Source organism: Actinoplanes cyaneus (assembly GCF_016862095.1).
Lineage (GTDB): Bacteria > Actinomycetota > Actinomycetes > Mycobacteriales > Micromonosporaceae > Actinoplanes > Actinoplanes cyaneus.
In genome coordinates, this window is record NZ_BOMH01000035.1 from 1 (window position 1) to 49,769 (window position 49,769).

General features: G+C 71.5%; 45 protein-coding genes and 1 tRNA gene. 16 read left to right on the forward strand and 30 right to left on the reverse strand.

Annotated elements, in window-relative coordinates:
• Nucleotides 1–115: 115 nt before the first annotated feature.
• Entirely contained in the window at nucleotides 116–805 is a 690-nt protein-coding gene (locus tag Acy02nite_RS22215) for a phosphatase PAP2 family protein (RefSeq protein ID WP_203743502.1), read from the reverse strand.
• Nucleotides 806–814: 9 nt separating this feature from the next.
• Nucleotides 815–2,185: a trypsin-like serine peptidase gene (locus Acy02nite_RS22220; protein ID WP_203743504.1), complete on the reverse strand. Its 1,371-nt coding sequence runs from the start codon at nucleotides 2,183–2,185 to the stop codon at nucleotides 815–817.
• Between the two features lie 90 nt (nucleotides 2,186–2,275).
• Between Acy02nite_RS22220 and Acy02nite_RS22225 the strand changes: the two genes are divergently transcribed.
• Nucleotides 2,276–3,499 carry a DUF4032 domain-containing protein gene (locus tag Acy02nite_RS22225; RefSeq protein ID WP_203743506.1) on the forward strand — a complete coding sequence of 408 codons (1,224 nt, stop codon included), beginning with the start codon at nucleotides 2,276–2,278 and terminating at the stop codon, nucleotides 3,497–3,499.
• A gap of 20 nt (nucleotides 3,500–3,519) precedes the next feature.
• Here Acy02nite_RS22225 and Acy02nite_RS22230 read toward each other — a convergent pair whose 3' ends face one another.
• Complete coding sequence (locus Acy02nite_RS22230; RefSeq protein WP_203743508.1) at nucleotides 3,520–5,223, reverse strand: NAD-binding protein; 1,704 nt, start codon at nucleotides 5,221–5,223, stop codon at nucleotides 3,520–3,522.
• A 124-nt stretch (nucleotides 5,224–5,347) separates the two neighbouring features.
• Between Acy02nite_RS22230 and Acy02nite_RS22235 the strand changes: the two genes are divergently transcribed.
• Both Acy02nite_RS22235 and Acy02nite_RS22240 read left to right on the forward strand, forming a co-directional pair.
• On the forward strand, nucleotides 5,348–5,995 hold the full coding sequence (locus Acy02nite_RS22235; RefSeq protein WP_203743510.1) for a hypothetical protein: 648 nt from the start codon (nucleotides 5,348–5,350) through the stop codon (nucleotides 5,993–5,995).
• 97 nt (nucleotides 5,996–6,092) lie between these two features.
• Nucleotides 6,093–6,548 carry an MSMEG_6728 family protein gene (locus tag Acy02nite_RS22240; RefSeq protein WP_203743512.1) on the forward strand — a complete coding sequence of 152 codons (456 nt, stop codon included), beginning with the start codon at nucleotides 6,093–6,095 and terminating at the stop codon, nucleotides 6,546–6,548.
• A gap of 12 nt (nucleotides 6,549–6,560) precedes the next feature.
• On the opposite strand, the gene Acy02nite_RS22245 is transcribed toward Acy02nite_RS22240, so the two are convergent.
• A complete protein-coding gene (locus Acy02nite_RS22245; protein ID WP_203743515.1) occupies nucleotides 6,561–6,980 on the reverse strand; it encodes a GNAT family N-acetyltransferase in 420 nt (139 codons plus the stop codon).
• A gap of 123 nt (nucleotides 6,981–7,103) precedes the next feature.
• Between Acy02nite_RS22245 and Acy02nite_RS22250 the strand changes: the two genes are divergently transcribed.
• Nucleotides 7,104–8,732, forward strand: coding sequence for an outer membrane protein assembly factor BamB family protein (locus Acy02nite_RS22250; RefSeq protein ID WP_203743517.1), 1,629 nt, complete (start codon nucleotides 7,104–7,106; stop codon nucleotides 8,730–8,732).
• Between the two features lie 84 nt (nucleotides 8,733–8,816).
• Here Acy02nite_RS22250 and Acy02nite_RS22255 read toward each other — a convergent pair whose 3' ends face one another.
• Complete coding sequence (locus tag Acy02nite_RS22255; RefSeq protein WP_203743519.1) at nucleotides 8,817–9,902, reverse strand: ABC transporter ATP-binding protein; 1,086 nt, start codon at nucleotides 9,900–9,902, stop codon at nucleotides 8,817–8,819.
• A 136-nt stretch (nucleotides 9,903–10,038) separates the two neighbouring features.
• Here Acy02nite_RS22255 and Acy02nite_RS22260 point away from each other — a divergent pair.
• Nucleotides 10,039–10,115: transfer RNA gene (locus Acy02nite_RS22260), tRNA-Thr, on the forward strand.
• Between the two features lie 540 nt (nucleotides 10,116–10,655).
• Here Acy02nite_RS22260 and rlmB read toward each other — a convergent pair.
• The 5 genes from rlmB to Acy02nite_RS22285 all read right to left on the reverse strand — a co-directional run bounded on the left by rlmB (nucleotide 10,656) and on the right by Acy02nite_RS22285 (nucleotide 19,369).
• A complete protein-coding gene (rlmB, locus tag Acy02nite_RS22265) occupies nucleotides 10,656–11,786 on the reverse strand; it encodes a 23S rRNA (guanosine(2251)-2'-O)-methyltransferase RlmB (protein WP_203743521.1) in 1,131 nt (376 codons plus the stop codon).
• Nucleotides 11,786–13,201, reverse strand: coding sequence for a cysteine--tRNA ligase (gene cysS / locus Acy02nite_RS22270; protein WP_203743523.1), 1,416 nt, complete (start codon nucleotides 13,199–13,201; stop codon nucleotides 11,786–11,788). Before cysS ends, rlmB begins: the two co-directional genes overlap by 1 nt.
• Nucleotides 13,202–13,299: 98 nt before the next feature.
• The gene (locus Acy02nite_RS22275; RefSeq protein WP_203743525.1) at nucleotides 13,300–14,976 is read right to left on the reverse strand and encodes a S8 family serine peptidase; all 1,677 of its coding nucleotides are present in this window, start codon (nucleotides 14,974–14,976) and stop codon (nucleotides 13,300–13,302) included.
• 84 nt (nucleotides 14,977–15,060) lie between these two features.
• On the reverse strand, nucleotides 15,061–16,458 hold the full coding sequence (locus Acy02nite_RS22280) for a class II fumarate hydratase (protein WP_203743527.1): 1,398 nt from the start codon (nucleotides 16,456–16,458) through the stop codon (nucleotides 15,061–15,063).
• A 19-nt stretch (nucleotides 16,459–16,477) separates the two neighbouring features.
• Nucleotides 16,478–19,369: an AfsR/SARP family transcriptional regulator gene (locus Acy02nite_RS22285; protein ID WP_239175094.1), complete on the reverse strand. Its 2,892-nt coding sequence runs from the start codon at nucleotides 19,367–19,369 to the stop codon at nucleotides 16,478–16,480.
• Nucleotides 19,370–19,736: 367 nt separating this feature from the next.
• On the opposite strand from Acy02nite_RS22285, the gene Acy02nite_RS22290 reads away from it, so the two are divergent.
• Nucleotides 19,737–20,231, forward strand: coding sequence for a hypothetical protein (locus tag Acy02nite_RS22290; protein WP_203743531.1), 495 nt, complete (start codon nucleotides 19,737–19,739; stop codon nucleotides 20,229–20,231).
• 306 nt (nucleotides 20,232–20,537) lie between these two features.
• Here the strand turns inward: Acy02nite_RS22290 and Acy02nite_RS22295 are convergent, their stop codons facing one another.
• From Acy02nite_RS22295 to Acy02nite_RS22305, 3 genes are all read right to left on the reverse strand, one after another.
• Nucleotides 20,538–22,196, reverse strand: a complete 1,659-nt coding sequence (locus Acy02nite_RS22295) for a fumarate hydratase (protein ID WP_203743533.1) — start codon at nucleotides 22,194–22,196, stop codon at nucleotides 20,538–20,540.
• A 70-nt stretch (nucleotides 22,197–22,266) separates the two neighbouring features.
• On the reverse strand, nucleotides 22,267–23,544 hold the full coding sequence (locus Acy02nite_RS22300) for a PQQ-binding-like beta-propeller repeat protein (RefSeq protein ID WP_203743535.1): 1,278 nt from the start codon (nucleotides 23,542–23,544) through the stop codon (nucleotides 22,267–22,269).
• 62 nt (nucleotides 23,545–23,606) lie between these two features.
• Entirely contained in the window at nucleotides 23,607–24,092 is a 486-nt protein-coding gene (locus Acy02nite_RS22305) for an Lrp/AsnC family transcriptional regulator (protein WP_203743537.1), read from the reverse strand.
• A 135-nt stretch (nucleotides 24,093–24,227) separates the two neighbouring features.
• On the opposite strand from Acy02nite_RS22305, the gene hppD reads away from it, so the two are divergent.
• The 3 genes from hppD to hisC are packed head-to-tail and all read left to right on the forward strand — an operon-like array spanning nucleotide 24,228 to nucleotide 27,555.
• Nucleotides 24,228–25,346 (forward strand): 4-hydroxyphenylpyruvate dioxygenase, encoded by a 1,119-nt coding sequence (hppD, locus tag Acy02nite_RS22310; protein ID WP_203743539.1) that lies wholly within the window; start codon nucleotides 24,228–24,230, stop codon nucleotides 25,344–25,346.
• Nucleotides 25,347–25,399: 53 nt separating this feature from the next.
• Entirely contained in the window at nucleotides 25,400–26,476 is a 1,077-nt protein-coding gene (locus Acy02nite_RS22315) for an RDD family protein (RefSeq protein ID WP_203743541.1), read from the forward strand.
• Nucleotides 26,473–27,555 carry a histidinol-phosphate transaminase gene (hisC, locus tag Acy02nite_RS22320; protein WP_203743543.1) on the forward strand — a complete coding sequence of 361 codons (1,083 nt, stop codon included), beginning with the start codon at nucleotides 26,473–26,475 and terminating at the stop codon, nucleotides 27,553–27,555. Before Acy02nite_RS22315 ends, hisC begins: the two co-directional genes overlap by 4 nt.
• Before the next feature lie 472 nt (nucleotides 27,556–28,027).
• Here hisC and Acy02nite_RS22325 read toward each other — a convergent pair whose 3' ends face one another.
• Nucleotides 28,028–29,248 (reverse strand): MFS transporter, encoded by a 1,221-nt coding sequence (locus Acy02nite_RS22325; RefSeq protein WP_239175095.1) that lies wholly within the window; start codon nucleotides 29,246–29,248, stop codon nucleotides 28,028–28,030.
• Nucleotides 29,249–29,294: 46 nt separating this feature from the next.
• Between Acy02nite_RS22325 and Acy02nite_RS22330 the strand changes: the two genes are divergently transcribed.
• Complete coding sequence (locus Acy02nite_RS22330) at nucleotides 29,295–30,482, forward strand: ROK family protein (protein WP_203743547.1); 1,188 nt, start codon at nucleotides 29,295–29,297, stop codon at nucleotides 30,480–30,482.
• Between the two features lie 154 nt (nucleotides 30,483–30,636).
• Here Acy02nite_RS22330 and Acy02nite_RS22335 read toward each other — a convergent pair whose 3' ends face one another.
• The 8 genes from Acy02nite_RS22335 to Acy02nite_RS22370 form a co-directional block, all read right to left on the reverse strand.
• Nucleotides 30,637–31,791, reverse strand: a complete 1,155-nt coding sequence (locus tag Acy02nite_RS22335; protein WP_203743549.1) for an outer membrane protein assembly factor BamB family protein — start codon at nucleotides 31,789–31,791, stop codon at nucleotides 30,637–30,639.
• Between the two features lie 33 nt (nucleotides 31,792–31,824).
• Complete coding sequence (locus tag Acy02nite_RS22340; RefSeq protein WP_203743551.1) at nucleotides 31,825–32,664, reverse strand: hypothetical protein; 840 nt, start codon at nucleotides 32,662–32,664, stop codon at nucleotides 31,825–31,827.
• A 45-nt stretch (nucleotides 32,665–32,709) separates the two neighbouring features.
• Entirely contained in the window at nucleotides 32,710–33,366 is a 657-nt protein-coding gene (locus Acy02nite_RS22345; RefSeq protein ID WP_203743553.1) for a hypothetical protein, read from the reverse strand.
• Nucleotides 33,367–33,577: 211 nt separating this feature from the next.
• Nucleotides 33,578–34,699, reverse strand: a complete 1,122-nt coding sequence (locus Acy02nite_RS22350) for a tetratricopeptide repeat protein (RefSeq protein WP_239175096.1) — start codon at nucleotides 34,697–34,699, stop codon at nucleotides 33,578–33,580.
• Between the two features lie 18 nt (nucleotides 34,700–34,717).
• The gene (locus Acy02nite_RS22355; protein WP_239175097.1) at nucleotides 34,718–35,104 is read right to left on the reverse strand and encodes a PPOX class F420-dependent oxidoreductase; all 387 of its coding nucleotides are present in this window, start codon (nucleotides 35,102–35,104) and stop codon (nucleotides 34,718–34,720) included.
• A gap of 199 nt (nucleotides 35,105–35,303) precedes the next feature.
• A complete protein-coding gene (gene ispF / locus Acy02nite_RS22360) occupies nucleotides 35,304–35,792 on the reverse strand; it encodes a 2-C-methyl-D-erythritol 2,4-cyclodiphosphate synthase (RefSeq protein WP_203743557.1) in 489 nt (162 codons plus the stop codon).
• A 255-nt stretch (nucleotides 35,793–36,047) separates the two neighbouring features.
• Nucleotides 36,048–36,761, reverse strand: a complete 714-nt coding sequence (ispD, locus tag Acy02nite_RS22365; protein WP_203743585.1) for a 2-C-methyl-D-erythritol 4-phosphate cytidylyltransferase — start codon at nucleotides 36,759–36,761, stop codon at nucleotides 36,048–36,050.
• A gap of 43 nt (nucleotides 36,762–36,804) precedes the next feature.
• Nucleotides 36,805–37,290, reverse strand: a complete 486-nt coding sequence (locus Acy02nite_RS22370; protein WP_014447856.1) for a CarD family transcriptional regulator — start codon at nucleotides 37,288–37,290, stop codon at nucleotides 36,805–36,807.
• A gap of 334 nt (nucleotides 37,291–37,624) precedes the next feature.
• Here Acy02nite_RS22370 and Acy02nite_RS22375 point away from each other — a divergent pair, with 334 nt between their 5' ends.
• Nucleotides 37,625–38,398, forward strand: a complete 774-nt coding sequence (locus Acy02nite_RS22375) for a hypothetical protein (RefSeq protein WP_203743559.1) — start codon at nucleotides 37,625–37,627, stop codon at nucleotides 38,396–38,398.
• 93 nt (nucleotides 38,399–38,491) lie between these two features.
• Here the strand turns inward: Acy02nite_RS22375 and Acy02nite_RS22380 are convergent, their stop codons facing one another.
• From Acy02nite_RS22380 to Acy02nite_RS22390, 3 genes are all read right to left on the reverse strand, one after another.
• Nucleotides 38,492–38,944, reverse strand: coding sequence for a DUF6023 family protein (locus Acy02nite_RS22380; protein WP_203743562.1), 453 nt, complete (start codon nucleotides 38,942–38,944; stop codon nucleotides 38,492–38,494).
• Between the two features lie 128 nt (nucleotides 38,945–39,072).
• Nucleotides 39,073–40,143 carry a type III polyketide synthase gene (locus Acy02nite_RS22385; protein WP_203743564.1) on the reverse strand — a complete coding sequence of 357 codons (1,071 nt, stop codon included), beginning with the start codon at nucleotides 40,141–40,143 and terminating at the stop codon, nucleotides 39,073–39,075.
• Nucleotides 40,144–40,145: 2 nt separating this feature from the next.
• Entirely contained in the window at nucleotides 40,146–40,916 is a 771-nt protein-coding gene (locus tag Acy02nite_RS22390) for a class I SAM-dependent methyltransferase (RefSeq protein ID WP_203743566.1), read from the reverse strand.
• Between the two features lie 152 nt (nucleotides 40,917–41,068).
• On the opposite strand from Acy02nite_RS22390, the gene Acy02nite_RS22395 reads away from it, so the two are divergent.
• The 4 genes from Acy02nite_RS22395 (at nucleotide 41,069) to disA (ending at nucleotide 45,449) form a co-directional block, all read left to right on the forward strand.
• A complete protein-coding gene (locus tag Acy02nite_RS22395) occupies nucleotides 41,069–41,917 on the forward strand; it encodes a UbiA family prenyltransferase (protein WP_239175098.1) in 849 nt (282 codons plus the stop codon).
• 94 nt (nucleotides 41,918–42,011) lie between these two features.
• The gene (locus Acy02nite_RS22400; RefSeq protein WP_203743568.1) at nucleotides 42,012–42,731 is read left to right on the forward strand and encodes a hypothetical protein; all 720 of its coding nucleotides are present in this window, start codon (nucleotides 42,012–42,014) and stop codon (nucleotides 42,729–42,731) included.
• A gap of 31 nt (nucleotides 42,732–42,762) precedes the next feature.
• Nucleotides 42,763–44,184, forward strand: coding sequence for a DNA repair protein RadA (gene radA / locus Acy02nite_RS22405; RefSeq protein WP_203743570.1), 1,422 nt, complete (start codon nucleotides 42,763–42,765; stop codon nucleotides 44,182–44,184).
• A 164-nt stretch (nucleotides 44,185–44,348) separates the two neighbouring features.
• On the forward strand, nucleotides 44,349–45,449 hold the full coding sequence (gene disA, locus Acy02nite_RS22410) for a DNA integrity scanning diadenylate cyclase DisA (protein ID WP_425548255.1): 1,101 nt from the start codon (nucleotides 44,349–44,351) through the stop codon (nucleotides 45,447–45,449).
• Between the two features lie 203 nt (nucleotides 45,450–45,652).
• On the opposite strand, the gene Acy02nite_RS22415 is transcribed toward disA, so the two are convergent.
• Nucleotides 45,653–46,162, reverse strand: a complete 510-nt coding sequence (locus Acy02nite_RS22415; RefSeq protein WP_203743574.1) for a 2'-5' RNA ligase family protein — start codon at nucleotides 46,160–46,162, stop codon at nucleotides 45,653–45,655.
• A 2-nt stretch (nucleotides 46,163–46,164) separates the two neighbouring features.
• Nucleotides 46,165–46,935 (reverse strand): adhesin, encoded by a 771-nt coding sequence (locus Acy02nite_RS22420; protein ID WP_203743576.1) that lies wholly within the window; start codon nucleotides 46,933–46,935, stop codon nucleotides 46,165–46,167.
• 246 nt (nucleotides 46,936–47,181) lie between these two features.
• Here Acy02nite_RS22420 and Acy02nite_RS22425 point away from each other — a divergent pair, with 246 nt between their 5' ends.
• Nucleotides 47,182–48,078 carry an iron-sulfur binding domain-containing protein gene (locus Acy02nite_RS22425; RefSeq protein WP_203743577.1) on the forward strand — a complete coding sequence of 299 codons (897 nt, stop codon included), beginning with the start codon at nucleotides 47,182–47,184 and terminating at the stop codon, nucleotides 48,076–48,078.
• 119 nt (nucleotides 48,079–48,197) lie between these two features.
• Here Acy02nite_RS22425 and Acy02nite_RS22430 read toward each other — a convergent pair whose 3' ends face one another.
• The 3 genes from Acy02nite_RS22430 to Acy02nite_RS22440 all read right to left on the reverse strand — a co-directional run.
• Nucleotides 48,198–48,779, reverse strand: a complete 582-nt coding sequence (locus Acy02nite_RS22430) for a DUF4291 domain-containing protein (RefSeq protein WP_203743579.1) — start codon at nucleotides 48,777–48,779, stop codon at nucleotides 48,198–48,200.
• 47 nt (nucleotides 48,780–48,826) lie between these two features.
• Nucleotides 48,827–49,366 carry a hypothetical protein gene (locus tag Acy02nite_RS22435; RefSeq protein WP_203743581.1) on the reverse strand — a complete coding sequence of 180 codons (540 nt, stop codon included), beginning with the start codon at nucleotides 49,364–49,366 and terminating at the stop codon, nucleotides 48,827–48,829.
• A 151-nt stretch (nucleotides 49,367–49,517) separates the two neighbouring features.
• Nucleotides 49,518–49,769: ClpB D2-like domain containing protein (locus Acy02nite_RS22440; RefSeq protein WP_498063717.1), on the reverse strand; the 252-nt coding region annotated here is incomplete at its 5' end.

A 49,769-nucleotide genomic window follows, 5' to 3' on the forward strand; every position in this document is an offset into this window, starting at 1 on the left:
TGGGGGCGGGGCGCGGAGCGCTGACCGGGGTGACGGGCGCGCGGGGGCCGGGTGAGGGCAGCGGAGGTCGCGGGGAGTGCCAGGGGCGTGGGCCACGGGCGTACAACATGGGGGTCTAGAAAGCCGGACCGGTCCAGCGGCGTGGCGGCAGCGGGATGGCGTCCCACCGGATGCGCTCGACGAGGCGGGCCAGGACCAGGCCCAGCAGCAGGCCGGCGAGGGAGTCGGTGAGCCAGTGGAAGCCGGTGTAGACCGTGGTGACGAAGACGATCACCACCGGGAGCACGCGGACGGCGAACAGCTCCCAGCGGGTCAGGGCCCGGCGGAGCAGGGCGGCGATCAGGATGCCGAGGACGGCGTACCAGACGAGCGAGTTGCCGAGGTGACCCGAGGGGAAGCTGCGGCTCTCGTCACCGCTGGCGACAGGGTTGAACATCTCCGCTTTGAACGGGCCGCCATAGCGGGGCGCGGCGCGGTCGAAGTAGATCTTCATCGGGCCGATCGTCAGGTAGGTCACGACATAGGCGGCGAGGAACGGGAAGAACGCGCGCACCGACCGGGTCCGGTGGAACAGCCATCCGCTGAGGATCAGCCCGACCGGGGTCAGCACCTGACCGCCCTGGCCGAGGTAGTTGAGGACGCGAGCGGTCCAGTACGGCACCCGCGGCTGGTGATCGAGCGCCCAGTCGGCCACCCGCTGGTCGAGTGTCAGCAGGTGGCCCTGGACGAGCGCGACGGTGAGCGCCACGAACGCCGCGAGCAGCAGGAGGTCAGGCCACCAGGCGAGGGTGCGGCGTTCGATCACCGGTAAACGTTAAAGGAACGGGCGCAACTTCGTCGCGAGCAGGTCGCCGCGTACGCCGGAGTTGGGGCAGCCGCCGAAGTGGTGCAGCGCCACCACCTTGTTGGTCTTGCGGGACAGCACCGGCGAGCCGGACGAGCCGCCCGCGGTGTCGCAGAAGTACGAGACGTCGGAGTGCGCGGCGTACCCGGTGTAGTCGGCGTTGTCGACAGCGCAGTTGCCGGCCTTCTCCCCCTTGCCGCCCGCGATCCGGGTCGGTTCGCCGGCCGGATGCTGCGGTACGTAGAGCTCGGTGCCCTTGGCGGGTCGCGCGGTGTCCAGCGTGAGGTAGCCGAACTTCTCGACCGAGGCGAAGCCGTCGACGCTGAACAGCGTGTAGTCGAGCAGGTGATCGGTGGAGACGACCTGGTCACCCCAGACCTTGGTCGGCTTGAAGACGTCGTAGCCGCCGCACTTGGCGCACTGGTAGTTGAACCAGACCTCGGTGTCGTACGCCTCTTCCGAGGTGGTCAGGCAGTGGTTGTTGGTCAGCATCCGGTTCTTCGGGCCGACCCGCCAGCCGGTGCACAGCTCGGTCCCGTTGATCAGGAGGCGGGCGATGGCCTTCGACTTCACGTAGGCCACCGGGTCGGTGGACTGGTAGCAGACCGCGTCGGTGGAGGTGTCCGGCCCGCAGACCGATTCCTCGCGTCCCGTCCGGCCCGGTCGCGCCGGCGTCTCCGACGGGATGCGAGCCTGCTCGGTACGGCTGTAGCCCCGCGCCACCGAGTCGACGCGCACGCCGAGCCCCTCCAGCGCCGAGCGCAGGCCGAGCGGGTCGACCGCCCGGTGCACCTCGACCACTGCGGTGTCACCGGTGATCGACATGGCCCATTTGTCCTCGGTGCCGGGCTCGTAGCGGTACGACTCCGTGTTGTCCGGGCTGGAGACCGTCAGATAGTCCCCGGGGAGCATCGCCATCCGGGCGAAGTGCAGCTTGACGTACGAGGCGCCGGGGTAGGCGAAGGTCTGCCGGGGCGGCCCCGCGAGGTAGCCGATGAGGTTGCTGACGTGGAGCAGTTCGCCGACGCGCTGGCGGCCGGGGGCGGAGGAGGTGGCGGATTCCAGGAACCGTCCCGGGTTCCGCGACGAGGTGGGCGGCTCGGGCGATCCGGTGGCTTTCACTCCACGGCTGGGCGCGGGGACGGCGGCTTTCGAAGGGAGCGACGACGACGGAACGGGCAACGGACCCCGAGCCGCCACCTGGGTGCGCGGCACCCCCGGCGCCGAGTGCCAGGTTCCGACCGGAGCGTCGTTCCCGCGCCTCGCCGTCACAGCGCCGGCCATCCCGGCCAGCACGAGCGCGGCGCACGCTCCGACGACGATCCCTGCCTTGCGTCGCATGCCACTCCCGGTGCGTTGTCAGTCTTTTCGCACCTGTGTAACGAGCCACGTACGAGCGCGACGCGGAAGCGGACTTGGCACACTTGGACCGTGCGCATCACCTCCGCCCTCATCGACCCCGCGCTGCTGGACCTGCCGTGGCACGTGCCGCTGGAGGAGTGGCCGGCCGATCACCTGGTCGCCCTCCCGCAGGGCATCTCGCGGCACGTCGTCCGGTTCGTGAAACTCAACGGCGCCGTCTACGCGATGAAGGAGACCCGGGAGCGCATCGCCGAGAAGGAGTATGACCTGCTGCGCGCCCTGGAGCGGATCGACTTCCCGGCCGTGCAGGCGATCGCGATCGCCACCGACCGGCAGACCCCCGAGGGTGAGCCGCTGGAGACCGTGCTGGTCACCCGGCACCTGCAGTTCTCGCTGCCCTATCGCGCGCTCTTCTCCCGGGTGCTGCGCCCGGAGACGATGAACCGGCTGCTCGACGCCCTGGCCGCGCTGATCGTGCGGATGCACCTGACCGGCTTCTCCTGGGGCGACTGCTCGCTCTCCAACACGCTGTTCCGGCGGGACGCCGGCTCGTTCGCGGCATACCTGGTGGACGCCGAGACCGGCAACCTCTACCCGAAGCTCTCCGAGGGCCAGCGCAGCGAGGACATCGAGATCCTCCGGCTGAACATCTTCGGCGAGTGCCTGGACCTGCAGGCCGCCGAGCTGCTGCACGAGTCGATCGACCCGGAATCGGTCGTCGACGACATCGTCGCGCGGTATGAGCGGTTGTGGCACGAGGTGACCTACGAGCAGGAGGTCGCCAAGGACGCCCGGCACCACATCGAGCGGCGGATCCGGCGGCTCAACGAGATGGGCTTCGACGTGGCCGAGGTGTCCATGTCCACGGTGGACGGCGGCTATCGCGTACGGCCGAAGGTGGTCGACGCGGGCTATCACACTCGCCGCCTGATGCGCCTGACCGGGCTGGACGCCGAGGAGAACCAGGCTCGGCAGCTGCTCAACGACCTCGACACGTACCGGGCGGAGAGTGCTCTGACCGACGAGCAGCAGGCCGCGCACCGCTGGCTGACCGAGGTCTTCGAGCCGGTGGTCCGGGCGGTGCCGGCCAACCTGCGGCGGAAGCTGGAGCCGCAGGAGATCTTCTCGCAGATCATCCAGCACAAGTGGCTGCTCTCCGAGCGGGCCGGCAAGGATGTCGGCATGGGCCCGACGGTCCAGTCCTACCTGACCGAGGTGCTGGTCAACAAGCCGGACGAGCAGGCGGTGCTGGGCGTCGAGGCGGAAGAGCTGGACTCGGCCCTGATGCCCTGAGCCCCACCCTGGCAGAGCCCCTACCCCGCCAGTGAGCGCAGCGCCCGCTGGCGGGCGACCACCAGCACCCGGTCGCCGGCGGCGAGCACCCGCCGTGGGTCCGGCCGCCAGTCGATCCACTCCTGACCGGCGGCCGACATGCCGATCACCCGCGCCTGCCCCGGCTCGTCGACGTCGCTCAGCAGCGCACCGTCCAGATCGGACCCGCCGAGCACGGTGACCGTGCCGACCAGCAGCACGTGCCGGCCGACCGGGATGCTGGCGTGCACGTTGCGTTCCAGCAGGGCCGAGGCGAACACCGGCGCGCAGAGCCGGGACACGCTGCGGGACGTGCTGATGTCGAAGGCCGCACCGATCCGCTGGGCGAAGTCGTCGTCGAAGAGCCGCAGCACCACCCGCAGGTCGTCGCGGATCGCCCGGGCGTGCAGTGCGGCCTGCAGGTTCACCGGGTCGTTGGTGGAGACCACGACCAGCGCGCGGCAGGTCGCGATCTGCGCCGCCTGCAGCGTCTCCTCCCGGGACGCGTCACCGACGATCACCGGAATGCCCCGCCGCTGCGCGGACTTCACGCCGCGCGCGTCGGCGTGCCGGTCGATCGCCACCACGCGGACGCCCAGGTCGTGCAATTGCCGCAACACCTGGGTGCCGACGTTGCCGAGCCCGACCAGCACGATGTGGTCCCGCAGCTGACCGGCGAGGCGGCCCTGGCTCAGCGCCATCCGGGCGTTGACCATGCCGTCCACCACGGCCGCGGTGATCAGCGGGAGCAGGGCCAGGCCGGCGACGGTCAGCACCAGCTGGGCGGCCTGCGCGACGGCGTTGCGCTTCTCCTCCACATCGGACGCGCCGACCGCCGTCATCAGCGTGACGTAGATCGACTGCCAGAGATTGTGCCGGGTGTCGTCCCAGGCGTTCAGGACCGCACCTGCCAGCACCGTCGTCACCAGCGTGATCAGCACGGCGACGCCGAGCTTGCGGTTCAGCGCGGCCCGGAGCGCGTGGCCGAACGCCGTGAACGGGCGTCGCCGCCGGCCGGAACGGGCGAGCAGCCGGCGCGTCACGTCACCCTCGGCGGAGGTTCCGACCGCCTCGGCCAGCACCAGGTCGTCCGGTCCGTCCGTGCCGGCCGGCGGCTCGGCCGGCAGCACCGACACCTCGCCGCCGGACTCGGTGGCCAGGGTGACCATCACACGGCGGGCGGGCACGTCGGCACGGTGGGCGACATAGAGCGTCCGGTCGCCGTGGCGGAAGTGCGTCGGGGCGACCTCGCCGAGCGCCGCCGCGACGAACGCCGGCCCGGCCATCTGCGCGTCGGAGAGCACCACATGGTCCGGGAAGATCCGGCTCACGCTGCCGGCCAGCCCTGTGGTGAACATCCGGACCACGACCCGCAGCTTCTCCTCGACCTCGCGGGCGCAGAGCGCGGCGTGCAGGTTGACCATGTCGTCCGGCATCACCAGCGCCAGCGCGGCGGCCCCGGCCAGCCCGGCGTCGCGGAACGTCTGCTCGTCGAGCCGGTCGGCGTGCCGCAGCTCGACCCCGCGCTCCTCCAGGGTCCGCAGATCCGGGACATCAGCGCGGATCTTGTGCGGGGTGATCACGGTCAGCCTGATCCGATGGCGGGAATTCGCCAACTCCTCGGCGAGTGTCCACACCAGTGCGTCGGCACCACAGACGACCAGGTGGGGACGGGTGTCGGCTTCCGCGGGGGTCAACGCACTCACGTTCACGAATCGTAGTCAGCCGTTACCGCCTCGTGGGGACACCCGTTGCCCCATCCGACACCATTCGTCCGAGTTGGTGGGCTTTTCCAGCAGCCCATCGTCCCCAGTGGTCTGGAGAAGATCAGTGCGTAAGTTGTGGTATGCCGGAGCCGGTGTGATCGCCGGTGGGCTCCTCTTCCTCGGCACGGCGCCCGCCCAGGCGTCCCCCCAGCAGCCCGGTCCGGCGGGTACGGCCGCCGACGCGGTCCGGACCGAGCTGGTGAGGACGGCACGCCTGCCGCTCACCGACGCGAACACCGGCTCGTTGCGCCTGCCGGTCGTCGGTGGCCTGCCGATCGTCCGCGGCATCCTGCCGGACGGCAGTCACACGCCGGAGAACACGCCGGCCGGAGCCCCCGGCCCGCAGGGCGCGACCGGACTGCCGCTGGGTGGTTCGCCGGTCTCCGCCGCCGACCTGTCCCCGCAGCCGGGCGTTACGGGCAGCCCCGTGCCGGGCGCCTCGCCGTACTCGTCCACCGCTGCCCGCCCCGGGATGATCTCGCCGTCCGCGTCGGCCCCGTCGGACGCCGTGCCGTCGGATGCCCTGCCGTCGGACGCTGTGCCGTCAGCAGCGGTCCCGTCCGCGTCGGCGCCGGTCCCGGTCGCGCCGTCGTCGGTCGCGCCGGCCTCGGTCGCCCCGGCGTCCGTCGCGCCGGCTTCGGTCGCGCCTTCCGAGGTGCCGTACTCCAAGGTGGACGACCCGCGTCTGCTCGAGGAGCCGGCCAAGGGCTGATGACCCGCTGAGCCTCCCCCCGGACGAGGAGCGCGTGCCCACCACGGGCGCGCGCTCCTCGGCGTTTCGGCACCCTTCACCAGGGAAAACAGGGGCGATGCAGACCTTTCTGCCGTACCCGGACTTCCTGGAGAGCGCGAAGGTCCTGGACCAGAAACGGCTCGGCAAGCAGCGGGTGGAGACGATCCAGGTGCTGCGTGGCCTGACCGTGCCCGGCTACGGCTGGCGGCACCACCCGGCGGTGCTGATGTGGCGCGGGTACGAGGAGGCCCTGGTCCGTTACGGCCTGGCGATGTGCGAGGCGTGGACGGCCACCGGCCGCGCCGACACGTGCGCCGTGACGCTCGTCGCGGACCTGCGGGAACGTACCGGGGTCGGCACCGTCCGCACCCAGCCGCAGCTGGCCCGGATCGTCGCGCTGCCGCCCTGGCTCGGCGACGAGGAGCTGCACCGCAGCCACCAGTCGGCGCTGATCCGCAAGGACCCGGACTTCTACCGCCCGATCTTCGGCGACGTGCCGGACGATCTGCCCTATGTCTGGCCCGGCGCGTAGGTCCCGACCTTGTCACTGAGCCAGCAGATCCCAGCTCAGCAGCGTGAACGTGGTCTCCTCGGACGCCCCGGCGGACCGGTAGGTGGCCTGCGCGGCGACGTTGTCGTTCTCGGTCGCCACCCACATGCCGTAACACCCGTTCTCCCGGGCGATCTTCGTGAGCGCCGCGACCAGGGCCGACCCGATCCCCTGCAGCCGGGCGATCGGCGCCACGCCCAGCTCGTAGATCAGCATCTCGGTGCCCTTGTCCGGGTGGGTCGTCTCGACGCCGGAGATCATCCCGACCGGCCGGTCCGCGTCGTCGTAGGCGAACAGCAGGTGGTGCGTCGGGTCGCTGAGGAACCGCCGGGTCGCCTCGGGCAGCGGTGGGGAGTCGAAGAGATCGGCCCCTCGGTGGATCTCCTGCGCGGCGGTCACGCGTTCGATACGCATGGCGCCACACTAGCCATGGGTAAGTCCCGCGTCAGCACCCGTTTCCGCTCGTGAGCGGGCGGGATCGGCGCGCGTGCGGTCGGTAGCATGGCGGGCCGGAACCACGACGGTGGAGGCGACGACATGCCCGGCTCCGAAACCCACAATCAAGATCAGGACGAGGTGGCGTACGCCCCGGGCACCGCCGCCGCCGCGACCCCGACGCCCACCCCGCGGACCGTGCCGCCCGTGCCGCCCGTGCCGCCCGTGCCGCCCGTGCCGCCCGCACAGGAGTATGCGACGCCCGTCGACCCGTGGGCGGAGGGCGAGGCGCAGGCACGGGCCGCCGGCACCCCGTTGCCGTACTCGATGGATCCGCCGGCCGCGACCGTTCCCGCCCACCTTCCGGCTGAGCCCGGGAACGGCCACCGGTCGTACGGGAAGAAGGTCTGGATCCTGGGTGGCGCCGCCCTGGCCGCGATCGTCGCCCTCGGCGTGACCGCGGCCCTCGTGCTCCGCCCGGGCTTCCCGCCTCTGGATTTCCAGGCGCTGGAAGAGGTCACCCGGTTGCAGCCGACCCCGCCGATCACGTCCGGATGGTCGGATGCCGAGGTGCTCGGCGACCGGGCCTACTTCGCCGGCGTCGACGAGCAGGGCCGGGCCGGCGTGACCGCTTTCGACGTCGACACGAACCGGGAGGTCTGGCAGAGCCAGGCCGCCGGCGTCGCGCGGAGCTGGGCGCAGCTGATCGCCCTGCCGGGCGCCGTCGCGCTGATCTCCGACCCGGACTACAGCACCAGCCGCGCGCGCCTGGTCGTTCTCGAGGGCACGACCGGGAAACTGCGCTGGGAATACAACCTGGGCAGTTCGGACACCGTGCACTTCGGCGCCGACGTGGTGCTGGTCGTGGACCGTCAGCAGGGCACGCTGCACGGTCTCGAACTGACCACCGGCAAGGAACGCTGGCAGGCCGCGAGCCCGGACGGCTCGGCCTCCACCACCGTCCTCGACGTGACCACGCCCAGCGACCTGACCGGTCCGGCCGGCACGCGGGGCCGGCCGTTCGCACCCGCCCTGAGCGACGACGACCAGGTCGTGCAGATCGCCGCGGACCGCTCGGCGCGGGTGATCGACGTCAGCAGCGGGACGGCCGGCAAACCGCGCGCCGACGTCGCCTACACCAGCGACAAGATGGTCGCGCACGACGGCCGGCTCTTCGTGGAGGAGTCGAGCACCGATCGGCTCCTCGCCTACGACCTGGCGGCGCTCGCCACCGCCGAGCCGGAGATCCTCTACACCGCGCCGAAGGACGCCCGGGTCGACGGGCTGACACCGTGCGGCGACCACCGGATCTGCTTCGTCGAGACAGCCGGCTACGCAAGCGACAAGGCCCAGGTCATCGCGTACGACTTGGAGAAGCACCACGAAGCCTGGCGTCGCCCCGCGGCCGGAACGGAAACGCTGGTCCCGGTCGGTGAATCGGTGCTGGCCGTCGCGGACGACACCACCACCCTGTTCGACGCCGGCGGCAAGGCGATCTGGGCCGCCACCCCGGGCACCGCGGTACGTCTCGACGCCGGCAACACGCTGCAGTTCTCCGACACCCTGTCCAGCTCGATCGGCGACCGGGCGCTGGTCGGCGTGCACCCCGGTGACAAGCCGGTCCAGCTCGGGCTCCTGCGGGACGTGCGCAGCGGCACCTGCGCGTGGAACACCTCGGTGCTGGCGTGCGTCGCCGAGAAGGACTTCGTGGTCACCCGCTTCGCCGACTGAGCCCGCCGCCGGCGGTGATCCGGCCGACAACCGGACGCGAAAGGGCCGCCCGTCGCCGGGCGGCCCTTCAGTTCACGCGTTGAATCAGATGCGGGCGCCGGTGCCGGCGTTGAAGACGTGGATCGCCTCCGGGTTCGGCCGGATGTAGACCGTCTCACCCATCGACGGCATGTAGCGACGCTCGGTCCGCACCACGAAGCGCTCCTGCGTGCCGCCCAGGTCCGAGTGACCGTAGACGTTCGCGTCCGAGCCGAGGTCCTCGACCAGGTCCACGACGACCGGCAGCGCGCCGGCCTGCTCCGTCACGACCTCAGCGGCCTCCGGCCGGAAACCGATCGTGACCTTGCCGTCGCCACCCTGCGCCGCGGCGACCTGCTCGCGGGTCAGCGGCACGGCCAGGGCGCCGAAGGTCGCGCCCGACTCGGTCAGCGCCACCGTCTTGATGTTCATGGCCGGAGAGCCCATGAAGCCCGCGACGAAGACGTTCCCGGGGGTGTCGTAGAGCGCCCGCGGGGTGTCCACCTGCTGCAGCACACCGTCCAGCATGACCGCGACCCGGTGACCCATGGTCATGGCCTCGACCTGGTCGTGCGTGACGTAGACAGTGGTGACGCCGAGCTTCGCCTGCAGCGTGGCGATCTGCGAACGGGTCTGGACGCGGAGCTTGGCGTCGAGGTTCGACAGCGGCTCGTCCATGAGGAAGACCTGCGGCTGACGCACGATCGCGCGGCCCATCGCGACACGCTGACGCTGACCACCGGAGAGCGCCTTCGGCTTACGGGTCAGATACTCCTCGAGCTGGAGCAGGCCGGCGGCCTCCTTGACCGCGCGGTCGATCTCCGCCTTCGGGGTCTTGCGCAGCTTCAGAGCGAACGCCATGTTCTCGTACACCGTCATGTGCGGGTAGAGCGCGTAGTTCTGGAACACCATCGCGATGTCACGGGACTTCGGCGGGAGGTGCGTGACGTCCTTGTCGTTGATCAGGATGCGGCCGCGGTCCACATCCTCCAGGCCGGCGAGCATGCGCAGGCTGGTGGACTTACCACAACCGGAAGGGCCGACCAGGACGAGGAACTCGCCGTCGCCGATCTCGAGGTTCAGCTCGTTGACCGCGGGGCGCTCAGAGCCCGGGTAGATCCGGGAGGCCTTCTCGTACGTGACGGTAGCCATGGTGAATCGACTTCCTTTCCACCGGCAGGAACGTGCCGGACGATCCGAGTAGAAGGAACAGCCCCGCCACCGTATTTGGTTTTAACAGTCCTGCCAAGATGGCGATCGGTTTTCCGGACGTTATGCTGAGGCCCGCGCCTCTGTAGCTCAGTTGGCTAGAGCACCCGTCTTGTAAACGGGAGGTCGTCGGTTCGAGCCCGACCGGAGGCTCCAGGGTGGGGGCCTGTGTCCGCGGAATGCGCGGACCGGGCGCTCTCGCTTTGCTCGCCGGGGGGCCGAGCCCCCCGAACCCCCGCGTTACGGTCGGCGGCGGGTCGCCTTTGGTCCCGGTTCAATCGGGGGGCGAGCCTCCGCGCCCCCCGCGCTCCCGCGCCCCCCGCGTTACGGTCGGTCGCGCGTGGGCTTTGCTGCCGGTTCAAGTTGGGGTGCCGAGGTGGGTGGCTTCTCGAGCTGGCCTGGGGAGAAACGGCCGTCCCCGTGTGCGGCCGTTTCTCCCTGCCGGGTCGGTGTCGTCGCGAGCGAGGTTTCCCCGTGTCCGGCTCGCGGGTCCGGGTCCACTGCGAGGAATCTAGGAGATGGCTCGCGCTCGGGATGGCCGGCGGGGATGGCTGGCACGAATTTGGGAGGCACGGTGCATGTGTTGCGCCTGTGGCTGACGGGGTCATGTTGGGGCTGCGTGCCTTGGCATGACGAGACGGCCACCCTCTGTACGAGGATGGCCGTCTTGGTGTTCTGCTTTGTTGCCTTGGGTGACTAGACCTGGGAGCGGCGGCGGGAGACCTCGGCGAGCGTGACCGCGGCGGCGACGCTGGCGTTGAGGGACTCGACGTCGGAAGCCATCGGGATGCTGACCCGCAGGTCACACGTCTCGCCGACCAGGCGGGACAGGCCGCGGCCCTCGGAACCGACGACGACCAGCAGCGGGCCGATCGCGGCCTCCAGCTGGTAGAGGTCGGTCTCGCCGTCGGCGTCCAGGCCGATCGCGGTGAAGCCCTGCTTCTGCGCCGACTTGATCGCCCGGGTCAGGTTGACCACCTGGGAGACCGGGACCCGCGCGGCCGCGCCGGCGCTGGTGCGCCACGCGGTCGCGGTGATGCCGGCGGCCCGCCGCTCGGTCATGAAGACGCCGTGCCCGCCGAACGCGGCGACCGACCGGATCACCGCGCCCACGTTGCGCGGGTCGGTGATCCCGTCGAGGGCGACCAGCAGCGGCGCGGTCTGCTCGAGAGCGGCCGCGACCAGGTCGTCGAAGTTCTCATAGGCGAACGGCGGCACCTGCAGGCCGATGCCCTGGTGCAGCACGCCGCCGGTCAGCCTGTCCAGCTCGTTGCGGCTGATCTCCAGGATCGGGATGCCCCGGTCGCCGGAGGTCCGGACGGCCTCGGCCACCCGCTCGTCGATGTCGATGCCCTGCGCCACGTAGAGCGCCGTCGCCGGCACCAGCGCGCGCAGCGCCTCGACCACCGGGTTGCGGCCGAGCAGCAGCTCGGGCCCTTCCTTGATCGGGTTGGACCGGCGCCCGGGCGCGATCCGGGGGCCACGCGGGCCGGAGGCCCGGCCACCGCCGCCACGGGACGTCTGAGCACGGGTCAGCCCGGGGGCGCGACCGCCGCCACGGCCCCAGGTGGTGTCCTTCGTGCCGGGCTGGCCGACCTTGGGCACGCGACCCTCGGCGGCCGCGGCCCGGCGCTCCTTGTCCTGCTTGCGCGCGGTCTTCTCGGGCAGTTTCTCGGTGCCCGAGTAACCCTTGTGCCAGGGCCGCTCGTCGGCGGGCAGGGTCTTGCCGCGACCCTTGAGGCTGGCGCGGTTCTTGCCACCCGAGCCGGACGGCGCGCCCTTCTTCGAAGTCGCGCGCTTGCTCGCGTTCTGTGAATTACCCGGCATCAGTGCTGCTCTCCTACCGTCCAGCGCGGACCGGCCGGAGTGTCCTCCACCTGAATACCCGCGTTCTTGAGCTGGTCGCGCACCTGGTCGGCGGCAGCCCAGTCCTTACGTGCACGGGCTTGCGCCCGCTGTTCCATGGCCAGCGCGACGAGACCGTCGACCACCGGCTTCAGATCGTTGCCCCTGTCGCCGCTGCCCCAGCCCGCGTCGAGCGGGTCGAGACCCAGCACGCCGAGCATGGCCCGGACCGCGGTCAGCGCACCGCGGATGGCCGGCTCGTCCCCGGCGGCCAGAGCGGTGTTGCCCTCCCGGATCGTGTCGTGCACGACCGCGAGCGCGGCAGAGGTGTTCAGGTCGTCGTTCATCGCCTCGGCGAACGCCGGCGGGACCGCCTTGGGCCGGCCCGGGCCGACGATCTCGGCGGCGCGGTGGACGAAGCCCTCGATCCGCTTGTACGCCACCGCGGCCTCGTTCAGCGCCTCGTCGGTGTAATCGATCCGCGAGCGGTAGTGCGGGCTGCCCAGGTAGTAGCGCAGCTCGACCGGGCGGATCCCGGACTCGACCACGGCGGGCAGATCGATGACGTTGCCCAGCGACTTGCTCATCTTGGACTTGCCCAGGTTGAGCAGGGCGTGGTGCGCCCAGAACCGGGAGAAGCCGAGACCGGCCGCCTTCGACTGGGCCAGCTCGTTCTCGTGGTGCGGGAAGGTCAGGTCGAGGCCACCACCGTGGATGTCGAACTCGTCGCCGAGGTAGCGACGGGCCATCGCGGAGCACTCGATGTGCCAGCCGGGACGACCCCGGCCCCACGGCGACGGCCAGTACGCGTCCTGCGGCTCGTCGGCCTTGACACCCTTCCACAGCGCGAAGTCGCGCAGGTCGCGCTTGTCGCGTTCCGGTGCGTCCTCGGCGGAGCGCATGTCCTCGGGCTTCTGGCCGGACAGCGACCCGTACTCCGGGAAGGAGAGGACGTCGAAGTAGACGTCGCCGTTGCCGGCCGAGGCGGGATAGGCGTGGCCGCGCTCGATCAGCGCGGTGATCAGGTCGTGCATCTCGGTGATGTGCCCGGTGGCCAGCGGCTCGTAGGTGGGCGGCAGCACGTTGAGGGCACGGTAGTCACGATCGAGGAGCAGGCGGTTCTCGTAGGCGATCGACCAGTACGGCCGCTTCTGCTCCAGCGACTTCTGGAGGATCTTGTCATCCACGTCGGTGACGTTGCGGATGAACGTCACCTCCAGGCCGGTGTGCAGCAGCCAGCGGCGCAGCACGTCGTAGTTCACGGCGGAACGGAGGTGGCCGATGTGCGGGGAGGACTGCACGGTGACGCCACACAGGTAGATCCCCACCTGACCGGGCGTCAACGGGACGAAGTCCCGGACGGATCGGGTCGCGGTGTCGTACAAGCGCAGAGTCACCGTACAAGGGTACCGACCGGGGCGATGGAATAACCGCCCCGGTCGTCCGACACCTCAACGCCCTTTTCGGGTGTTGCGACGAGGGTCCCCGGACCTGCTCAGCGGCCGCCGACCGCCGCGTAGGCGTCGACGATGCCGTAGCCGTAGAACCCGTTGAAGTTCTTGCCACCCTCACAGAGCGCGTCCCACTCGGCCGGCCGGCCCTCCTGCGCGTAGCTGACCAGACGCGGCGTCGGGCACTCGTGCTCGGCCGCCGTGCGGTAGAGGATCTGCTCCACCACGCCCGGCAGCAGCGTCTTGCCGCCGCGGCGGAGGTCCGGAACGCCGTACCGGCTGACGATCAGGGCGCCGACCCCGGCCGCGTGCGGCGAGGCCATCGAGGTGCCCTGCAGGTACGTGTAGTACCCGCACTTGCCGGCCTTGGTGCAGTCCTTGAAGGCCAGGCCCTCGCCGGCCGCGGTGATGTTGCCGGCCTCGTCGACCAGCCCCTCCTCCTGCAGCACCTTCAGCGGGTACGTGGAGAGGATGCGGTTGCCCGGCGTGTTGTAGGTGTCAGTGCCGAACCCGTCCCGCGCGAAGCCACCCGGCGCGGCGACCGAGATCTGCTCCAGGCCGTAGTTGGAGTAGTCGGCCTTGCGGGTGGACGGGCCGACCGCCGAGACGCCGATCACGTGCGGGCCCTCGACCGGCAGGTCCCAGCAGGACGAGTTGTCGATCGGCCGCGAGTACGGCGTGCCGCCGTAGTCCGGGCTGGAGACGTCGGTGCGCGGCTTGCCCAGGTCCTCGTGGTTGTTGCCGAGCGCACCGAACATGGTCACCCCGCGGGCGTGCGCGTAGTTCAGTGCCCGCTTCATGCCCGTGATGATCGCCTGCTGCTCGGCCTGCTGCGCGGGGTTGTCCGCCGGGTTGGCCGTGCAGTTGTAGAGCCACGGGTCGACGTAGAACGACATGTTCACCACGTCGATGCCCTTGTCGCCGGCGTAGGTCAGGGCGTTGACCACCGGGTCGAGGAAGAAGTAGCCGGAGTCCTGGCCGCCCTTGAGCTCGACCAGGCTGACGCCGGGCGCGACGCCGGAGACGCCCACACCGTTGAGCGCGGCGCCGATCGTGCCGGCCACGTGCGTGCCGTGGCCGCCGTCGTCGGTGCCGGCCGGGTCGACGCAGCTGGGCACCTCACAGCCCTGGTCGACCCCGTCGATGAAGATGTTGTCGATCGCCGGGATGTCGGGCGCGAAGTTGCGGGACAGCTTGCTGTTGAAGTTCGGGGCGATGTCCGGGTTCGAGGCGTCCAGGCCGGTGTCGAGCACGCCGACCGTGACGGCCTTGTCGCCCTTCTCGATCTTGCGGGCCTTGTCCGCCTTGATCATGGACAGGCCCCAGAGCTTGTCGTCGAGCGGGTCGGCCTTGGCCGGGCCGTGGCCCTTGCCGCCCTTGGCCGACCCGCCCTTCTCGATCTTCTCCACGCCGTTCGGCGAGTACCCGATGGCCTTGCGCTCGCTGGCGCCGATCAGCTCGGCCGAGGCGGTCGCCTTGGTCTCGAACTTCGCGTCCGTCGAGCTCACCCGGTACACGCCGACGGCGTCATTACCGCTGACGACGGTGCCGCCGGCGGCCTTGATCGCCGCCGTCGCGTCGGCGGCGGAGACCCCGTCGGCGGCCACGACCGTGTAGTCGGTGACGGCCGTCGGCTCCGCCTGGGCGGAGCCTGGGACCGTGGTAAGGAACGCCAGACCCGTCAAGGTGACAACGGCTCCGACTGTGAGGCGTCTTCTCATGGAATGCGCTTCCTCCTCCAGAGAGTTAGATCTCCGCATCCCATCGAGAAAGGTCGCTCGGCGCAAGGTCGAGGTGTGTCTATTTTACGGGCGTGTCATCTTCAGAACATCGAGCGCCTCGTCGAGCTGCTCCTCGGTTAGGGTGCCCGAGCTGACGTGCCCGCGTTCGATCACGACCTCGCGGATCGTCCGGTTCGTGGCAAGTGCCTGCTTGGCGATCGCGGCCGCCTCGTCGTACCCCAGGAAGCGGTTGAGGGGGGTGACGATCGACGGCGAGCCCTCGGCATAGCCCCGGGCGACGTCCTCGTTCGCCTCCAGACCGATCACGCAGCGGTCGGCGAGGAGCCGGGCGGCCGCGGCCAGGAGCCGGATCGACTCCAGCAGGTTGCGGGCCATCACCGGGAGCATCACGTTCAGCTCGAAGTCGCCCTGGGTGCCGGCGAAGGCCACCGTCGCGTCGTTGCCGATCACCTGCGCGGCGACCTGCCGGACCGCCTCGGGCACCACCGGGTTCACCTTGCCCGGCATGATCGACGAGCCCGGCTGCAGGTCGGGCAGGCGCAGCTCACGCAGCCCGGCGCGCGGGCCGGAGCCCATCCAGCGGATGTCGTTGGCGATCTTGTAGAGGCCGGCCGCCACCACCCGCAGCTGCCCGGACGCCTCGACCAGCGCGTCCCGAGCGCCCTGCGCCTCGAAGTGGTCGCGCGCCTCGCTCAGCGGCAGGCCGGTCTGCTGCCGGAGCAGCTCGATCACCTTCGGCGCGAAGCCGGGCGGAGTGTTCACGCCGGTGCCCACGGCGGTGCCGCCCAGGGGCAGCTCGCCGAGCCGGGGCAGGGTCGCGGTGAGCCGTTCGACACCGTTCGTGACCTGCCGGGCGTACCCGGAGAACTCCTGCCCCAGGGTGACCGGGGTGGCGTCCATCAGGTGGGTACGGCCGCTCTTGACCACGCCCGACCAGCTCTCCGCCTTCGCTCCCAGCGCGCCGGCCAGGTGTTCCAGGGCCGGGATCAGATCGGCGCTGACCGCCTCGGTGGCGGCCAGATGGATCGACGAGGGGAACACGTCGTTGCTGGACTGGGACGCGTTGACATGGTCGTTCGGGTGCACCTGCTGATCCAGGGCGCGGGACGCCAGGGTGGCGATCACCTCGTTGGCGTTCATGTTCGACGAGGTGCCCGAGCCGGTCTGGAAGACGTCGATCGGAAACTGGTCGTCGTAACCGCCGTCGGCCACGTGCGCCGCAGCGGTCGCGATCGCGTTGGCCAGCTCCTTGTCGAGCACCCCCAGCTCCGCGTTGACCTGCGCCGCGGCCCCCTTGATCCGGGCCAGGGCGTGGATGTGCGACGGCTCCAGGCCACGCCCGGAGATCGGGAAGTTCTCCACCGCGCGCTGGGTCTGCGCCCGCCACAGGGCGTCGGCGGGGACACGCACCTCGCCCATCGTGTCGCGTTCGATCCGGTAACCACTCACATCGTTCGTCACCGGACCATCCTCCCTCCGATCACCGCGCGCCGGATGTGATCCCGATCCGATCAGCCGTCCCGTCGTCCCGCGGAACGCCCATCCGCGCGTACACCTCACCGGCCTCCGCCCGCAGCCGCGCGGCCTCCGGGCCACCGGGATCCAGGCAGGCGGCCAGGCCGCTGAGGGCCTGAGCGATCTGGTACGGCGACCGCAGGCGCCGCGCGATGCCGAGGGCCTCCCGGTACATCTCCCGGGCCGCCGGGATCTGCCCGGCCGCATGGAGGGTGGCCGCGAGCTCGCAGCGGTACGCGGACTCGTGCAGCGGGTCGTTCAGTGGCGCGATGATTCGCAGGGCCCGCTGGTGCTCGGCGATCGCCTCGGGATGGCGGCCCTCGATCCGGTGCAGCCGGGCGCGGTCGACGGCGGCGTCGGCCAGGCCGGCCTGGTAACCGGCTCGCCGCATCAGCCGCACCGACACGTCGATGTACCGGTGGGCGACGGGTGGCGCCATCGTGCCCTGCCGCACGCGCAGCCGTTGCAGCAGCAACAGCGCGCTGCCGGTCATGCCGTCGTTCCGGTCGTCGATCGTCGACGACAGCCAGGCCCGCGCCGAGCGCAGCGCCTCGTCGTAGCGGCCCAGCTGGGTGAGGGCGCTGACCAGCAGGGAGGACATGTTGATCATGTCGCTGCGCTCGGGGAGCCGGGCCCGCAGCTGCATCCGGAGCGCCTGGCGCAGCACCTCGACCGTCTCCGCGGGACGGCCCTGGATGTAGTAGATGTTCGCGAGGTTGCCCAGGCTCTGCGCGGTGGCGCCGAGCTGGCCCAGCTCGGTGCGCAGGCGGATGGCCAGGCGCAGGAACCCCTCGGCCTTCTCGGTCTGGCCGCCCCGGCCGTACACGGAGGCCAGATAGTTCGCCGTGGTCGCGATCGCGGACCGGTCGCCGGAGGCCTCGGCCGCGGGCAGCGCCAGCAGGTGCAACTCCCGGACGTCGTCCGTGTAGCCCCGGTAGAACAGCGGGTGCCAGGCGGCGCGGGGAATCTGCCAGGCATAGTCGGCGCGACCGGCGGCCATCGCCGCGGCGACGAAGGCGACCAGGTTCGGCCGCTCCCGCTCGAGTCGCGCGACCGGGTCCGGAACCCGCAGGTCGGGCCGGGCCGGCTCGGCCGAACCGAGATCACGCATGAGAACCGGCAGGTAGCTGTCGAGGTTCGCGGTCGTCACGGCGTGCAGCTGGAAGTCGAGCAGCGCGGTGAGAGCCGCTGTCCGGTCCGCCTCCGGCAGCTCCGCGGCGAGCGTCCGGGCATACTCCCGCACCAGGTCGTGCATGCGGTACCGGCCCGGCTCCGGCTCCTCGATCAGGTGCACGTCGACCAGATCGTCCAGCAGGTCAGCGGCGGCGTCCCCGGCGAGATCCGCCAGCGCGGCGACCGCGAGCGCGTCGAACTCCACCCCCGGGTAGACCCCGAGCAGCCGGAACGTGCGCTGCAGGGACGCCGGGAGCTGCCGGTACGTCAGCGTGAACGCCCTCGTCACGGTCCGGTCCTCGGCCGCCAGCTCGGGCAGCGCCGCCTCACCCAGCCGGCGCAGCAGATCCGACACCCGCCAGCGCGGCCGGTGCGCGAGCCGGGCCCCGGCCAGCCGGACCGCCAGCGGCAGGTATCCGCAGCGGCGGACCACCTCGGCGGCCGCCACCGGCTCGGCCCGCACACGCTCGCCGGCGATCCGCTCCAGCAGCGACACCGCCTCCTCCGGTGACAGCACCGGCAGCGACTCGACCCGTACGCCGTCCAGCCCGGACAGCCGCCGCCGGCTGGTGACCACGGCCAGGCTGCCCGGTGCGGTCGGGAGCAGATCGGCGACCTGCTCGCTGGAGGCCGCGTTGTCCAGTACGACCAGCGACCTGCGGCGGGACAGCTCGGTCCGCCACCGGCCGATCCGGTCCACCCGCCCGGCCGGGATCTCACCGCCGTTCAGCCCGAGCTGGCGCAGCAGCACCAGCACGGCCTCGGACGGCTCGACCGGGTCGCGCTCGCTGTGGCCCTGCAGGTCGATGTAGAGGTGCGCGTCCGGGTAGCGGTCGCCGGCGAGCGCCGCCACGTGCAACGCCAGCGTCGTCTTGCCGCTGCCGGCCATCCCGTCGATCACCGCCACCACCGGGCCCGGGGAGCCCGCGATCTCGGCCGCGAGCCGTTCGACCTGCTCCGCGCGGCCGGTGAAGTCGCCGACCGTACGCGGCAGGCACCGCACCCGGCCGGTCGGCCGCGCGTCGGCGACGGTCTCGCCGTTGAGCACCTCGCGATGCCGTTTCTGCAGCTCCCCGCCGGGTTCGATGCCCAGCTCGTCGGCGAGCAGCTGCCGCGCCCGGCGGAACTCGGCGAGCGCGTCCGCCTGCCGCCCGGAACGGGCCAGCGCCAGCATCAGCTGCTCGCGCAGCCGCTCGCGCAGCGGGAAGCGCTCGACGAGGACGCCCAGTTCACCGGCGAGCTCACGCTCGTTGCCGGCGGCCAGTTCGAGCTCCGCCCAGTCCTCGGCCGCGAGGGCGTACCGCTCGTCGAGCGCCGCGGCGGCCTGCCGCAACGGCGGGGCGTCGAGCTCGGCACAGGCCGGGCCACGCCACACGGCCAGCGCCGAACGGAACGCGGCCCGGTCGCCGGACGCCCGCGCCTGCTCCACCGAACGGGCGAAAACCTCCGAGTCCAGATCGTCCGGTCCGACCCGGATGCCGTAACCCGCCCGATCGGTAAGGATCACCCCGGGTGGCAGGATTCGTCGCAATCGCGATATACATGACTGCAATTGCCCGCGCGCGGTCACCGGCGGGGCGCTGCCCCACAACGCGTCGATGAGCTCTCCCGCGCCGACGATCCGGTTCGGATTGACCAGCAGCATGGCGAGCACGACCCGATCACGACCGGCCGTCACAGCCACGGAACGTCCGTCCACGGTGACGGACAGTGGCCCCAAAATGCGGTAGCGCACAGTAGTCACCCCGTTCCCTGCGCGGGCATCGAGACTAGCCGACCGGCGAGAGTGGATCGAGAGCGGAACGAGAGCACGATGCCGCAGAGTCGCCTCAGAGCCGTTCCGCCGCCGATGCTTCCACATCGCCCCCAGAACGCGACGGGACGGCCGCAGCTTTGGATCACGGGGGCGATCAGCCCGCTCACGGTCACCGTGGGCGGGCTGTTCGTATCTCGCCGATCACGCTCGGTTGGACGTGAGCCGGAACGGAACGTACCGTCGGGCGGGGTTCCTGACCCCGTTGCTCTGCCCCCCGACGAAGAGGATCGACGACATGCGAGCCGCCATCCTGGCCGTGCTTGCCGGCAGCGTGCTGCTGACCGGCGCCGCCTGCGACAGCGATGCGCAGGTTTACGACGCCGGCGCGCCGGCGCCCTCCGCCACCTCCCCGGCGCCGGACTACTCGGCCGACACCGCGCTCGTCTGCGGAAAGCTGAACGAGGTCTTCACCGGCAAACTGGACGACTTCGGCGCCGCGATCGGCAAGATGATCGCCTACAAGGAGGCCAAGCAGGCCGACAACGTCGCCAAGGCGGAGAAGTCGGCCGCCGCGGAGCTCCAGTCGGCCGGCGCGCAGATCCGTAAGGAGACCAGCGTCGCGCAGAACCCCGAGCTGAAGCAGGCCGGCGAGACGTCGGCGGTGAAGTTCGAGACGAGCGCCAGGGACCGCAAGTACATCAAGAACATCAAGACCGCCGCGGACCTGGACAAGACGCTCAAGCCGCAGCTCACCGAGTGGATGAGCCCCGTCGCCGGCTACTGCGCCTGACGAGCGGGACCGGAAGCCCCGCCCGCAGCGCGCCACCCGCGCGAGCAACGCACGCCTGACCGCGCAGCGCGGAACCCGGGCGAGCAAGGCACCACTCACCCTCGCAGCGCGGGTCACGCTCCTGGCTGGTGCTCACGGTTGTCATGAGGCACGAATGACAACCGTGAGCACCAGCCAAGAACAGCGAGGCGCGCCGCCGCCCGGACCCACCGCGAACCTCGCGCGGGCACGGGCGGGACCGGGTCGTGTCGCCTGAGAACGGGCGGCGAAAACGTCGTACCGTAAGCGGATCTTGAAGTTGATCCTTCAGCGTTTGCCGATGCTCAGCACGGGCTTGGTGACGGCCTCGAAGAAGTCGTTGCCCTTGTCGTCGACGACGATGAACGCCGGGAAGTCCTCGACCTGGATCTTCCAGACCGCCTCCATGCCGAGCTCGGGGAACTCGAGCACCTCGACGTGGCGGATGCAGTCCTGCGCGAGGCGGGCCGCGGGGCCGCCGATCGAGCCGAGGTAGAAGCCGCCGTGGGCCTTGCAGGCGTCGGTGACCTGCTGTGACCGGTTGCCCTTGGCCAGCATGATCATCGAACCGCCCGCGGCCTGGAACTTCTCCACGTAGGAGTCCATCCGCCCGGCCGTGGTCGGGCCGAACGAGCCGGACGCGTAACCCTCCGGAGTCTTGGCCGGCCCCGCGTAGTAGACCGCATGATCACGCAGGTACTGCGGCATCGGCTCACCCGCGTCCAGCCGCTCGGCGATCTTGGCGTGCGCGATGTCGCGCGCGACGACGAGCGGGCCGGTCAGGGACAGGCGGGTCTTCACCGGGTACTTGCTGAGCTCGGCGCGGATCTCGGCCATCGGGCGGTTGAGGTCGATCTGGACGACCGGCTCCTCGTTGAGATCCACGTCGGGCAGGAAGCGCGCCGGGTCGGTCTCGAGCCGCTCCAGCCACACCCCGGACGGCGTGATCTTGGCGACCGCCTGCCGGTCGGCCGAGCAGGAGACCGCGATCGCGACCGGGCAGGACGCGCCGTGCCGGGGCAGCCGGACCACGCGCACGTCGTGGCAGAAGTACCGCCCGCCGAACTGCGCGCCGATCCCGAAGTCGCGGGTCAGCTCCAGGACCGCGGCCTCCAGCTCGAGGTCCCGGAAGCCGTGCGCGAGCATCGAGCCGCCGGTGGGCAGATTGTCCAGGTACTTCGCGCTGGCCAGCTTCGCCGTCTTCAGCGCGTGCTCGGCGCTGGTGCCGCCGATCACGATCGCCAGGTGGTACGGCGGGCAGGCGGACGTGCCGATCAGCCGCAGCTTCTCGTCCAGGAACTGCATCATGCGCTTCGGGTTGAGCAGCGCCTTCGTCTCCTGGTAGAGATACGACTTGTTGGCCGAGCCGCCACCCTTGGCCATGAACAGGAACTTGTACGCGTCGGGGTGCCCGTTCGGGTCCTCCGCGTAGAGCTCGATCTGGGCCGGCAGGTTCGACCCGGTGTTCTTCTCGTCCCACATGGTGAGCGGCGCGAGCTGCGAATACCGCAGGTTGAGCCGCGTGTACGCCTGGTAGACGCCGAGCGCGATGGCTTCCTCGTCGAGCCCGTCGGTGAGCACGTGCCGGCCGCGCTTGCCCATCACGATCGCGGTGCCGGTGTCCTGGCACATCGGGAGGACCCCACCGGCCGCGATGTTCGCGTTGCGCAGCAGGTCCAGGGCGACGAACCGGTCGTTCGGCGACGCCTTGGGGTCATCGATGATCGCGCGCAGCTGCGCCAGGTGCGCCGGCCGCAGGTAGTGCGCGATGTCGTGCATCGCCTCGGCGGTGAGCTGGGTCAGCGCCGCCGGCTCGACGGTCAGGAATCGGCGGCCGCCCGGGCCCTCCACGACATCCACGCCCTCGTCCGTGACCAGGCGGTATTCGGTCGTGTCGTCGCCGGTCGGCAAGAGCGGCGAGTAGGTGAAAGCGGCGCCTCTGCTCATGAGCGGCAAGCCTAGGCCAGCCGGTGTCGGCGATGCGAACCCGCACCCGGCATATGCGCCTGTCGGCGTGTCAGCTGTAGGGCAAATAGGCCATGTCGCGCCCGGAAACCAGGATCAAACCGCCTGGTGCGGCGGTGAAGACCTTCGACTCCGTACGCACTTCCGCCCGCACCGCACCATTCGCCGGATTCAGTGCCGTCACCCGTCCGGACGAGACGACGATCACCGCGTACGGCGTCACCACCGCCCCCGCCTTGGCCCGCCCGCCCTGCCGCCACACCGCCTTGCCGCGCGCGAACGACCAGCCGAGCACCGTGTCGCCGGTGCGGATGACCGCGTACCGGTCGTCGACGGCCAGCACCTCGGAGGTCTTGTCGCCGTACCAGAGGATGCGCCCGTCGGCGGCGTTGATCAGCTCCTGCCGGCCGTACGGGTCGACGCCGAGCACCACGTCGTACCCACCGGCCGGGTCCCGGTCCTGCTTGCAGTCGCTCTCCGCGGTCCGCAGGTTGAGCCCGTCCCGCTTCCACACCGTCCGGTTGTTCGGCGGCGAGGTGGCCACCACGCCGTAGTAGCAGGTGCCGTCCCGGGCGGTCCCGGTGATCGTCAGCACCCGGCCGCCGACCACGGCGATCCGCTGGTCAGCACCGCTCTCGACGGTCTGGACGAGCTTGCCGGTGGCGGTGTCGATCACCCGGACCTTGCCGTCGTCAGGCAGCCCGAAGAGCCCGGGCATCATCGCCGGCCCGGCCGCGTCGTCGTCCACGTCGCCGGTGCCGAGCCGGCGGGAGTCCGGCACGTCCGGGTTAGCGGCGTGCAGCACGAAGCCGATCCCGCCGGTCGCCACCGACCAGAGCCGCGAGCCGGCCCGCGGATCCCAGGCGGTGAGCCGGCAGTCGTTGCCGCTCGCGCAATGCAGATCCACGATCCCGTTCTGGTACGCCCAGACCGCGCTCGCCTCGGTGTCGGCCCGTTTCACAGTGCCGGTCCGCGCGTCCAGCACCTGGTAGCCCTTGGTGAGCAGCCGGCCGGTGACCACCACGGCGTCGCTGCCCTGGCCCGCGATCACGGCCCAGTCGGCGTCGGACTGCCACGTCTTCACGGCCGTGGTCAGGTTGTACGCCTCCACCGACGTCCGGTACTCGACCACCACCGACTCGCCGACCACCGAGACGCTCTGCGGCGTGCCACCGAGCCGCTGCTGCCAGCGGGTGCCGGGCGCGACGGGCCCGCTCGTGCTGACCCACTCCCACAGTTGCGGGAACGGGTTCCACACCCCGGTCGTGGCCAGCACGGTGACCGTGACGGCAGCGACCAGCGTGACTCCCTTCCACGTGCCCGAGGCCATGCGCGAACACTAATGACCTCGATCCACCGGCCCCACGAGCGTAGAAAGCCCGTGTCGTGGGCTTATATCCGGCTTGCGGCCTTCGTCAGTGGCACCGTCCGGTACGGGATCAGCTCGGCCAGCGCGATGATCGTGTGCGCTCGCCGGATCCCCTCGTAGCCGACGATCTGATCGATCACGCGCTGCAGGTCGGCGTTCGAGCGGGCCACGATCCGGCACAGGATGTCACCGCTGCCGGTGATCGTGTGCGCCTCCAGGACCTCGGGGATCTCGGCCAGGTGACCGGCCACCGCGTCGTGCCCGTAGCGCTGACTGATCTCCAGGGTCACGAAGCTCATCACCCCGAAACCGATCATCGCCGGCACGACCTCGGGCCCGAACCCCTTGATCGCGCCACGGGCGGTCAACTTGTCGAGCCGCGCCTGGACCGTGCCGCGAGCCACCGCGAGCCGCCGGGAGAGTTCGAGCACCCCGATGCGCGGCTCGGCGGCGAGCAGTTCGACCAGCCTCGCGTCGAGCTCGTCGAGCTGCACAGATTGCTCGGCCATCCCGGGTCACCTCTCTACCGATTGCACAGATTGACCAGCACTTTCGGCGACTCTTGCCCATCGCTGTGACCTGCGTCAACCTCGGCCCCAGGACGTGCCGCTCACGAGGCGGCCCCCGTAGGAACCGGAGGGACGATGCAACCCGAGACCCGCACCCCCGATGTCTTCCCCGTCAAGGGCGTCGACCACCTGCGCTTCCTGGTAGGCAACGCCCGGCAGGCCGCTCACTTCTACTCCACCGCCTTCGGCATGCGCTGTGTCGCGTACCGCGGCCCGGAGCAGGGGTTCCGCGACCACGCCGAGTACGTGATGGTCAGCGGTGGCGCCAAGTTCGTGCTGACCGGCATGGTGCACGCCGGAGCCCCCGGGGCCGAGCACGTGACGAAGCACGGCGACGGCATCTCGGACATCGCCATCGAGGTCCCGGACGTCGACGCCGCGTACCGGCACGCCACCTCGACCGGCGCCCGCGGCGTGACCGAGCCGTACGACCTCAAGGACGAGAACGGCACCGTGCGGATGGCGGCGATCGCGACGTACGGCGACACCGTCCACTCCCTGGTCGACCGTTCCGGATACGACGGCCCGTTCCTGCCGGGCTTCGTGGCGCGCGAGCCGATCGTGGCCGTCCGCCCGAAGCGCTTCTTCCAGGCCGTCGACCACGTCGTCGGCAACGTGGAGCTCGGCAAGATGGACGAGTGGGTGGAGTTCTACCGCCGCGTCATGGGCTTCACCAACATGGCCGAGTTCATCGGCGACGACATCGCCACCGACTACTCCGCGCTGATGTCCAAGGTCGTCGCGGACGGCACCCGCAAGGTCAAGTTCCCGCTGAACGAGCCGGCGATCTCGCAGCGCAAGTCGCAGATCGACGAGTACCTGGAGTTCTACGGCGGCCCGGGCGCCCAGCACGTGGCGCTCGCCACCAACGACATCCTGACCACCGTCGACGCGATGCGCGGGGCCGGTGTGGAGTTCCTCAACACGCCGGACTCGTACTACGACGACCCGGAGCTGCGCGCCCGGATCGGCCAGGTGCGGGTGCCGATCGAGGAGCTGAAGAAGCGCCGGATCCTGGTGGACCGCGACGAGGACGGATATCTCCTGCAGATCTTCACGGCCCCCGTGCAGGACCGTCCCACCGTATTCTTCGAGTTGATCGAGCGGCACGGCTCCCTCGGTTTCGGCAAGGGCAACTTCAAGGCGCTCTTCGAAGCCATCGAGCGGGAGCAGGAACGCCGCGGCAACCTGTGACGCACTGACCTGCGCGCAGGGAACCGTCAGACACTCGTGGTAAAGGTTTGCGCATGAGTTCCCTTCCCGCGGGTTGGTACAAGGACCCGGCCGACACCACCACCCAGCGCTACTGGGACGGTGAGGGCTGGCTCGGCGCCGCCATCCCGGCCGACGCGGTCCCGCCGGACGGGCCGCCTGTGGTGGTGGAGCTCCCAGCAGCACCGCCGCAGGCCGCGGCGCCCCAGCAACCGGCACCGCCCCAGCAACCCGCACCGCCCCCGGCCCCGCCGGGTCATTACCCGCCGCCCGGCTGGGCGCCGCCCGGCGCCCAGCCTCCGGTGGGCTGGCAGCAGCCGCCCCCGGGGTGGCAACAGCCGCCCCCGGGGTCGCAACAGCCGCCGCCCGGGTGGCAGCAACCCCCGCCGCCCGGCTGGCAGCAGCCCCCGGTCGGGTTCCAGCCGCCACAGCAACCGCCGGCCGGGTGGCATCAGCCGCCGATGCACCCGCAGAGCTGGCCACAGCCCCCGCACGCCTACCTGTACCCGACGCCGGAGGCCCGGCCGCACGGGCTGGCCCTGGCCGGCCTCGGTCAGCGCCTGCTCGCCCGCCTGATCGACATCGTCGTCGTGCTGATGCTCAACGTCGTGGTCAACGGCTGGTTCGCCTACCAGTGGTGGCAGGATTTCCACCCGATCCTCACCAACTACATGGACCAGCTCAGGGCCGGCGCCGAGCCCGCCATGATCGAGCCCACCTCGCGGATGTCGTCCCTCGAGTTGGCGATGATCCTGATCGCGACCCTGCTCTGGCTGCTCTACGAGGCGCCGGCGATCGCCGGCCGCGGGCAGACCCTGGGCAAGATGATCGTCGGGATCAAGGTCGTCGGGGTGCACAGCACCGCCCCGATCGGGTTCCGGCGCGCGTTCGGCCGGTGGGCCCAGCTCGGCGCGTGGACACTGCTGTGGTGGTGCCTGGTCGGGTTCGTCATGCAGTTCCTCGACTCGCTCTCCCCCACCTTCGACCAGCGGCTCCGGCAGGCCTGGCACGACAAGTCGGCGTCCACCGTCGTGGTCGCGGTCCCGCACGGCGCCACCCAGCCCACCGTCGAGGCCGCACCGCGCGGCGAGAACCCCGGAGGACCAGAATGACCCGCCTCACCCGCGCCGACCTGGACGCGCTGCCCTCCTACGTGCCCGGCCGCAACGTCGCCGACCTGGTCCGGGAGCTCGGCATCGCCGAGGCGATCAAGCTGGCCAGCAACGAGGTGCCGTACGGGCCGCTGCCCGGGGTCGTCGAGGCGGTCACCGAGGCCGCCCGGGGCATGCACCGCTACCCGGATCTGGCGGCGCTGCAGCTGCGGGACGCGCTCGCCGAGCGCTACGGGGTCGCGGCCGAGCGGGTGGTCACCGGCTGCGGCTCGGTCGCGCTCGCCGAGGTGCTGGTCAAGGCCACCTGCATGCCGGGGGACGAGGTCCTCTACTCGTGGCGCTCCTTCGAGGCGTACCCGATCATCGCGGCCGGCGCCGGCGCGACCAGCATCCGCGTACCGAACACCGGCGACCACGGGCACGACCTCACGGCGATGGCCGCCGCGATCACCGACCGGACGCGCCTGATCTTCGTCTGCAACCCGAACAACCCGACCGGCACCGCGGTGCGGAAACCGGAGCTCGACAGGTTCCTCGCGGCGGTGCCGTCGGACGTGCTGGTGGTGCTCGACGAGGCGTACCGGGAGCTGGTCACCGACCCCACGGTGCCCGACGCCCTGGAGACGTACGCGGACCGTCGCAACGTCGTCGTCCTGCGGACCATGAGCAAGGCCTGGGGCCTGGCCGGCCTGCGGATGGGTTACCTGGTCGCCCAGCCCGAGGTCGCCACCGCCGTCCGCAAGGTGCTCACCCCGTTCTCCACCAGCCTGGTCGCGCAGGCCGCCGCACTCGCCGCGCTCGCCCAGGAGCAGGAGGTCGTCCGGCGCTGCGGCCTGGTCACCGCGGAGCGGGACCGGGTCACCGAGGCGCTGCGCAAGCTCTCCGTCGACGTGCCGGACAGCCAGGCCAACTTCGTGTGGCTGCCGCTCGGCGACCGGGCGGCGGCGTTCGGCGCGGCCTGCGAGAGCCGCGGCGTGATCGTGCGCCCGTTCCAGCCGGACGGCGTCCGCGTCACCATCGGCACCCCGGAGGAGAACGACGCGTTCCTGGCGGCGGCGGAAGCGGCCCTCAACGCCTGACCGCGCAACTGCGCTCTCCGCCGGCGCCCTCAGAGCCATCAGGATCAACTTCAAGATCTTGAGGTCCTGTCTCCGCTGTGGTCCGGATCGTCGCTCCCGCGGGGACCCTTGCGGGCTTCGCAGGGCCGTGGCCGGCCCAGGACGCGAAACCCGAAAGGGCGACGTCCGTGGATGGGCGCGGTTCCGAAAACCCGTGACGGGCTCGCGTGGCGGGCTGATGCCCTACCTGACAAACCTGGCCGGTCCGCGAATCCGCCGCGGGCCGGCCAGGCTTTTCCTTGCGGCCGGTTACGACGTTAGCCGCCCGGTCGCGCCGTTCGTCCCGGCCGGCGGCATTGACCCCCGAACGGGTGGCCCTTCCCGCCTTCGCCGGCGCGCAACGCGCCGCGCCGCCGTTGCGCCACCCGCCGGTCCTGCAGGTCCCGCTTGGCTCAGCCTGCAACGCGGCCCCGGGGTCGTGCGCGCGCGTGGCTCAGTGCGCGGCGGCGGCTTCGGCGGAGACCCGGTGGTGGTCGTCGGCGCTGATCCGGCTCGGGAACACCTCCCGCGAGGTCAGCACCAGAATCCCGGCGAGCACCGCGAACACCCCCGCCAGCAGCGGCAGCATCCCCAGCTCACCGGCGGTCACGAACCGCTCCCCGACGAACGCGCCACCGCCGATCCCCACCTGGAACGCCACCACGTACACCGCCGAGGCGGCGTCCCGCGCGGTCGGCGCCACCCGCATCGGCGTCGCGCCCAGAAAGACCGGGATAGCCGTGAACGCCCCGCCCCACAGCAGGGTCACCAGGATCGTCGGCACGGTGCCGAGCACGGGCGCGAGCAGCACCACCGACACCGCCTGCACCCCGATCAGGATGAGCAGGACCGGCCCGGGGCGCCGATCGACGTACCGTCCGACCACGAAGTTGGCGAGCAGCCCGACCGCGCCGTACCCGAGCAGCAGCGCGCTGAGCCCGGCCCCGTCCAGCCCGGCGTCCCGGCGTACCAGTGGCGCGATGTACGTGTAGGCGGCGAAGTGCCCGATCACCAGCACCGCGGTCACGGCGCACAGCCGTGCCACCCGCCGGTCCCGCAGGATCAACACCGCGTTGCGCAGCCGTGCCCCGGAGCCCATGGCCATGTCCCGTGGCAGTGGCGGCAGTTTCGGCAGCACCGCGAGCAGCAGCGCCACGCAGACCGCCCCGCCGGCCGCCATCAGCCCGATCGCCACCCGCCAGCCCAGCCACTGCCCGACAGCGGTGCCCAGCGGCACGCCCAGCACGATCGCGAGCGAGTTCCCGATGAAGGTCATCGCGGTGGCCCGGCCGATCTGGTCCGGCGGCGCGAGCCGGGCGATGATCGGCCCGATCACCGACCAGAACACGCCGTGCGCGAGCGCGCAGACGAGCCGGGCTAGCGCGAGCACGAGGAAGGTCGGGGCGAACGTCGCGGCCGCCTGCGAGACGGCGAAAATCGCTACCGTGACGGCGAGCAGGGTGTGCCGGGGCACTCGCATGGTCAGCGCGGTGAGCGGGATCGTGCTGAGTGCCGCGACCACGGCATAACTGGTCAGCAGCAGGCCCACCTGGGCCTCGGTGACGTGCAGCCCGGTCGAGATCTGCGGCAGCAGCCCGACCGGCAGGGTCTCCGCTGTGACGTAGAAGAACGTGGATGCACCGAGAACGACCAGTGCGGGGCGGTGGAAACTCACTCCCGCAGAATAAGCTCTGAACAAGAGCATAAAAAGGGGAACGGATGTGACGACGCGCTCCACCGAACTTCTCCGAGTGGTGCACCGCAGCCCCGGGGTGACCCGGGCGGACGCCGCCCGGCTGGTCGGCATCGGCACCGGCACCGCCACCGAGCTGGTCGCCAAGCTGAGCCGCGCCGCGCTCCTGATCCAGGGTCCGGCCGCGCCGAGCGGCACCCGGGGCCGCCCGACCACCGTCCTGCTCCCGCACCCCGAGGGCCCGCTCGTCGTGGCCGTCGCGATCACCCACGAGATCTGGCGGGCCGAGGTGGTCGAGCTGGGTGGCGCCGCACACACCGCGCTGCAGGGCCGGCACGCGGGCGCCGCCTGGCCCGAGGTCCGTTCGGCGGTGCGGGGCGCGATCGAGGAGCTTCGCGTGCGGTACGGCGGTCGCCTGCGCGCGGCCGGCATCTCCGCCCCCGGCACGGTCTCCCGTGACCGTCGCCTGGACGCGGTCGGCCCCGGCTGGCACGACGCCGACCTGACCGCTCTCTGGCCGGAGGCGGAGGTCCTCGTCGCCGGCAACGACGCCACCCTGGCCGCCACCGCCGAGTCGCGCCGCGGTGCCGCTGTCGACGCCGCCGTCGCCCTGCACCTGCGCATCGAAGCCGGCCTGGGCGGCGCCGTCGTCGAGGACGGCCGCCCGGTCATCGGCGCCCGCGGCGCTGCCGGTGAGTTCGGTCATATGCCGTTCGGCGATCCGTCGGTCCGCTGCCCGTGCGGCGCCCGCGGGTGCTGGGGCGTCGCGGTCGACGGTCACGAGCTGGCCCGCCTCCTCGGCGACCCGACCCCGGTCGACACCCTCTCCTACGCCCGCCGCGTGATCACGTCAGCGGCGGAGCTGCTCGCCGGTGCTCCCGCCACACCGGCTGCCCCCGCGGTCGCGGCCGTTCACGCCGTCGCCGCACCGGTCCCCCCAGCGGTCGCGGCCGTCCGCGCTGTCGCCGCGAATCTCGGCCGTGGCATCGCCGGCCTCGTCAACGGCCTGGACGCGGACCTGGTCACCCTCGGTGGACTGGGCGCCGATCTGCTGGCCACGGTCCCGGAGGAGATCCACGCCGCCTACCGTGACGGGCTGATGTCGATCCACCGCGACGCGCCGCCCCCGATCCGCCCCGCCGCGCTCGGTGACGGCGGCCCCATCGCCGGAGCGGCCGAGGAGGCCTGGGCGGCCCTGCTGCCGCGCCTGGCATAGCCCCACCGGAAACGGAGAAGGCCTGGCAGCGATCGCTGCCAGGCCACTCCCATGCTCTCGCCGCGGACCCGTCACGGTTCTCCGCTGGTGCTCACGGTGGTCGTCCGGGACGAACAACCACCATCAGCACCAGCCGGGCGACGCGGCGCAAACCCTAGATCGAGACGATCAGCACCATGTTGGCCGAGAAGAAGTGCGTCGGCGACTCCGGGTCCTTGGATCCGCCCTTACGCAACCGCTCGATCGCCATGTAGTGCTCGGAGACCTGCACCGCCCCGACGTTCCAGTCGATCTCTTCACGCTTGGACACCCCGAGCCGGAACCGGTACTGCCGGAGCCCGGTCGACGGGTCCAGCGCGACCAGGTCGTTCTTCGGCGTCAGCAGCAGCAGCCGTCCGGGCGGGCCGCCGAGCACCTTCGCCAGCCCGTTCCACGTCCACACCTTGGTCCCGTCGTCCCGGTAACCGGTCACGACCCGGCCCTGGACCCCCACGACGATGCCACCCGCCACCGTCGTCCCCGGGGTGTCGAGCGCGACCGCCCGGCGCGGCTGGAGCAGCGAGGTCCGCCACCCGTGGCTGGCCCCGTCCCGGAACCCGAGACAGTTCGAGTGCCCCACCGGGCAGCCGACCGCGGTGAACGGCCCGGTCGGCCACCCGGCCACCGGCTGCCCCGTGGTGAGGGCGTAGGAGGTGTTCCCGCACACATACGCCCCGCCGGCCGTGGTGAAGCCGTTCGTGCAATCGACCGGAGCCGTGGCACGCCAGCGCTCGGCGCCGGTGCTCGCGTCGTACGCGATGAGCTCCTGCCCTGCCGTGACCAGGACGGTGCCGGAGGAGACCCGCAGGTCCGGCGGATTCCAGACCGTCGGGGCGCCGGTGCGGTGACCGGCGTAATCCGGCGCATCCGGGCCGTCGGCACGCCAGGCGACGTTGCCGGTACGGCCGTCGAGCCCAACCACCACACCGTCGGACCACCGCGTGATCACCATCGTGTCGTCGGTGACGACGCCACTGAGCTGCGCCGGCCAGCGCCGCAGCGACCAGCGTGTCGTGTTCAGCCCGTGGGCATAGATCGGATCGTCCGCGCGCACCTGATGCTTCGCGGCGTAGATGCGCAGCCGATCCTGGAAGATCAGCGGCGCCACATTGACGTGGGCGAACGCGCCGCGCTGGGCGATGACCAGCGGAGGGTAGGGCGTTTTCGCGGTCGCCAGCACTTCGGCGGGCTTGAGGATCCGCCAGCCGACCAAAACCGTGGCCAGCAGCAGAAGCACCGCCGCTGACCCTCGCAGCAGCACTCGTGTCACAGCGGGGAGTATGTCAGGCCCGGTCGAGGCGGATCACTCGTACCCACCGTTGATCAATCCGAGACGGACCAATTCGGTCAGCGGCTCCACCACATTCGCCGCGCCGAAACCGGCGAAGAGGGGGCGTGGCATCTCCCGCCGCGACCGCGCCGGCTCCACCAGCGGCACCGGATGTGTCGCGGCCAGCGCCTCGGCGACCTCGGCCACCTCGGCGCCGTCCGCCGCAAGCAGCGTCGCGACCAGCACGTTGAGGAAGCCGTGATGGGTAAAACCGGTCTCCGGGTCGGTGTGCCGGGTGGCGTGCCGCAAACCGGCGGCGAGCTTGAACGGCAACTCCCGATCGCGGCAGGCGCAGATCACGGCGGCCAGTTCCACCGGAGTCGGGAAGAGCTCGGCGGCCAGCCCCCCGACCCGGAACTTCGGCGCGATCGACTGACCCGCCCGCCGGGCCTCGGCGAGCGTGTCCAGAGCACCGATCAGCCCCCAGCTCAGCGGGATCTCCGCCCACACGTGGAAGGTCTCCTGGGCCGCGAACGTGCGCAGCAGGGCGAGACCGGGCTGCGGATCCTCGCCACGCCGGGCGACCGCCGCCTCGACGTGTGCGATCACCATGCCGGCCGAGCGCAGTTTCTCCACGGTCGCGGGCAGCGCGCCGGCCGGGATGTCGCCGATCAGCGCCCCCGCGAGCCGGGGCACCGGCTCCGAGCCCACCACCGACGCCGGGACCAGCAAGGCGCCGATCAGCTCCGCGTACCACGCCGAGGCGTGCTCGTGGAACTTCGCCTCGGCCTCGGTCAGGCCGATCGGGCTGGGCGGCAACAGGGACGCGTCATCGACGAGCCCGGCATACAGCGGAGGCACCATCGTCGACACGACCCGAACCTAACGGACCACGCGTGAGCCGGACAACAGTGTGACTCAGACGAGCCAGACCGCCGTTTCGACGGTCAGGCCCGTGGGCAGCGGTTTCTCCGTCGGGAAGGCCGGTATCCGGAAGGCGACGACGTGCCCGGGGTCGGCGGTCAGGCGCATGCAGTACGCCCGGCCGGCCTCCAACTCCAGATACTGCGATTGGTACGTGGCGCCGTTGGCCTCGGCGCACGCCTCCGGCCCGGCGAACGGATCACCGGCGGCGCGGGCCACCACCGACCGCTGCTCCAGCGGATCGGCGCTCCACACACGTTCGTCGCCGTCCGCGCAGTTCTGCACGGTGTCGTCCTTGCCCGGGGTCGAGCAGATCAGCGACATGTCCCCGGTCCACGCATCCGGGCCCGGGCGCACCTGGTCGCGCAGCAGCACCGCGGTCTGCGGGTACTTGTCACCCTTCGGCAGCGGCAGCTCCAGCCGCTGAACAGCGGCGCCGAGGGCGGCCTGCGGCGACCTCACCTCGGCGGCCGGCGTCCCTTTCGGCTTGTGCGACCGGTAGAGCAGCACCCCGGTCGCCGCAGCGGCGAGCGTCATGATCACCAGGCCGGCGGCGAAGTAGGTGCGGCCCAGCGTCTCCGCCCGGAACAGCACGACCAGCACGACGGCCAGCGCCACGAGCGCCAGCGCGGCAATCAGAAGATCGGCCATGCGGCCAAAATACGGGGGCGGCGGTCTATCCGCTCCTTTTCCTGTACGGCGGTGAGCAGTCGCGCGGCCTCCGCCGTACCCCGCGGATCGAGCCTGAAAGCCCGACCACCGGCGACCGCGACGCCGAGCCGGCGCCGACCCGGGCGGGACCGGGCAACCCTGGGCAGGACGGGGCGGCCCCGGGCAGGACGGGGCAGGAGCGGGCGGGCCGTCACCGGCGGCGGAGCAGGACCAGCCCCTCGGCGACGGCTGCCAGGACCATGCCCGCGAGGAGCGTGGGCAGACCACCGACCACCGCATACGCCACCAGGAACAGCGGCGCGGCGAAGGTCAGGTAGAGCGCCACGACGAGCGCCCGCTTCCCCGAGCGCAGGCGCGCGAGCACGAGCCCGGCCGGCTCGGTGAGGCGACTGCGGAACCAGAAGACGACAGCGGCGAAGACCAGGAACCCGATCAGCCCCGCCCAGACCCGCGAGATGCCCGTGCTGATCAGCGTCATCGCGGCGGTGACCACGGCCGCGACCAGGGTGCCGTTCGCGCCGTAGCGGATGGTCTCCAGCACCGCGTCGGCAGAGTCCGCGGAGACGTCCAGCACCGGCTTGCTCGGGCGGCTGATCGCCGGCGGCTCCGCGAAGTTCGACGGGGCCGGCGTCGCCGTCGGCTGCTCGACCGGGAACCTGTCCGGCTCCGTCCGCGGAGCACCCAGCGACGCCTCCTCCGCCAGATCCTCCAGCGCGCGGGCCCAGCGGCGCCGCTCCAGGCGGACGATCCCGACATCCTGCCCGGCGTCACCGATCGCCGAATCAAGATCCAGCGCTTCCGCGTACGCCCGCTGGGCCAGATCGAAGAGTCGCAGCCGCGCGGCGACCACGGCCAGAACGAGATGCGCCTCGGCCTCGGACGGCGCGACCCGCACCCCGTTCCACGCGGCGTTCAGCGCCTCCTGGCCGTTACGCGACTCGCTCAGCAGCGCGGCGCCGGTGCGTTGCGCGTACGCATCCTCGGGCCAGGCCCGCAGAATCTCCCCGGCGATCTGCGCGGCCTCACCGAAACGCCGGCTGTCGGTCAGCGCCATCGCCCGCACCACCAGCGCCGCCAGCGTGCCCGGGTCAGCCGCGGCAGCCCGGTCGGCGGCGACCAGCGCCTCGGTGGGCTGATCGGCGGCCAGGTGGATGCGGGCCAGCGTGGCCAGCAGGGCGGACTCGTCCGGAGCACTCTGCAGACCGGCGGCGACCTCCTCGGCGGCCTCGTCGTAACGGCCGAGGTCGGCGAGCAGCAGCGCACGCTGGCGGTGTTCCTCCGGCGTGGTGTCGGGCTCCATGGGGGCGGGCACAGTCGGAGCGTAGGCGGTCTACCTGTAGATCACATGGGTCGGGGTGAGCCGGCACACCACCCGCACGGTCTCCGGGCCGTCGCTGGTCCACGCCTCGTTCGCATACTTGTAGCTCAGCATGCCGATCAGATCGTCATGATCGTCGCCGAGCGTGACCGTCCCCTCGACGGTGCAGTAGGACGACGGCTGTGCCGGGTCGAAAGCGCAGATCGAGGCGCGCGGGTCACGCTCCAGGTTCCGTGCCTTCTGCCGCCCCCTGATCGTGGAGAACAGGATGTCGTCCCCGTCCCGCTTCACCCAGATGACCGTCGATTGCGGCGAGCCGTCCGCATTGATCGTGCTGAGCACCGCGTAGGTGGGGTTGTCGATCAACCTACGGGCGACATCGGGCAGGACGACAGTCATGATCGTCATCATGCCCGAGAAACGCGGCTCCCCTTCCGTGACGGTTGACACCCGTCACTGCGGCACCCCCCGCAACCCGGCCGCGGCAGCCGCAGCCCGGCCCTCTGGCAGCCGTCACCCACCCGGGCAACCGCCGCAACCCAGCCTCGGCAGCCGTCACCGTACCCAGGGCAACCGCCGCACCCAGCCTCGGCAGCCGTCATCCAGCGGCGGGCATCTCGGCGTAGACCATCGCCACCGCGACGCCGGCCAGGCCCTCGCCCCGCCCGGTGAGCCCCAGCCCGTCCGTGGTGGTCCCGGACACGGTCACCGGCGCGCCGACCGCGGCCGACAGCACCTTCTCGGCCTCCGCGCGACGCTTGCCGATCTTCGGCCGGTTCCCGATCGCCTGCACCGACACGTTCCCGATCGCGAACCCGGCGGCCCGCACCAGCCGCGCCGCCTCCGCGAGCAGGGTCACCCCGGCGGCGCCGGCCCACTCCGGGCGGCTCGTGCCGAAGTTGCTGCCCAGATCGCCCAGGCCGGCCGCGGAGAGGAGCGCGTCACAGGCGGCGTGCGCCACGACGTCGGCGTCCGAGTGACCGGCCAGCCCAGGTTCGCCGGGCCACTCCAGACCGGCCACCCAGCAGGCCCGGTCCGCGTCGAATGCGTGCACGTCAGTGCCGATGCCCACCCGGGGAATGATCACCCGATCACCCTAACCGCCGACCCGCCACGCCAGGCCGCACCCGGGCACCCCGAGCCGCGGGGCGCCTCGAATGCAGCCGAGCCGTCGGCCGCCTCGGATCCAGCCACGCCAGCCCCAGCACGACACCCTGCGCGCCGCACTCACCGCCGGTGGGCCGCCTTGGGTCCAACCAGGCCACGGGCTGCCTGGGATCCAGCCGAGTCACGGGCCGAGCCGGGAAGGGCCGAGCCGCGGGCCGCGCCGGGAAGGGCCGGGTCAGACCGCCGGCGCTTCGGGGTCCGGCATCGCCAGCAGATGCGTCGCCAGCGCCAGATCCAACGGCCGAGTGATCTTCAACGCCAGATCCGACCCCGGAACGCACCGGACCGGAATCCCGAGTTTCTCGACAGCGCCGGCATCGTCGGTGTGCGAATCCGCTGCCGCCTCGTGCGCGGCCCGCAGCACAGCGGCGCGGAAGCCCTGCGGGGTCTGCACCGCCCGCAGCACCGAACGGTCGACGGTGCCGAGCACGACCTCGTCGGCGGAGACTTCCTTGATCGTGTCCACCACCGGGAGAACCGGGATGACAGCATCGGCGCCGGACCGGACCGCAGCCGCCACCCGCTCGGTCACCGAGGGTGGAGTAAGGCAGCGGGCCGCATCGTGCACCAGCACGATCGGCACCTCGTCCGGAACGACGGCGAGCGCGGCCGCCACCGATTCCTGCCGCTCGGCGCCGCCGGGAACCACCGTGACCGGCGCCACCGGCGAGAGCAGAGCCTGCACCGCGCCGACGTCGGCGCGCGGCGCGGCCACGACGATCATCCGGACCGAGGGAGCGGCGGCGAGCCGGCGCACCGCATGAACGAGCAGCGGCTCGCCCTCGAGCAGCCGCAGAGCCTTGGGAGCACCCGGCCCCAGCCGCAATCCCGCACCCGCGGCCGGAACGACGACCGCGACGTCACCGCGAGCATTGAGCTGCGCGGTCACGTCGCGGTCGGCGTTCACAGGCTGTGAAGGGTGCGTCGCTGGATCAGGCCTCGGTGAGGACCTTGTCGAGCAGGACCTCAGCCTCGTCCTTGGTGCTCTTCTCAGCGAGGGCCACCTCGCCGACCAGGATGTCGCGGGCCTTCGCGAGCATGCGCTTCTCGCCTGCCGAGAGACCGCGCTCCCGCTCGCGACGCCAGAGGTCGCGAACAACCTCGGCAACCTTGAGCGGGTTACCGGAAGCGAGCTTCTCCAGGTTGGCCTTGTAGCGCCGCGACCAGTTGGTCGGCTCCTCGGTGTGCGGAGCGCGGAGGACGTCGAAGACCTTGCCCAGGCCTTCCTCGCCAACCACTTCGCGCACGCCGACTTCCTCGGCGTTCTCAGCGGGCACCCGAACCGTCAGATCGCCCTGGGCGACACGCAGAACGAGATACTGCCTTTCAACGCCCTTGATGACCCTAGTCTCGATTGCCTCGATGAGTGCGGCCCCGTGGTGGGGGTAAACAACGGTCTCGCCGACACTGAAAACCATAGGTTCGAAACCCCTTTCGCTGTGTCTAGGGTAACACGCTCAGGCGGCTCTGTCTTGCCCTGACGGTCACTGTTAGTGCAGCTCAGGGGCCCTGTGACGGGGCTTTCTACCGCTTGACACCAGCGCGGGAAGCTGCCTAAGTAACTCAAAGTGACTGGGATGTCACTGGACTCGCTGTTGAGTCGGAAATTCCGGACCTGATGGCTTTGCGAGATCAAGCGTATCGCTGAGGTCCACAGCGCCCCACCACTGGCGATGCGGCGTAGCGTGCGAGACGCTGGACGGAAGTTCCCCGACCGAAGCAAGATCTGGTCGGCCAGGGGGGAGGTGGATCATGGCAGGCGCGAGCGACAACGGCGGCTGGCCGCCCGACGGCGGCTCTTCGGGTGGACTGCCCGACCTCCCTGAGGAGTGGGGCGTCATCGTCATCCCGGACGATCTGTCCGAGCTCTCCGACGAGGTCGAGGCGGTCCGGGCGGAGCTGCACCTGTCCCCACCGGCGGGCCGTCTCCAGCGGTTCCTGCGCCGGCCGGCGATCCGGTGGGCACGCAAGGCGGGCACGTTGATGCTGCGCGCACCCGCCCTGATCATCTCGATGGCGATCCTGGTCACGGTGGCCAGCCTGTTCGCCTCGACCTGGCCCGGGCCCTCACGGGAGCCGGCCACCCAGCGCACCGCCGGCTCCACCCCGGCGCCGGTCAAGGCGCTGCCGGCACTCGAGCTGATCGACGCCGACGGGAAGGTCGTGCCGGTCAACGGGCAGCTGCCGGTGGTCATCCTGCTCATCGACGGCTGCGACTGTGACGCGCTGATCGCCGACACGGTCGGCGCGGTGAAACCGGACATCGCGGTGCTCGCCGTGTCACGATCCACGCCGTCGGTCCCCGCGTCGCCCGGTCAGGCCGCCACGGCCCGGGCTCCGCGCTACGACGGGAAGAATGTGCGCTACCTGCGTGATCCGACCGGCAGCCTGCGCGAGCAGCTCGGCCTCACCACGCAGGACGGGACGGCCGCCGCGATCCTGGTCACCAGCACCGGCGACATCCTCCGCAAGATCCCCCACGTCGTCTCGGTCAACACTCTGCGGCCCGACCTCGAACGCCTCTGACCAGCCAAGCCTTTGACCACCCGAGCCGCTGACCAGCCGGAGCGGAAGAGGGCTGGCCCGGGGCGTCCGCCGGGCACGCGGGCCGGCGAGTGGTCAGTTCGTGGCGGCCCGCTGCACCGTGTAGCGGAAGACGATCGGGCCTTTGTCGTCGGCCGCGGCCCGCAGGCGCAACTGGCTGCCGACCCCGACGCTGAAGACCTCCGGCGTCCGGGCCCCCGAGCAGGGCAGTCCCCGCCCCGACTCGTCGTCGCCGAAACTGACCCGGACCCGGCTGCCGTCCGGTCCGGCGCACACCACGGCGACCTGGAACGCGCCCCCGTCCAGATCGGCGCCTTTCTCGTAATTGCTCGAAGCGGGCACCACCACGGTGTCGGTCATCTCCTGGTCACCGGTCTCGGGCAGGAGTTGCTCAGCGGTCAGCCGCCAGGCCAGCAGCCGCGGGTCGGAGTCGTCCCGTGGTGCCGACCGCCACCACCAGATCCCGCCCGCCACCAGGATCAGCACGGCCAGCCCGTGCAGGATCACCCCGCGTCCCCGCTCTGTCACGCCGCAACCGTTCCGCTCACACCGCTCCCGTTCCGTTCACGCCGCGCTCTCCCGGTGCGCGGCGCTGCCCGCGCTCTCCCGGTGACTCGGTTGCCCGCGCTCTCCCGGTGACGCGGCGCTGCCCGCGCTCACGCTGCGACTGTAGAGAACTCGAGCAGCACTCCGTAGAGCGTGAGCCCCGGACCGAAGGCGAGCATCACCACCCGCCGTGGCGGCCGCGCCTCCCGACGCAGGGCGTCGAGGGCCAGGAGCACGGTGGGTGAGGAACAGTTCCCGTACGCCGCGAGCACGCCCCGTGACGCCGCGAGCGCCTGATCGTCGAGTCCGAGCCGCTCCTGCACGACGTCCAGGATCTTCGGCCCGCCCGGGTGCACGGCCCACCCGTCCACCTCGCCGATCGTCAGCCGGTGCCGTTTGAGCAGGTCCTCGACGAGCGTGCGGACGTGCAGGGAGAGCACCGTCGGCACCTCCGGTGACAGCCCCATCCGGAACCCGAGGTCGGTGACCTCCCACGTCATGTGGCCGGCCGTGGTGCTGTCGGTGACCGCCGCGACCTCGCGCACCACATATCCCGCTTGCCCGGAGGACGCCGGGACGAGCACCGCGGCGGCGGCCGCGTCGGAGAAGAGCGCGTGCGACACGATCTGCTGCACGTCCGGTGGGCCTGCGCCGGCCGGCTGCATGTGCAGGCTGGTCAGCTCGGCGCAGAGCAGCAGCGCGGGCCGCCCGCGGGCCACCACGAAGTCACTGACCGTGCCGAGACCCGGCAACGCCGCGTAACAGCCCATGTGGCCGACGAAGAGCCGCTGCACGTTCGGTGACATGCCGAGATCCCGGGCCAGGTGGATGTCGAGCCCGGGCGTGGCATAGCCGGTGCAGGAGCAGACCGCGAAGAGCCCCACCTCCGAGGCGTCGAGGCCCGCGTCGGCCAGCGCCCGGCCGACCGCGGCACTGCCCAGCGGAACAGCCTCCTCCTGGAAGCGACGCATCCGGCGCTCGGTGGACCAGCCCGAGACGTCCTCCTTCAACGGGCTCACCGCGGCCTGCCGGGTGACCACCCCGGAGTTCGCGAAGATCCGCTTGGCCAGGCCCCGGCGACCGGCGGCGTAATGCTGGGCGAAGAAGCCGTCCCACAGCTCGTCCTGCCCCGTGGAGGGCGGCAGGGCCACGCCCAGCCCGCTGATCACTGCCTCCGTCACGGTCACCACGGCCGCCGCACGTCCGCGGCGGTTGCCGTCACGAGCGCGGCGGGAGCGGGCCCGCTCTTGCGGCCGACGCCCTGATAGAGGACGGCGGTGGAGAACGTCGGGACCACGCGCCCGAGCGGGCGCTCGTCCGGATCGCGGCGCAGCGCCAGCCACCGCACCAGGCCGGGCAGGCTCGGCCGGATCCCGCGGACGGCCAGCGGGACACCGTGCCGGGCGAACTCGGCCCGCAGCCGGGCCGGCGACACGAACAGCGCCGGGTCGTGCAGGCCGGTCGGCACCACCCCGAACCGCTCACCCAGCGTCACCGTGATGAGCCGGCTGAGGGCGGTGTCGTTCAGCGTGTCGAGCACGACCCGCCCGCCGGGCCGCAACACCCGGCACAGCTCGGCGACGGTGCCGCTCAGGTCGGTGACGTGCTCCAGGATCTCGCCCGCCACCACGACGTCGGCCGAGCCGTCGGCGAGCGGCAGGGCGGCGACGTCCCCGGCCAGCGGTGTGACGCCCCGATCGGCAGCGAGCGCCAGCCCCGGGGGCCGCAGGTCGACGCCGACATGCCGGTAACCCAGGGCCGTCACGTGCGGCGCGAGGAGACCGCCGCCGCACCCCGCGTCCAGCAGCACCTGGCCGGGCGTGCCGGGCCGCGGGATCAGCTCGGCGCGGGCGGCGGCCAGCCAGTGCAGCAGCTCGAACCCGCCGCCGGGCCGCCACCACTCGCCGGCAAGGGTGTCGTACTGGCACGGATCGTTACGCCGGATCGACAGCATGTGATCAAGCCTGGCACGGTTGCGCCCGCCTCACCACCGGAGCGGATCCACCTGTGGAAATCCCCTCACACCGCCGGCGGCCGGTTCGCCTGTGGACAACCGCCTCTGTGGACGACGCCCGTCCCGCTGTCCTCGTCTGGCAGCGTGGCCTCATGCACCGCAGACTGCTCGACATGTCCCGTGCGCTGGCGCTGCTGCGTTCCTCCCATCCGGAGCCGGGCGCCGCCGTCACCGTGGTGATGACGCTGCTCGCGTTCGGCGCCGGCCATCGCGGGTGGCGGCTGCTCTGCGTGTTCCTGGCGGTCGGGGCGAGCCAGCTCGCGGTCGGCTGGGTCAACGACTGGCTCGACGCCGAGCGGGACCTGCGGGCCGGCCGGCGGGACAAACCGGTCGCCAGCGGTGCGGTCTCCCGCCGTACCGTGGGAATCTCGGGTTTGATCGCGGCCGTTGCCGCACCTCTCGCGGCACTTCCGCTGGGCGCGACAGCCGCCGCGACCATCGCCGTGGCCGCGATCTTCGGCCTGCTCTACGACTGGCCACTGAAGTCGACGGCATTCTCCGTGGTGCCTTACCTGCTGGCGTTCGGGCTGCTTCCGGCATTCGTGGTGGTCGCCCTGCCGGGTCGTCCCATGCCGCCGTTCTGGCTGGTCGCGGCCGCGGCGCTGCTCGGCGCGGGTGCCCACTTCGCGAATGTGCTGCCCGATCTGGCGGACGACGCGGCGACCGGGGTGCGCGGGCTGCCGCATCGGATCGGCGCGGCGGGTTCCCGGCTGGCGGCCGCGACGCTGCTGCTGAGCGCGACTGCCACGCTGGTCCTGGGGCCGCCCGGAGCGCCGTCGTGGTCCGGCTGGGCGGCCGGCGCGGCCGCCGTCGTGGTGCTGCCGATCGGCTGGTACGCGTCCCGCCGCGCCCGCGGCAGACCGGTCGCGCTGTTCCGTGCGGTGATGGCTGTCGCGCTGATCGACGTCCTGCTGCTGATCTTCAGCGGGCCCGTGGTGTGATCCACTCCGGCCGGATGGATGGGTCGGCGCACACGGCCGTTTGCCGCCCACTAGGCTGATCTCACACCTTGGTGTCGCTATTTGGAGGATCGTGATGCGCTCGCTGGGAACCCGTCGCGCCGCCCTGGTCGCGGGTGTCGCCACCGTCGGTGTCATCGCGCTGGCCGGTTGCTCGGCCGGTCAGGTTGCCGAGACCGCCATGCTGGACACGCCGATCGCCGGCGTCAACGCGAACTCCGCCGACGGCAGCGTGTCAGTGCGCGACGCCCAGGTGGCGTACAACGGCGTCGAGGGCTATGAGAAGGGCGAGAGCGCTCCGCTGCAGCTGAGCCTCTTCAACCAGTCCGAGAAAGACGTCACGATCTCGATCGCCAGCGTGCCGCTGGAGCGGCCGCAGGTCGTCTCCGCGGCCCAGGTCGGCTTCGCCGCCGCAGGCGCCGCGTCGCCCAGCACGAGCTCCTCCTCGGCGCCGGCGTCGGCGGCGAGCCCGTCCGTCAAGCCGTCCGGCGCTCTGCCGGGCACCTCGGGCAGCCCCTCGCCGGGCCCGTCGGCCCCGTCCGCCGAGGCCGGCCCCACGGTCACCGCGGCGCAGATCACCATCAAGGCCCTCGGTTCGGCGTCCTTCAAGCCGACCGACGTGAAGAAGCTCCAGGCGGTCGGCCTGAGCGACGACCTGATGCCGGGCCAGAGTGTGAACCTCGTCTTCCGCTTCAGCAACGGCGCGCCGGATCTGACGATCCAGGCGCCGGTCGCGATCCCGCTGAGCCCCGCTTCCCGCGCGCCGGGCCTGCAGGGCGAGCACACCGAAGAATGACGTTGTCGTACCCGGCGGCTAACTTGGCCGGGTGACGACCTCTCGGACGAGTTCCAAGGCGGCCCGGCCGGCCTACGTGTGTGACGCGTGTGGTCACCAGCCGCCGAAGTGGCTGGGCCGCTGCCCGGAGTGCGGCGAGTGGGGCTCGATCATCGAGTCCACGGTCACCGTCGGGGTCTCCGGCCGGGTGGTCAGCTCGCGCATGCCGTCCGAGCCGGCCAAGCCGATCTCGCAGATCAGCGCCGCGCCCGCGCGTGCCGTCCCGTCCGGTGTCAGCGAGCTCGACCGGGTGCTCGGCGGCGGCCTGGTCCCCGGCGCCGTGGTGCTGCTCGCCGGCGAGCCGGGCGTGGGCAAGTCGACGCTGCTGCTCGACGTGGCCCAGCAGTGGGCGGCCGGCGCCGGCACGCCGTCGCTGGTGGTCAGCGGTGAGGAGTCGGTGAGCCAGGTCCGGCTGCGGGCCGAGCGGCTCGGCGCCCTGCACGAGCGTCTCTTCCTGGCCGCCGAGAATGATCTGGGCACGATCATCGGTCACCTCGACGCGGTCCGGCCCGGTCTGCTCGTGCTCGACTCGGTGCAGACCGTCTCGGCTCCCGGCACCGAGGGCGTGCCCGGCGGCGTCACGCAGGTCCGCGCGGTGACCGCGGCGCTGGTCTCGATCGCCAAGGAGCGCGGCATCGCCACCGTCCTGGTGGGTCACGTCACCAAGGACGGGCAGGTTGCCGGCCCGCGTGTGCTGGAGCACCTGGTCGACGTGGTGCTGCACTTCGAGGGTGACAAGCACTCGTCGTTGCGCCTGGTCCGCGGCGTGAAGAACAGGTTCGGCGCGGCCGACGAGGTGGGCTGTTTCGAGATGCACGAGGGCGGCATCACCAGCCTGCCCGACCCGTCCGGCCTGTTCCTCACCCGCTATCAGGAGCCGGTACCGGGCACGTGCGTGACGGTCGCGATGGAGGGCCGGCGGGCACTGGTCACCGAGGTGCAGGCGCTGATCGGCGCCGAGGTGCAGGGGTCACCGCGGCGCACGGTGTCCGGCCTCGACAGCGCCCGGCTGGCGATGGTGCTGGCGGTGCTCGAGCGGCGCACCAAGCAGTTGAAGCTCTACAATCGCGAGGTCTTCGCGGCCACGGTGGGCGGCATCCGGCTGACCGAGCCGTCGGCCGACCTGGCGATGGCGCTGTCGGTCGCCTCCGGCGGGCTGGACCTGGCGATGGCGCCGACCCTGATGGCGATCGGCGAGGTCGGCCTGACCGGGGAGATCCGCCGGGTGAGTGCGATCGGCCGGCGGCTGGCCGAGGCTGCGCGGCTCGGTTTCAAGGTGGCGCTCGTCCCGCCGGGCAGCACGAATACCGGCGAGGGCGTCGCGCCCAAGGGCATGGAGGTGATCGAGGTCGGCGACCTGCGGTCGGCGTTGCAGAGCGCCGCGCGGGCCTCGGCCGAGCACAACAAGGGGTGACCCAGAGTGACGAATCATCACGCTACGGAGCATTCATCGAGCCATGGCTCGTTGCCCTGTTTCGCAGTTCGTAGACTGTACCGGTGCCGCTCGACCGCGATGGTTCCAAGTCCGCCGCCAGTTCAACGCCGCGCCCCGGCGTCAACGGTGCGGGCCACCGCGCGGTGCCCCCGTTGACCGGCGTCGGCCTCACCGGGGGCGCCAGCGATCCGATCCGGGCCAATCTCGCCCTGATGGCGCCCGGCACCGCCCTGCGCGACGGTCTGGAGCGCATTCTCCGGGGCCGCACCGGCGCGCTGATCGTCCTGGGCTACGACTCTGTCGTCGAGACGATCTGCACCGGCGGCTTCCCGCTCGACGTGGAGTTCTCCGCGACCCGCCTGCGTGAGCTGTGCAAGATGGACGGCGCCGTGGTGCTCTCCAGTGACGGCACGCGCATCGTCCGGGCCGCCGTGCACCTGATGCCCGACCCGTCCATCCCGTCGGAGGAGTCCGGCACCCGGCACCGCACCGCCGAGCGGGTCGCCAAGCAGTCCGGCTTCCCGGTGATCTCGGTGAGCCAGTCGATGCACATCATCGGGCTGTATGTGAACGGTCAGCGCCACGTGCTCGACGACTCGGCGGCCATCCTGTCCCGGGCCAATCAGGCACTGGCCACCCTGGAGCGTTACAAGCTCCGGCTGGACGAGGTCTCCGGCACGCTCTCCGCGCTGGAGATCGAGGATCTGGTGACCGTCCGCGACGCCGTCTCCGTGGTGCAGCGGCTGGAGATGGTCCGCCGGATCGCCGACGAGATCTCGGGTTACGTGGTGGAGCTCGGCACCGACGGCCGGCTCCTCGCCCTGCAGCTCGACGAGCTGATGGCCGGCGTCGACTCGGACCGCACCCTGGTGATCCGCGACTACCTGCCCTCCGGCCGCAAGGCGCGCACGCTCGACGAGGCGCTGGTCGAGCTGGATCTGCTGACCGCCACCGAGATGATCGATCTGGTCGCGGTCGCCAAGGCGATCGGCTATGCGGGCGCTTCCGACGCGCTGGACGCAGCGGTGTCGCCGCGCGGGTTCCGGCTGCTGGCCAAGGTGCCACGGCTGCCGGCCCAGATCGTAGACCGGCTGGTGGACCACTTCGGCAGCCTGCAGCGGCTGCTCGGGGCGACGGTGGAGGATCTGCAGGCCGTCGAGGGGGTCGGGGATGCCCGGGCGCGTGGCGTGCGGGAGGGGCTGTCCCGGCTGGCCGAGGCGTCGATCCTGGAGCGCTACGTCTGACCGCGCGCGGCTGGCGCTCAGGGTCCGGTCGAACAGCCTGATACAGCCCTGAACACCAGCCGAGGCCGCGCGGCTGGCACTCACGGTCGTAACAGCGGCCCGTAACAACCCCCAGCACCAGCCCACGCCACGCAGCTGGCACCCACGGTCGTAACGGCCGCCTCCAAACAACGGCCCACACCAGCCCGGGCCGCGTTTCGCGGTCAGAGCGGATGGGCGATGTCGTTCGCATGGTCGGTGATCGCCGCGCCGGTGACTGTCGCGGCCAGTGGCAGAATCTCCAGGCAGCGCCGGATCGCCGGGGCCATCACCGGGTTCGGCACCCGCATCGAGATGGTGCAGTGCGGCACCCACAGCCCCGGCCGATAGTGCTCCCAGACCTCCACGCCGCCCGCTGACAGCCGTTCGTGGACCAGCCTGTGGTGGTCCATCAACTCGGGCGTCATGGTCACCCCGAGCCACAGGACGCGCCCGACGAACTGGCCGGCGAAGTCCATCCGCAGGGACAGGCCGCGCCCGTCGGGAACACCGTCGAGGGCTTTCGCGGCGGCGTCCGGGTCGATGGTCCGGGCTGCCGCCAGCGACACGTGCGGGCGGTGCTTGTGGTGCAGCGAACCGAGCGTGGGGATGCCCTCCTCCTCGAGGGCACGCCACAGTGTCCGGACCCGCCGCGTGGCATCGGTGTCCAGGTAGAGCTCGAGTGCCGCGACCAACCTCAGGAGATGGTCAGGATGACCGGGTTGCTCTTGATCGTGTCCAGCCGGCCGCGCAGTTCGTACTGCCCCGCGTTCGGGGCCGGGCCGGACGCCGCCGAGCCGTTGCACGCCGTGGACTGGCGGCCGTTCCAGGTGATGTTGAACGTCCGCTGGTCACCGGGCTTGAACGTCTGCACGTCGCTGCCCTTCGTGGTGCTGCACTTGTCGGACGACCAGTACTTCTGCGCGCCCTGATCGATGTAGAGCTCTTGCGGGTCGGCGCCAACGTCCCGGGTACACGTACGCGAGCCGATGTTCTTGATCTGCAGGGTGATCGCCAGGGTCGCGCCGCGCTTCATCGAGGTCGCGCCCGGCACCGGCGTCACCGAGATCTCGGCGTCCGTGCAGGCAGTGCCCTGCTGGCCGTTGACGTTGGTGTTGGGGTTGGCCCCGTTGGCGGAGGCGTTGGGCGGCGGCGGCAGCAGGCCGTCACCGTCGGCGCCCTGCGACTGCACCGGGTCCGGGTTGGCCTGACCGCCGGGCGGCGCCGTGTCGAGCAGCTCGTTGTTGTCCGGCGCCGCGGAAGCGCTCGGCGAGGCCGCGGCCGCGGACGTGGAGTCGGGCGCCGGCGTCGGGAGCGACGACGACGCGTTCTTGGTGTTCGCGTTCTTGTCGTCGCCGTGGGTGCACGCCACGAACAGCGCGATGATGACCAGCAACAGAGCGCCGAGCACAACCGCACGCCGCCGCCAGTAGACCGCGGAGGGGAGGGAACCAACCGTCGCACGCATGATGTGGCCCACCGTAAACCCGGACGCCCTTCACCATTGCGCGCGACGCGCCGGACATCCGACACCAACTCCTGGATCGTTCGTTAGAGATAGACCTTGCGCGCCGGGATCGCGTGCACACCCGCCACCCGATCGAGGAACGTTGTGCCGCGCAGTGATCGATCTCATACTGCGGCGGCCGAGGCGCCGACGCGGGCCGATGACGGTGACGGCGGTCTCGTGCACCGGAATACAGTGAGTGCCGCTATGACTCTCGCCGACGAAGCAATCACCTGGTACGACACCAACGCCCGCGACCTGCCGTGGCGGCAGCCGGAAACCACCCCGTGGGGTGTCCTGGTCAGCGAGGTGATGCTGCAGCAGACACCCGTCGTCCGGGTCGAGCCGGCCTGGCGCTCGTGGATGACCCGCTGGCCCACGCCCGCCGCGCTCGCCGCCGACCCGCAGTCCGAGGCGATCCGGATGTGGGGGCGTCTCGGATACCCCAGACGGGCGATGCGGCTGCACGCCTGCGCGCTCGCGATCGTCGAGCGGCACGGCGGGCGGGTGCCCGACGATCTCGACCAGCTGCTCGCCCTGCCCGGGGTGGGCACGTACACGGGACGGGCGGTGGCGACCTTCGCGTACGGTCAGCGGCACCCGGTCGTCGACACCAACGTGCGCCGGGTCGTCTCCCGGGTCGTCGAGGGCAAGCCCGACGCGGGCCCGGCCACCACCGCGGCCGACCTGGTGGCGATGGAGGAGCTGCTGCCCGAGGAGCCGGCTCGCGCGGCCCGGGCCAGCATCGCGTTCATGGAGCTCGGCGCGATCGTCTGCACCGCCCGCTCGCCGAAGTGCGCGGTCTGCCCGTTCCACACGGTCTGCGCCTGGCGGCTCACCGGCGAGCCGCTGCCGGAAGGGCCGAGCCGCAAACCGCAACGGTACGCCGGCACCGACCGTCAGGTCCGCGGCCTGCTGCTGGAGGTGCTGCGGCACGCCACCGGGCCGGTTCCCCGCCAGCGCCTGGACCTGGTCTGGACAGACGAGGTGCAGCGCGCCCGCGCACTGAGCGGTCTCGTCGAGGACGGTCTGGTGGAGTCCTTCGGCTCCGAGGAGTTCGTGCTGGCCGGTGACGCTCCGAAAGGCGAGATTCAAACCCTCTGAGTTGTACGACGGTTCACCGTCCCCACCACCCCCGGAAGAGTCCCGCCCCGGCACCGCCCCCGCGGCAACGACAAGCGCCGTCCCACCCGGACCGAAACGTCGTCCCACCGCCAGAAACGTCAGGCGCCGAGCGGCGCCCCGATCGTCGCGGGCAACGGATACACCCGCTCCCGCGGCAGGAGCGCCGTCGCCCCATCGTCGTCCCCGTCGTCGAGCCTGGCCCGGATCTGCCGCGCCAGGCCGGTCACGTCGGTGATCCCGGTGATCCACTCGTCGACGTACCGGTCCACCGCCGAGCCGCCGATCCCCACCTGCAGCGACCGGTACGGCAGCTCCCGCAACCGCACGTCCCGCTCCGGGTCCCACTGCACGCGGACCGGCGACCGTTTGAGCGCCCGCTGCCAGTCCGCCCGGCCGGCGTACGCCCCGGGCTGGTAGTGGCTGAGCATGGCGTTGGCGAGCGCCCACTCGAAGCCCTCCCGGGTGATCGAGACGGCCAGCACCCGCTCCTGACCCTCCTTGGCCGCCCAGCCGCAGCGGTACATCATCCACAGGAACGACGGCTTGATCCAGGTCATCCGCTCGCGTTTGAACGGCGGCACGAACGTTCCGGCCCGCAGCGCCGGTTCCGCGATCGCCGGCGAGTATGCCTGGTAGACGGTGATGGTCCGCTCGTCGTAGACCGCCCGGATCTCATGCATCCGCCCATGGTCGGGGTTCCGGGACGTCGCGGCCACGCATTAACGGCTCAGATCTGGTGCAGCCAGGCGATGAAGAACGCCACCTCGGCCGCCGTCACCAGCAGGATGACCGGCAGCAGCCAGGCGCCGCCGGGCTCGCCGGACATCCGGGCCGTCCAGCGCCGGTGCAGCGCAGCGATCCCCACCAGCCCGGCGATGCCGGCGGCCGCCATCGGCACGCCGACCAGGAAGTGGACCGCCCAGGCGCCGCCCCGGCCGGGCCCGCCCCAGGCGTTGTCGTACGGCCCGCGGTCGACCCATCCGTAGAGGACGCCCCGCGCCACGAAGAGGGCCTGGAACCCGAGCGGGATCAGCGCCAGAATCCCGAGCAGCAGCCCGGCCGCGGCGTTCGCGGCGGCCGGGCCGAATCGGGCGGGCAGCGCGGCCGGAGCGCCGAGGCGGCTCTGCCACCCGTTCGCGAGCTGGACGGCGGCGCCCTGCCGCCCGGCCAGCGCGAGGCCCAGACTCGCCGCGCTCACCAGCGCGAGCCCGCAGGAGTAGAGAACGGGCTGGAGGATGCGGCCAGTCCCGGCGATCGTCGTCGTCATGGATCGCAATCTATGAATCGGCCCGGGTCGCGGGCGTCACTCCGCAGTGCTCACCTTCACGTAGTACTCAGGTATGACGCGCGACGGCCCGGCTGCCGTGGCAGCCGGGCCGTCGCCTTCGTGCTGGTGGCGGGTCAGACCCGCCGGTGGATCATTCCTCGCTGGTGGTCGCGCCGAGGTCGGCCGGCACCGCGTCGGGCACCGCACCCGCCTTCTCGGCACCGCGGAAGACCAGCTTGGACTTCTCCACGTTGGCCGGGTCGCCCTCGCAGTCCACGACGACGATCTGGCCGGGGCGCAGCTCGTTGAAGAGAATCTGCTCGGAGAGGGTGTCCTCCAGCTCGCGCTGGATCGTGCGGCGCAGCGGCCGGGCGCCCAGAACCGGGTCGAAGCCCTTCTTCGC

Excerpts from the sequence above, each read along its gene's own strand:
- Acy02nite_RS22220 (WP_203743504.1), bottom strand. The coding sequence starts at position 2,185 with ATGCGACGCAAGGCAGGGATCGTCGTCGGAGCGTGCGCCGCGCTCGTG.
- Acy02nite_RS22240 (WP_203743512.1), top strand. The coding sequence starts at position 6,093 with ATGCAGACCTTTCTGCCGTACCCGGACTTCCTGGAGAGCGCGAAGGTC.
- Acy02nite_RS22245 (WP_203743515.1), bottom strand. The coding sequence starts at position 6,980 with ATGCGTATCGAACGCGTGACCGCCGCGCAGGAGATCCACCGAGGGGCC.
- Acy02nite_RS22250 (WP_203743517.1), top strand. The coding sequence starts at position 7,104 with ATGCCCGGCTCCGAAACCCACAATCAAGATCAGGACGAGGTGGCGTAC.
- Acy02nite_RS22255 (WP_203743519.1), bottom strand. The coding sequence starts at position 9,902 with ATGGCTACCGTCACGTACGAGAAGGCCTCCCGGATCTACCCGGGCTCT.
- rlmB (WP_203743521.1), bottom strand. The coding sequence starts at position 11,786 with ATGCCGGGTAATTCACAGAACGCGAGCAAGCGCGCGACTTCGAAGAAG.
- Acy02nite_RS22275 (WP_203743525.1), bottom strand. The coding sequence starts at position 14,976 with ATGAGAAGACGCCTCACAGTCGGAGCCGTTGTCACCTTGACGGGTCTG.
- Acy02nite_RS22290 (WP_203743531.1), top strand. The coding sequence starts at position 19,737 with ATGCGAGCCGCCATCCTGGCCGTGCTTGCCGGCAGCGTGCTGCTGACC.
- Acy02nite_RS22295 (WP_203743533.1), bottom strand. The coding sequence starts at position 22,196 with ATGAGCAGAGGCGCCGCTTTCACCTACTCGCCGCTCTTGCCGACCGGC.
- Acy02nite_RS22300 (WP_203743535.1), bottom strand. The coding sequence starts at position 23,544 with ATGGCCTCGGGCACGTGGAAGGGAGTCACGCTGGTCGCTGCCGTCACG.
- Acy02nite_RS22305 (WP_203743537.1), bottom strand. The coding sequence starts at position 24,092 with ATGGCCGAGCAATCTGTGCAGCTCGACGAGCTCGACGCGAGGCTGGTC.
- hppD (WP_203743539.1), top strand. The coding sequence starts at position 24,228 with ATGCAACCCGAGACCCGCACCCCCGATGTCTTCCCCGTCAAGGGCGTC.
- Acy02nite_RS22315 (WP_203743541.1), top strand. The coding sequence starts at position 25,400 with ATGAGTTCCCTTCCCGCGGGTTGGTACAAGGACCCGGCCGACACCACC.
- hisC (WP_203743543.1), top strand. The coding sequence starts at position 26,473 with ATGACCCGCCTCACCCGCGCCGACCTGGACGCGCTGCCCTCCTACGTG.
- Acy02nite_RS22345 (WP_203743553.1), bottom strand. The coding sequence starts at position 33,366 with ATGGCCGATCTTCTGATTGCCGCGCTGGCGCTCGTGGCGCTGGCCGTC.
- Acy02nite_RS22355 (WP_239175097.1), bottom strand. The coding sequence starts at position 35,104 with ATGACTGTCGTCCTGCCCGATGTCGCCCGTAGGTTGATCGACAACCCC.
- Acy02nite_RS22370 (WP_014447856.1), bottom strand. The coding sequence starts at position 37,290 with ATGGTTTTCAGTGTCGGCGAGACCGTTGTTTACCCCCACCACGGGGCC.
- Acy02nite_RS22375 (WP_203743559.1), top strand. The coding sequence starts at position 37,625 with ATGGCAGGCGCGAGCGACAACGGCGGCTGGCCGCCCGACGGCGGCTCT.
- Acy02nite_RS22390 (WP_203743566.1), bottom strand. The coding sequence starts at position 40,916 with ATGCTGTCGATCCGGCGTAACGATCCGTGCCAGTACGACACCCTTGCC.
- Acy02nite_RS22395 (WP_239175098.1), top strand. The coding sequence starts at position 41,069 with ATGCACCGCAGACTGCTCGACATGTCCCGTGCGCTGGCGCTGCTGCGT.
- Acy02nite_RS22400 (WP_203743568.1), top strand. The coding sequence starts at position 42,012 with ATGCGCTCGCTGGGAACCCGTCGCGCCGCCCTGGTCGCGGGTGTCGCC.
- Acy02nite_RS22420 (WP_203743576.1), bottom strand. The coding sequence starts at position 46,935 with ATGCGTGCGACGGTTGGTTCCCTCCCCTCCGCGGTCTACTGGCGGCGG.
- Acy02nite_RS22425 (WP_203743577.1), top strand. The coding sequence starts at position 47,182 with ATGACTCTCGCCGACGAAGCAATCACCTGGTACGACACCAACGCCCGC.
- Acy02nite_RS22430 (WP_203743579.1), bottom strand. The coding sequence starts at position 48,779 with ATGCATGAGATCCGGGCGGTCTACGACGAGCGGACCATCACCGTCTAC.
- Acy02nite_RS22435 (WP_203743581.1), bottom strand. The coding sequence starts at position 49,366 with ATGACGACGACGATCGCCGGGACTGGCCGCATCCTCCAGCCCGTTCTC.